Raw genomic sequence first — 57381 nt, 5'->3', positions numbered from 1 at the left:
ATGGGAGATGGAACGTTAGAGAAAGATAGATTTCAATATTATATTGTTCAAGATTATTTGTATTTGTTAGATTACGCAAAATTATATGCAATTGGTGTTGTAAAAGCAACAAATCCAAAAGTAATGGCGAAGTTTGCTGAACAAATCGATGGGATTTTAAATGGAGAAATGACGATTCATAAACAATATGCAAAGCGTTTAGGAATTTCTGTTGAAGAAATGGAATTAGCAAAGCCGTCTGCAATGAATCTAGCATATACAAACTATATGATGTCTGTATCACAAAACGGTACACTTGCTGAGTTAATTGCAGCGTTGCTTCCGTGTATGTGGAGTTATTGGGAGATTGGAAAGCGTTTGAATGATATTCCAGGAGCACGCAACCATGAATTTTTTGGTGAGTGGATTCAAGGGTATAGCTCTGAAGAATACGGAAATCTTTGTGTATGGTTAATTGATTTATTTAATGAAATTGCAATTGGAAAAGCAGAAGAAGAACTAAATCGTTTAGAAGAAATCTTCTTATATTCCAGTCGTTTTGAATATTTATTCTGGGATATGGCATATCGTAAGGAGATGTGGGGTTTTGAGGAGCAAGAACATACTACAGTTTCATAACGTTTCCTTTCATTATGATGAGAAGCAGATTATAACGAATCTTGATACTACAGTACAAGAAGGGGAATTCGTTAGTATTATTGGACCAAGTGGCTGCGGGAAAAGCACATTGTTTCGGCTCATTACGGGACTCGAAAAAGCAAGTGAGGGCACTATTGATGTGATAGGAGCAACCGATCACCCTGTCGGTTATATGCCACAAAAAGATATGTTACTCCCGTGGCGAACAATTATTGAAAACGCAGCTTTGCCTCTTGAATGCCAAGGTGTGAAGAAAAAAGAAGCACAAATGAAAGCACAAGAATTGTTGGAGCAGTTTGGACTGCAAGGGTATGAAAATAAACAACCAAAAGATTTATCAGGCGGAATGCGGCAACGCGTCTCTTTTATTCGTACGTTGTTAACTGGCGGAGATCTTTTACTATTAGATGAACCATTTAGTGCACTTGATGCATTGACGAAAGCATCTCTGCAAGAATGGCTGTTTGAACAATGGAAACATTGGCGAAAAACAATTTTATTTATTACACATGATGTTGATGAAGCGCTTTATCTTTCCAATCGTATTTTTATCGTAACAGAGCAGCCCATTACATCATTGACGGAACGGATCGTACCTCTTGGACAAGAACGATCTCGAAAGGATTTACATCGTCCAGAAATGCTGGCATTAAAAGATGAACTCATTGGGCTGTTACAAAGGCAGGTACTTGTATGAAAAGAATTGTAGATTATGTTCCAGCTTTTATTGTTACTGCTATTTTTCTTATTGTTTGGGAAGTAGGAGCACGGATTCTCGATGAAATGTACATTTTACCATCCCCAAGTGCCATTGTTCAAAAAATGTGGGAGTTACGGGATATATTGCTTACGGTACATTTACCAGCAACGCTTTCTGTTACAGTTATCGGTATTGTCATTTCCATTGTATTAGGTGTTGGTTTAGCAATGGTGATGAGTATGAGCTCATTTGCTGAGAAAGCATTTTATCCACTACTAGTTGCTTCACAAACGATTCCAATTACAGCTTTGGCACCATTATTTGTTTTATGGTTTGGCTATTCTATTTGGAGTAAAGTTGTTGTCACAGTACTCATTACGTTCTTTCCAATTGCAGTGAATACGTATGATGGCCTTCGCAGTACGAAAAAGGAATGGGAAGAGCTTTTGATTACATATGGTGCAACAAAAAAGGATGTTTTCTTAAAATTGAAATTACCATCCGCACTTCCATACTTTTTCTCTGCTTTGAAGGTGGCCCTGCCGTTCAGTGTTATCGGGGCAGCAATTGGAGAATGGCTTGGAGCGCAAGCGGGACTAGGGTATTTTAGTAAACGAATGATGACACAAATGGATGGTGCGGGTGTGTTTGCACCAATTGTTTTATTGTCATTACTTGCTATTTTCTTTGTATTACTTGTTTCTATATTAGAGAAGAAGTTTATTAGTTGGAGGAAGCATGCATGAAATTATTAAAACGCATTTTTGTGTTTACATTATTAATTGCGATGATTGCTGGGTGTTCTAGCAATTCGGCATCAGAAAAGGAAAAAAGTGAAAAAAAGAAAAAAGGTGAAAAAGAAGTAACTGTAATGCTCGATTGGTATCCAAATGCAGTGCATAGCTTTATTTATGCAGCAATTGAAAAAGGATATTTTAAAGAAGAAGGTATCAAGGTAAATATTAAATTCCCTTCAAATCCAACTGATCCATTAACGTTAGCAGCGGCAGGAAAGGTAACGGTCGGATTATATTATCAGCCTGATGTTGTTATTGCTAGAGCGAATGAAAATATTCCAGTGAAGTCTATCGGAGCAGTTGTTCGCTCACCTTTAAACCATGTCGTATCGTTAAAATCAGCTGGCATTTCTTCTCCAAAAGATTTGGAAGGAAAAACAGTTGGATATTCAGGAACACCGTTAAGTGAAGAGTATTTAAAAACGATGGTTAAAGAAGATGGTGGAAATCCAAATAACGTAAAAGTAGTTGATGTTGGCTTTGATTTAGTACCGGCTCTTACTACGAAAAAAGTAGATGCTGTAACAGGCGCATATATTAACCATGAAGTACCAGTACTGCGCCACGAAGGTTTTGACCCAGCATATTTTAACCCAGCAGATTACGGTGTACCGAATTATCATGAACTTGTATTTGTAACAGGCGATAAAACATTGAAGAAAGATAAAGAAACATTGCAAGCTTTTTTACGCGGGGCGAAAAAAGGTTACGAATTTATGAAGCAAAATCCAGATGAAGCATTAAACATTTTATTAGACCATCAAGAAAAAGAAAATTTCCCTCTTATTCCAGAAGTTGAAAAAGAAAGTATGAACATTTTATTAGATAAAATGGAAACGAAAGATGAACCATTTTTATCAGATACAGCAGATTCATGGGAAAAACAAAATAAGTGGTTGAAAGAAAAAGGGATGGCAAAAGAAATTGTTCCTGCAAATGAGTTGTTTGAGAACATTTTAAAGTAGGCGAATTTATATGAAAGATGAGCTTCACGTCATATCAAATGGTCGTATGCCGTTTGAAGAGTTAGCAAATATAGCAACTGAGATTGAAAGTGAAATAGATTATTTGCACATTCGTGAGCGGGAGAAAAGTACGAAAGAGTTATATGAAGGTGTGGAAAAGCTCTTAAATAAGGGCTTTCCCTCTTCTAAGCTTGTAATCAATGATCGGATTGATATTGCAATTTTATTAAATATTAGACGTGTACAGCTTGGCTATCGCAGCGCTGATATGAGATCTGTCAAAGAAAAATTTTCTTATTTACATGTTGGTTATTCTGTTCATTCACTTGAAGAAGCGATTGTTGCTTTTAAAAGCGGTGCGGATTCTCTTATGTACGGGCATTTGTTTCAAACAAACTCCAAAAAAGGAGTTCCGCCAAGAGGATTAGAAGAAATTACAGAAATGGCAAAACATTTAACAATCCCAATTACTGCTATTGGAGGGATTACTCCTAATAATACAGCAGAAGTACTTGATACCGGGGCTACTGGTATTGCAATTATGTCCGGAATTTTAAGTGCAGTAAAACCGAATAAGCAAGCGAAATTATATAAGGAAACGATACGAAAGTGGGCGAGGAATCATGAAAAAAATATATGATGTTGCCATCGTTGGCGGCGGTGTAATCGGAAGTTCAGTTGCACATTTTCTTGCTGAAAGAGGCTATAAAGTTGCCATCATTGAAAAACAAAAGATTGCTTCTGAAGCTTCTAAAGCAGCGGCCGGATTACTAGGTGTACAGGCGGAATGGGATGAATATGATCCGCTGTTTGAATTAGGTAGGCAAAGCCGCGCGATGTTTCCAAAGCTTGCAAGTGTATTGCGTGATAAAACCGGAATTGATATAGGATATGAAGAAAAAGGAATTTACCGTATTGCTCAAAGTGAAGAAGAGAGCGTACGGCTTCTCCATATCATGAAATGGCAGCAACAAACAGGAGAAGAATCACATTTTATCTCAGGTGAAGAACTGCGTGAAAAGGAACCATGTTTATCCTCTTCTATTATTGGAGCCGTATATCATCCAAAAGATGGCCATGTGATTGCACCTGAGTTGACAAAAGCATTTGCTCACTCTGCTGCGATATCTGGAACGGATATATATGAAGAAACTGAAGTGTTTGATATTCAAATTAAGGATAATCAAGTAACAGGATTATTTACAACAGAAGGAACAATCTCATGTGAAAAAGTAGTAATTGCCGGAGGTTCATGGAGTACAAAACTACTAGAATATTTTCATAGTGAGTGGGGCACATACCCTGTTAAAGGTGAAGTTGTTGCGGTGCGCAGTCGTAAGCCACTGCTACAAACCCCTATTTTTCAGGAGCGATTTTATATTGCACCAAAACGCGGTGGACGCTATGTCATTGGGGCGACAATGAAACCTCATACATATAACAAAGCTGTGCGTCCAGAAAGTATTACTTCTATATTAGAGCGTGCTTATAGTATCCTTCCAGCATTAAAAGAAGCAGAATGGGAAAGTGCATGGGCAGGATTACGTCCGCAATCGAATCATAGTATGCCGTATATTGGTATGCATGAAGAAATTAACGGGTTATATGCTTGTACTGGCCATTATCGAAATGGAATTTTATTAAGTCCAATTTCAGGCCAATATATGGCTGATCTTATAGAAGGAAAGCAAGATAATCGTTTATTAGATTCATTGCTTTCACAATCTATTTAGTAAGGAGATGAAAGCTTGAACTTAAAAATTAATGGTAGACAAGTAGAGGTACCAAGTGAGGTTAAGACGGTAGCTGATTTGCTTGCTCATTTAGGATTAGAGACAAAAATTGTTGTTGTAGAACGCAATCAAGACATTTTACAAAAAGATGATCATCAAGATACATCTGTTTTTGATGGAGATCAAATTGAAATTGTAACATTCGTAGGAGGCGGTTGATTATGTTAAATATTGGGCCATTTACTTTTAATTCTAGATTGTTATTAGGAACAGGGAAATTTTCCGATTTTGATGTACAAAAGAAAGCAATTGAAGTATCAGAAGCAGAAATTTTAACGTTTGCGGTGCGTCGTATGGATATTTTTGATGCAGAGCAACCAAACTTACTAGAAAAAATTGACGTAACAAAGTATACACTTCTTCCAAATACAGCAGGAGCAAAAACAGCAGAAGAAGCAGTGCGCATTGCGAAACTAGCAAAAGCATCAGGATTATGTGACATGATTAAAGTAGAAGTGATCGGTGATGATAAAACGTTATTGCCAGATCCAGTTGAAACGTTAAAAGCATCCGAAATGCTATTAAAAGAAGGGTTTATTGTTCTGCCGTATACGTCTGATGATGTTGTGTTAGCACGTAAATTACAAGAATTAGGTGTCCATGCAGTTATGCCAGGAGCATCACCAATTGGTTCTGGTCTTGGTATTGTAAATCCATTGAATTTAAGCTTTATTATTGAGCAAGCAACTGTTCCAGTTATTGTTGATGCTGGTATCGGTAGTCCAGCTGACGCAGCGTTTGCGATGGAATTAGGTGCAGATGGTGTTTTACTGAATACGGCTGTTTCTGGAGCGAAAGATCCTGTGAAAATGGCAGAGGCAATGAAGCTGAGTATTCATGCAGGTCGGTTAGGTTTTGAAGCGGGACGTATTGCACGTAAGCGCTGTGCAACTGCAAGTAGCCCGTTAGAAGGAATGAGCATTCTTGAATAGTCGATATTCCCGTCAAGTATTGTTTTCTCCAATTGGAGAAGAGGGACAGCAAAAAATAAGAGAAAAGCATGTATTAATTATCGGTGCAGGAGCACTTGGAAGTGCGAATGCAGAGATGCTTGTTCGTGCTGGAATTGGCAAAGTAACGATTGTTGATCGCGATTACATTGATTGGAGTAATTTGCAGCGTCAACAGTTATATTGTGAAGAAGATGTACGAAATAATTTACCCAAAGCGGTGGCAGCAAAGCGCCGCTTACAAGCTATTAATAGCGGTGTAGTTGTAGAAGCCTACGTACAAGACGTAACAGCAGAAGAACTAGAAGAGTTTGTTACAGGGGTAGATCTTATTATCGATGCAACAGATAATTTTGAGACCCGTTTTATTGTAAATGATATATCACAAAAACATTCGGTGCCATGGATTTATGGAGCCTGCGTCGGTAGTTACGGTCTTTCTTATACAATTTTACCAGGAAAGACACCGTGTTTATCTTGTTTATTACAATCTATCCCGCTTGGCGGAGCGACATGTGATACTGCAGGGATTGTTTCACCTGCTGTATCCATCGTTGTATCACATCAAATTGCAGAGGCATTAAAGATTTTAGTAGAGGATTATGAAGCCCTTCGCGATGGACTCGTTTCATTTGATGTATGGAAAAATGAATATTCATGTATGAATGTACAGAAATTGAGAAAAAAACAATGTCTATCATGCGGAGAGGAAGCAGTTTATCCGTATTTAAGTAAGGAAAATACTTCTAAGACAGCTGTTTTATGCGGCAGAAATACAGTGCAAATTCGTCCGCCATATAAAGAACAGTTCGATCTTTCTATGTATAAAAATCTGTTACAAGATCGTGTAATGGATTTAACCGTTAATCCGTATTTATTATCGTTTTCTGTTGATGATAAACGGCTAGTAGCATTTCAGGATGGCCGTGTGCTCGTACATGGTACAAAAGATATTGCGGAAGCAAAAACAATTTATCATCGTTACTTTGGTTAAAAAGGGTGAGTAAAATGAAAGTGAATAAAGCATTAACGATTGCTGGTTCTGATAGCGGCGGCGGTGCAGGTATTCAAGCTGATTTAAAAACGTTTCAAGAGCTCGGTGTGTACGGAATGACAGCAATTACAGCGATTACTGCACAAAATACACTTGGTGTACAAGGAGTATATCCTGTTCCAGTGGAAGGTATTCAAGAACAGTTAAATTCTATCGGCGCTGATTTAACACCAGATGCAGTGAAACTTGGCATGTTATTTAGTAGTGAAATTATTAAAATCGTAGCTGAAAAAATCAAATCATTTTCATGGAATAATATTGTATTAGATCCTGTTATGATTGCAAAAGGCGGAGCATCTTTATTACAACAAGAAGCTGTTGCGGCATTAAAAGAACATTTGTTGCCGCTTGCAACAGTAATTACTCCAAATGTTCCTGAAGCAGAAGTATTAACAGGAATGAAGATTCATACGATTGAAGATAGTAAAGAAGCTGCGAAAGTACTGCATAATTTAGGCGCGAAGTTTGTTGTCATGAAAGGCGGACATGCGGCGTATCAAGGAAATGAAGTAATAGATTTATTGTTTGATGGCAAGGCATTTGTTGAGTACAGAAGCGAACGTATTGATTCCAAGCAAACACACGGAAGCGGATGTACATTTGCCGCAGCTGTAACGGCAGGATTAGCAAAAGGTTATGAGATTGAAGAAGCAGTTCGTGAAGCAAAGTGTTTTATTAGTATAGCAATTGAAGACGAACTGAACATTGGAAGCGGTCACGGACCAACGAATCATTTTGCTTATGGACGTAGAAGTATAAATGTATAAATATGTATTTTTTTGAAAAAGCCAGTTGAAAAAACTGGCTTTTTTCTTGTTTACTTTTTCCGAAATTAGGAGTACTATATCAGCCAGAATCTATTTTTCTAGAACGCTAAATCCAGAGTCTGGAGCGGAGGAACCAATTGTGTATTGTGCATTGTCACTAGGGGTGAATCTTTCTTAGAGAAAGTAGGGCTACTCTCAAAGCCCGAATCCGACAGCTAACTCCGTAAGCGTATTGAGAGAGGATGATGCAAATGAATACATTAATTCATCGGTCCGACTAGTATAAAAGAATTTTAATAATATAATTTAAAATTCTTTTATGCGGGGGAGGATGAAATACATGGATGAGGACAAAGAGTACACACTCATTTGTGTAGGAGAAGCGGAAAAAATTAAGAGTTTACAAAATTTAGCGCTTTTACAAAGTAAAATAATCATTTTCACAGAGAATGAGCATATGGTTAATGAAGTGAAAGCATGTGGATTTCAGCAAGCATATTGTTGTCCAAATGAATCAAAGATGATTGTAAAAATATGCAGAGGAATAAAAAAAGTAATTTTACTAGGAGATGAATTATCCACAATTAGTTTTTTTGCGGAGCGTATTCGCTTTTCTTTTCATGCACCTATTACGGTTGTCACGCGAAATAAACAATATCCAAAGCGCCTCTATGAAACGATAGGAGTTAAATTAGTGGTGTTTACAACTTGTGATAACATTTCGTTTTTGATTTTAGAGTAGGAGCGGAGGAAACGAATATGAAAATATTCCTTTGTCGTGATTTAGCAACGCGCTGGGCTCTATCGTTAGAACGAGTACATGAGTTAGTTGAGTATGATCCACTCTTTCCGAAGCCATCTGTAATTATTCCACCAGAAGATATTTGTTTATATTTAGAGCAAGACATTATCGAATATGAGAAACAACATACGGAATTAGTGCAAGTATATGTTAGAGGTCGTAATTTACGTTCTTTTTTTCATGATTTAGATTAAGTGTTTAGAAGGTTATCTCATGTATTGAGATAACCTTTTTGTTTTAAATTTGCAAAAGAACGTCTATTTTACGAAAAAAGAAGAAAACAAAAGAAAAAAGATGATAAAAGAGTATTTCCCATTAATGTAAGCGTTTAACAGGTGTTATATTTTCATATTTTAGCTATTTCACCTCTTTACAAGTGAAATTTAGAGGAGTATATTTACTTTCATAAATTGTTCATAAAATTTCCAAAAAACAACCTGATATCGCTGAGTCCAGAAATGGAGCGGGGGAACCAATTTTGTGCATTGTCACTTGGGGTGAATCTTTCATGACGAAAGTAGGGCTACTCTTTAGGCCCGAATCCGACAGCTAACCTCGTAAGCGTTTGGAGAGGAGGTTTACTTTTGTGTTGTTCATTTTTGAACACTGAGTAGATCCTCAGTGTTCTTTTTTATGCTCTTGATGGTAAAATTTTACATTTAGTGAGGGATAAAGAATGTTAGATATCGCTATGATAGGGATTTTAATCGTGTTAGTTGGATCAATGGTTGGTCTTGCAAGATGGTCGGATAATGTTGTGAAGGAAGGGAAAAAGGAATGATTATTGCAGTATCTATTATTGTTGCCGCACTTACTGTGTACTTAGTTTATGCGTTATTAAATCCAGAAAAGTTTTAATTAGGGGGAAGTATTTATTATGGTTTGGATTGCAGTTTTGATCACAATGATATTATTTGTTCTTGTTGCAAAACCAATGGGGATTTATTTAGAGAAGGCGTTCCAAGGCAATCGTAAATTGGATAAAGTATTTGGCCCTGTTGAAAAAATCATTTTCAAAATTTCAGGTATTAAGCCTTATAACCAGAGTTGGAAGCAATATGCACTATCATTAGTTGCTCTCAATGCTTTCATGATTGTTGTTGTATATTTCATATTTCGATTACAGGGAGTGCTGCCATTAAATCCAACTCATGTTAAAGGGATGGAGCCTACCCTTGCTTTTAATACAGCTATTAGTTTTATGACAGATACAAATTTACAGCATTATAGCGGTGAAAATGGTTTATCGTACTTATCACAATTAATTGCAATTACGTTTTTAATGTTTACAGCACCAGCAACAACATTAGCGCTTGTAATGGCTTTTATAAGAGGATTAGCAGGTAAGGAACTTGGGAACTTCTTCGTAGATTTTATACGTGCTTTAACAAGGGTTTTTCTTCCGATTGCGTTTGTGACAGCGTTGGTCTTCGTTGCTCTCGGTGTACCACAAACGTTGGACGGAGCAGTTACAGCTCATACAATTGAAGGGGCAAAACAAACCATATCACGCGGTCCAGTTGCTTCTTTCGTTTCTATTAAGGAATTAGGGAACAATGGCGGAGGATTTTTCGGGGCAAATTCGACGCATCCATTTGAAAATCCGAGTCAAATAAGTAACATTTTACAAATGATGCTGATGATGCTGTTGCCAACAGCTTTACCATTTACGTATGGAAGAATGGTTGGGAATAAAAAACAAGGACGTGTTCTTTTCGCTTCTTTATTCATCGTATTTTTAATGGGATTTGCAACAATCGTGACGGCAGAATTACATGGAAATCCAGCGTTAAACCAAATAGGTATGCAGCATGATCAAGGCAGTATGGAAGGGAAAGAAGTTCGATTTGGAACAGTCTTTTCTTCACTGTATGCTACTGTAACAACTGCGGCGGAAACAGGTGCCGTTGATACAATGCACGATACGTTAACACCAATTGGTGGAGTAGTACCACTTGTAAATATGATGTTAAATACAGTGTTTGGCGGAGTTGGCGCAGGTTTTGTCAATATCATTATGTACGCAATGATCGCTGTCTTTATATCGGGATTAATGGTGGGACGCACACCAGAATTTTTAGGGAAAAAGATTGAAGGTAAGGAAATGAAATTGATTGCGGTAACAATACTATTTCAGCCTTTACTTATTTTAGGATTTTCAGCGTTGGCTTTTTCCACTCATTTAGGAACGGATGCGATTTCAAATTCTGGGTTCCATGGTTTGACACAAGTTGTATATGAATTTACTTCCTCGGCTGCGAATAATGGTTCAGGTTTTGAAGGTTTAGCAGACAACACAGCGTTTTGGAATATTACAACTGGTGTAGTGATGTTCTTGGGACGCTATTTCAGCTTAATTACAATGCTGGCTGTAGCAGCTTCGTTAAAAGAGAAAACGGTAGTACCAGAAACAATCGGAACATTCCGTACAGATAATAGTTTATTTGGTGGCATTTTCGTTGGAACAATTGTGATTGTCGGTGCATTGACGTTTTTCCCAATGTTAGTGTTAGGACCAATCGCAGAATTTCTTACATTGAAGTAATGGAGGGTAAATGATGGAACCTGTAGTGGTAAAAGATAAACAAACTAATCAATCAATTGCATCTTCAAAAACGGGGGCAGAAAATGAAGTAAGCCAAGAAAAAATAATGGATCGTGACATTATTACACATGCTATAAAAGAAGCGTTTGCAAAATTGAGCCCGCGAGTTATGGTGAAAAATCCTATTATGTTTGTGGTGGAAATTGGATTTTTTCTAACATTGATCTTATCATTTCTACCTAATGTATCTAGTAATATCCCAGGATGGTTCAATATAACGGTTTCTCTTATTCTATTATTCACTGTCTTGTTTGCTAACTTTGCAGAAGCATTGGCAGAAGGGCGTGGAAAAGCGCAAGCTGATTCATTAAAACAATCTAAAAAAGATGTATTTGCAAATGTAATAAAAGAAAATGGAGATGTTGTTCAAGTCTCAGCAACTGAACTGAGAAAAGGCGATATTGTTATTGTAAAGCAAGGGGAAATGATTCCAAGTGATGGGGAAGTTATTCGCGGCTTAGCGTCTGTTGACGAATCAGCTATTACAGGGGAATCCGCACCAGTTATGAAAGAGGCTGGAGGTGATTTTTGCTCCGTTACAGGCGGTACGATCGTTGTTAGCGATGAAATTACAATTCAAATTACGAGTAATCCTGGTGAATCTTTCTTAGATAAAATGATTTCTTTAGTAGAAGGAGCATCTCGTCAAAAAACACCAAATGAAATTGCTCTAAACACTGTATTAACGAGTTTAACACTTATTTTCTTAATCGTTGTTGTTACGTTACCAATCTTTACGAATTATCTTGGGTTTCAAATTGATATGTCCATACTTGTTGCACTTCTTGTTTGTTTAATTCCAACAACAATTGGTGGTTTGTTATCTGCAATTGGGATTGCAGGTATGGACCGTGTAACGAAGTTTAACGTTTTAGCAATGAGTGGTAAAGCAGTTGAAGCAGCTGGTGATATTAACACAATTATTTTAGATAAAACAGGTACAATTACATTCGGTAATCGTATGGCACATACGCTTTTACCAGTAGGAAATGAAACAATTGAACAAGTTGCAAAATGGGCAGCGCTTAGCTCTGTGTTAGATGAGACGCCAGAAGGACGTTCTGTTATTGAATACGTACAATCAAAAGCATTCTCTTATAACGGTACACTTGCAGAGCAAGGTGAGTTTGTTCCATTTAGAGCTGAGACACGAATGAGCGGTGTTGACCTAGTAGATGGTACAAAGGTAAGAAAAGGTGCAGTTGGTGCTGTACTTGAATGGGTACAATCGCAAGGCGGTACAGTTCCGAAAGACTTAAATCAAAAAGCCGATTTAATTGCAAAAGAAGGTGGTACACCACTTGCAGTTGCAGCTGATAATCGTATTTACGGATTAATTTATTTAAAAGATACTGTAAAACCAGGTATGCGTGAACGATTTGAACAGCTTCGTCAAATGGGAATTAAAACAGTGATGTGTACAGGTGATAATCCGCTCACTGCCGCAACAATTGCGAAAGAAGCAGGTGTGGATGAATTTGTAGCAGAATGTAAACCAGAAGATAAAATTGCGGTTATTAAAGCAGAGCAAGAAAAAGGAAAGCTTGTTGCGATGACAGGTGATGGTACAAATGATGCACCGGCTTTAGCGCAAGCGGATGTTGGACTTGCGATGAATAGCGGTACCGCAGCAGCAAAAGAAGCAGCAAATATGATTGACTTAGATTCAAACCCAACGAAAATTATTGAAGTTGTAGGAATCGGTAAGCAGCTATTAATGACACGCGGTGCATTAACAACATTTAGTATCGCCAATGATATTGCCAAATACTTTGCCATTATTCCAGCGATGTTTACTTTGGCAATTCCACAAATGGAAGCTTTGAATGTTATGAAATTACATTCACCGTTATCAGCGATTTTATCAGCGCTTATTTTTAACGCGATTATTATCCCGCTGCTTATTCCGCTAGCAATGAAGGGGATTGCTTATAAACCGATGAGCTCTAATGCATTGTTAGGACGTAATTTACTTATTTATGGACTTGGGGGAATGATTGTTCCATTCATTGGTATTAAGCTGATTGACATGATTGTAGGACTGCTCATTTAAGGAAAAGGGGAAATGAAAATGCTTGAAAAACAAAAGATACTTTCACCTGTCATTCGTATAACTTTTACATTTCTTATTGTGTGCGGGCTTGTATATCCATTGCTAGTTACCGGAATTGCACAAGCGGTTATGAAAGATAATGCAGACGGAAGTCTTATATATAATGAAAAAAATGAGGTAATTGGTTCAGAATTAATTGGTCAAAATTTTACAGATCCACGTTATTTCCACGGACGTGTGTCTAGTATAGAATATAAAGCAGAAGCATCTGGATCTAATAACTATGCACCATCTAATCCAGATTTATTAAAACGTGTAGAAGAGAGTGTAGAAACTTGGAAGAAGGAAAATCCAACAGTTCCTGTTTCGGAGGTTCCGATGGATTTAGTAACGAATTCAGGTTCAGGATTAGATCCTGATATTAGTCCACAAGCGGCTTACGCACAAGTAGATCGTATCTCTAAGATAACGAATATTCCGAAAGAAAAAATTAATAAACTTATTGAATCTCAAACAGAAGGGCCGGCACTCGGATTATTTGGTGAAGATCGTGTCAATGTATTAAAACTAAATCTAGAATTACAAAAAATGATGAAATAAAGTGAAACTTCCATCATTGGGGGTTTTTCATCCCCAAATGATGGTTAGTTGAATCAATCGGGCTCTTACTGCCCGCGAATAGCGGGATAATAACAATGCTACCTCAATCACTTAGATTGAGGTAGCGTTGTTTGGTCGGATAGGGGGATTTGTAATGTATGCAGATGATTATAAGCCAACGTTCCAAAGGCGTACACCAGAAGAGTATTTAGAATATATTCGTCAACTGAACCGCGGGAAATTAAAACTTTATGTCGGAGCGGCTCCTGGAGTCGGAAAAAGTTATAAAATGCTTTTTGATGCTAGAGAGATGCGAAAGGAAGGCATTGATATTGTCATTGGTTTGATTGAAACACATGGGCGAAAAGAAACAGACGATGCGATCGCTGATTTAGAAGCTGTTCCTTTAAAAGAAATTGATTATAAAGGAAAAGTGTTTCACGAGCTTAATGTAGAAGCAATTATAAAAAGGGCACCGGAAGTTGTTATTGTTGATGAATTGGCTCATACAAATATTCCAGGTTCTAAACATAAAAAACGCTATAAGGATGTGGAAGAATTATTGGATGCTGGTATTGATGTTTTATCTGCATTTAATATTCAACATTTGGAGAGTGTTCACGATATTGTAGAACAAATTACAGGGGTTAAAGTAAGAGAGCGTATTCCCGATTTCATTTTGCAAAAGGCAAATGAAATTCAGCTTGTTGATGTAACACCAGAAGTACTGAGAAAACGATTGATGGATGGAAAGATATATAAAGAAGAAAAAATTCAACGCAGCTTAAATCATTTTTTTACGCTTAATAATTTAGGTGCACTTCGTGAATTATCACTTCGAGAAGTTGCAGATGATATGGATGAGAAAATCAGCCAATTTACTGAAGAACCAATTGGAGTGAAAGAAAAAATTCTCGTTTGTGTTCAGTACAGTTCCACGGCAGAAAAATTGATTCGCCGAGGATGGCGCATGGCAAACCGCTTAAATGCTGAGTTGTATGTTTTAAATGTAGAAAGAGAAAATATTGAATCTCTATCAGAAGCAAAGAAGCAAATTATCGAAGAATGGAAAGCTTTAACTAGTCAATTTGATGCAACTTTTTTATTAGAGGAATCAAAAGGGAGTAAGCCAGCTGATACGATTATTCAAGTTGCAAAACAATTACAGGTAACGCAAATTTTGCTTGGACAATCGGCAAGAACAAGATGGGAAGAGATTCGAAAAGGTTCAATTGTAAATGAAATTATGAGACAGACGAAGAATATTGATATTCATATTGTAGCAGATCAACGGATATAGGGCATACTCGAATCGTATTCATGTATATGAATACGATTTTTTTCATTTTATAAGTCGTCTGAATATGGTTTCTTAAAAATTTTATATATAATAGAAAGAGATATTTAACAATGTGAATAATTAAGAAGCATATATAGAACGAGGAGAGAGAACGATGCTTGAAAATACAGGTTTAGTATTAGAAGGCGGCGGTATGCGCGGCGTATATACAGCGGGTGTATTGGAGTACTTTATGGAAAGCGATTTATATTTTCCATATGTGATAGGCGTATCGGCAGGTGCATGTAATGCAGCGTCGTATCTTTCAAGACAAAAAGAAAGAAATAAAACAGTAAACATTGAATATGTGACACATCCAAGATATTTATCGTATAAAAACCTTTGGAAAAAGCGACAGCTCTTTGATATGGATTTTATTTTTCGTGAAATCCCAACGCAGCATGTTCCATTTGATTTTGAAACATATTTCAATAATGAGCAATCTTTCCTTGTAGGAGCGACAGATTGTGAAACTGGACAGCCTGTTTATTTTGAAAAAGGCCGTACACAAGAAGAAGCATTAACATTGTTACAGGCATCAAGTTCATTGCCATTTGTGGCACCTGTTGTAGAATTCGGTGGGAAAAAGTTATTGGATGGTGGAATTTCAGATCCAATTCCTGTTCGAAAGGCACAGGTAGATGGTTATCAAAAATCAGTTGTTATTTTGACAAGAAATAAAGGCTATACGAAGAAAAAATCAAAATTTGGATGGGTTGCAGCGAAAGCTTATAAAAAATATCCTAATTTAGTAAACACAATGCTAGCTCGTTATGAAGTATATAATGAGACACTTCATTATATTGAAAAAGAAGAAGCAGCTGGGAACATATTCGTTATTCGTCCGACAGATCAATTAGAAGTGGATCGTATGGAGAAGAATCCAGAAAAATTACAACGCTTGTACGAGCAAGGATTTAAAGATGCTGAGAAAACGTATGAAGATTTATTGCAATTTCTTAGTAAATAAAAAAGGTGACTCAAGGTACTTTAAACAGACTATAATTTAAAGAGGATACTATGTCTAATATAGGACATATATCCTCTTTTTTCATATATAATATACTCCATAACAAGACGTTATTATATGATTAAGGAAAGCATATTTATTTTGGTTAGGGGACGTAGCCCACATCGGGAGGGGGAGTGACAGGATTGCTGTCATAGACCGCAAAATAACTTTTTGAAATATCAAATTTAAAGCCTAAAAGAAGGCTTTTTTATTACTGATTTTTTCCTTACACTAAATAAAATAAGGAGAAAAATGATGAAACAAAACTCTAGCCCTCATTAAATAAAGTAAAACCAACTGCACACAAGGGTCCTTTAGTAATAAGCTTCACTAATTGTTGTGCAGTATATTTCGGTGAATATTTCATGTCATTTTGAAGCCACCAAATTGCTATCCCAACAACACAGGAAGTGATGAAATGCAATACCATATCCTTTGGAATATCTAAGTCATGGTCTTCAATTTTAAGCTCAATGAAATTTTGTTCAAGGTTATCCATAATAGTCTGCTGCATTTGTAGGTTAAAATCATGAATGCCATTAGGCCCAAGCATGGTTTTATAAAAGTCTGCATGTTTTACTATACACTCAAATATGGATTGTAAAATTTCCTCGAATTTCGAAAGATCTATTTGATGTCCCTGCACATGGGCATATAGGACCATCTTACTTGTCAACTCTCCTAGTGCTTCCTCACTAAGCTTTGTTAACAAATCTTGTTTATCCCTGTAATGCGAGTAAAATGTTGCCCGATTAATGAGTGCCTCATCTGTGATGTCTTGAATGGTAATAGCATCGTATCCCTTTTCCGCTATCAGTTTGATAAAAGCATCATATATAAATTTCTTTGTCCGAATAATCCGCAGATCCGTTTTTTTCAACATCTTATATCTCCTTGTTCGTTATTGTCATTATAAACAACAGATTTCATCCTTTTGTTCCTTATCGTACATTTATGTCTTAAATGTAAATTGAATTATGTAGCAAAAACGATATAATTTTAATATAAACAACATGATTTCATTATAAACTACACATTGTTCGTTATCTATCATTTTGTTAGACGAATGCTAGGAGGAATAATTTAGGATGAAAATAATCGATGTTATATATAACAATTGTCACTTTACATAATTACCGTCCAGACGGTATAGTAAATTTAAAATGAGTGAATCACTCATTTCTGACTGAGAATGGAGGTCATTTTGATGAGCAATTCAAGACGTAAAGAAATATTAGCTGCTGCTTCTTTTATTATTGAGAATTATGGTATGGAAAAATTGACATTAGAGGCTGTCGCGAAACAGGCTGGTATCAGTAAAGGAGGATTACTCTATCATTTTCCTAATAAGGACGCAATTATAAAAGGTATGATTGATGAATATTCGTCAGCATTTTTAATGGATGTTCGGGATAAAGTAAGCAATTCTTCGGAATCCATAGGAAAATGGCATCGTGCTTACTTGGAATCAGCAATAAACGATACTGGTTTATCAAACGGGCTTGTTTCTGCATATGTCGCAACTTTGTTTACTAACCCACTTCTTCTTTCCAAGTTCCAAAGTGATTCTCAAGAATTATATGAAGAAATGGAAAAGGATGAGATCGAGCCAATAAAGGCTGCAATTATTAGATTAGCCATCGATGGATTATGCTATTCGGAAATTTTTAAGATAGGGAAGATTGATGAAGGCTTAAAACAAAAAGTAATTCAACAATTAATAAGTTGGACTAAAGAATATGAGTGAAAAAATTAAAGTTGAATATTAAATAATTTCCTTTATATCTCAAACTTCGAAGGAGGATAAAAATGAGAGAAGAACAGACAGGCGGGATTCCACAACCCAAAACATATGGACCACTCGGCAACTACCCTTTATTCGACATGAGTCAACCTACTATTTCTTTTTGTGAGATAGCGAAAGAATATGGGCCAATATTTCGGTTGACTGCTCCAGGTTTTAAAACAATATGTATCTCTGAACACAAACTGGTAACTGAAGTCTGTGATATCAATCGTTTTGATAAACATGTTGCAAATGATATGGTGCATGTACGCGAATTTACGGGGGACGGTCTGTTTACGAGTAAAACATCGGAGCCAAACTGGCGAAAAGCCCATAATATATTGCTGCCAACATTCAGCCAACAAGCCATGAAGGGATATCATACCATGATGTTAGACATCGCTTCGCAGCTGATTCAGAAATGGGCTCGGTTGAATCACGATAGTGATCATATCGATGTACCGGGAGACATGACCCGCCTTACTTTGGATACGATCGGTCTTTGTGGTTTTAACTACCGATTTAATAGTTTTTATAAAGAAAAACATGATCCATTTATCGACAGCATGGTACGTGCACTTGACGAAGCTATGCATAAAGTTGCCCGCTCGAAGGGCATGGATACTCTGATGATTAGAAAAAACAGACAATTCCAAGATGATATACAAAGCATGTTTTCGTTGGTAGATAAAATTATTAAAGAGCGGAAGGCTAATGGAAATAATGGAGAGATAGATCTGCTGGCCCGTATGTTAAACAGTAAAGACCCTGAGACCGGGGAAGTGTTGGATGATGAGAATATCCGATACCAAATTATTACCTTCTTAATTGCTGGGCATGAAACAACAAGTGGTTTATTATCCTTTACGACTTATTTTTTACTGAAACATCCGGAAGTTCTGAAGAAAGCATACGAAGAAGTGGATCAGGTCCTTGGTGATTCCACTCCATCTTATAAACAAGTGCTAAACCTCAAATACATTCGCATGATTCTTAACGAGGCCATACGGTTATGGCCGACCGCTCCATCTTTTGATGTGTATCCAAAGGAGGATACTATAATCGGCGGACAGTATCATGTGAAAAAAGGTGAAGGTTTGACCGTGCTTCTTCCCGCGCTTCATCGGGATAAAGAAGTGTGGGGAGAAGATGCAGAAGAATTCCGTCCGGAACGTTTCGCAGACCCTTCCAAAGTACCAAATCATGCATATAAACCATTTGGGAATGGTCAACGTGCTTGTATTGGTATGCAGTTCGCACTTTATGAAGCCACTCTGGTACTTGGGATGATTCTTCAAAAGTTTGAATTAATTGATTATGAAAACTATCAGTTGAAGATTAAGCAAACATTGACCATAAAACCGGAAAATTTCAGAATTAGAATTAAATTAAGAGAAGGGAAGCAAGTCTCATCTTTACTGGATTCTTCGTTGGCAGATGAGAAGAAAAATGAAGAAAAGAAGAAACTGACTTCGCAATATTCAAAACAACAAGTACTTGAAGGGGCCGAAAACGTACCTCTGCTTGTATTATATGGTTCAAACTTAGGCAGAGCGGAAGAGTTTGCTAGGAAGCTCGCAGACCATGCACGGTTACTGGGTTTTCAGAGCAATGTGGGAATATTGAACGATTATATCGGAAAGTTACCTAAAGAAGGTGCAGTGCTTATTGTAACTTCTTCATACAATGGTCAACCTCCTGAGAATGCCGCTCAGTTCGTAAAATGGCTGGAACAAGCAGATACGGAGGAATGTACAGGGATCAGGTATGCAGTTTTTGGCTGTGGAGATCGAAATTGGGCGAATACTTACCAGAGTGTTCCGAAATTCATTGATAAAGAGCTGGAACAGAAAGGTGCTATGAGGCTTACCACAAGAGGAGAGGCAGACGCCGGAGGAGATTTTGAGAATGATTTCGCTCAATGGCAAAAGAACATGTGGAAGGATGTCTCGAATGCTTTTGGCCTAAATATGAAAGAGGGAACAGAAATAGTGTCTCATCAATCATCGCTTTCCGTTCAGTTGATTTCAGGTCCTCCTGCTAATCCGATCGCTCAAAATAACAAAGCTGTCTATGCAACGGTGATTGCTGGCCAGGAGCTTCAGTCAGCTGAAAGTGAACGGAGCACTCGACATATTGAGATAGCCTTGCCGGAAGGAGTTACTTATCAGGAAGGAGACCATCTTGGAGTGCTGCCAAGTAACAGCCGGAAAAATGTCAACCGAATTTTAAAACGATTTGGATTAAACGGGAAGGATCAAGTCGTACTGAGTGCAAGTGGACGTAGTACAGTTCATCTTCCTTTGGACCGTCCTGTTAGTTTATTTGACCTTCTTAGCTATAGTGTTGAGATTCAGGAATCGGCAACTCGAGCACAAATACGGGAATTGGCAAGATTTACAGTTTGTCCTCCTCATAAATACGAATTGGAAGCATTATTGGAAGATGGAGTTTATCAGGACCAAATCTTAAAGAAACACATTTCAATGTTGGATCTTCTTGAAAAGTATGAAGCGTGCGAAATCCCATTTGATCGCTTTTTAGAACTTCTCCCTGCGCTCAAACCGCGTTACTATTCTATTTCAAGCTCTCCACTTGTTGCGCAGGATCGTCTAAGTATCACGGTTGGTGTAGTGAGTGGATCTGCATGGAGTGGACAAGGAGAATATAAAGGTGTCGCTTCTAACTATTTAGCTCAGTGTCACAATGAAGAGGAGATTACTTGTTTTGTTCGAACTCCAGAATCAAGATTTCAGTTACCTGAAGATCTAGAAATACCAATTATCATGGTTGGACCAGGCACTGGAGTTGCACCATTCCGTGGATTTTTACAAACGCGTCGTGTTCAAAAGCAAAAAGGTGTTAACTTAGGAGAAGCGCATCTGTATTTCGGTTGTCGTCATCCTGAAAAAGATTACCTCTATCGTACAGAACTAGAAAAAGATGAAATAGATGGCTTACTATCTTTACACACAGCTTTTTCTCGCTGGGAAGGACATCCAAAAACATATGTACAGCATTTAATGAAACAAGATGGAGCGAATTTAATTTCGTTATTAGATAACGGTGCCTACCTTTATATCTGTGGTGATGGAAGTCGAATGGCTCCGGATGTAGAAAATACTCTTTGTCACGCATATCAAGAAATTCATGGAGTCAGTGAACAAGAGGCAAGAAATTGGTTGGATCATTTACAACGTGAAGGACGATACGGAAAAGATGTTTGGGCTGGAAACTGAATTTTTCTTAATTAGCTAAGTAATATTTAACTAATAAACTTCTTTCGACTAGGTGTTACTTGAAACAAGATAAACTGATTTATAAAAATCCCGTATTCTTTATTGAATACGGGATTTTAATTTTCTGTGTGATTTTTAATGTGGTAAGAATACCAACTGATAAGCGAACAAAATACCAAATACGTATACAAGCGGATGAACTGCACGGAATTGCCCTTTTGCCACTTTCATAAGCGGGTATGAAATGAAGCCGAGCGCAATACCTGTTGCAATGCTTGATGTAAGCGGCATGGTTAAAATGACTAAAAATGCTGGGAAAGCTTCATCAAATGTATCCCAATCAATATGACGAACTGCGCCCATCATTAAACTACCAACAATAATTAGTGATGGAGATGTAATAGCGGCAACACCGGATACTGCGCTGACAAGCGGGCCGAAGAATGCAGCTACTGCAAATAATATCGCAACAGTTAGTGTCGTTAAACCTGTACGACCACCAGCCGCAACACCAGCAGAAGATTCAATATAAGCAGTTGTTGGTGTTGTACCGAACATTGAGCCAATCGTTGCTGAGATAGAATCTGAAAGAAGGGCACGACCGGAGTTTGGAAGTTTACCATCTTTCATAAACCCGCCTTGCTGTGCAACCCCAAGTAATGTACCTGTTGTATCGAATAATGTTACAAGGAGGAGCGAGAAGACAACGCCGTATAATCCGTAGTTAATAACATCAGAAAATGCTGTAATTGGATTGGAAACAATCACGCCTTCAGGTAAACCAGGCAGAGATGTAATTCCGTTTGAGAACGTTAATTGTCCAGTAAAGTAAGCGATAACTCCTGTTAATAACATACCGATAAATAATGCACCATTCACGTTTAAAGACATAAGTACTAACGTAATACCAAGTCCAGCTAATGCAAGTAAAACGGGAGGAGAGTGAAGATCCCCAAGCCCAACTAAATTTGTGGGATGTTTCGTAACAATGCCTGTCAGGCGTAAGCCGATAAATGCGATAAATAAACCGATACCAGCTGTAATGGCATGTCTTAAGTTTTCAGGAATAGCTTCCAGTAATTTTGTACGGAAAGAAGTTAATGATAGCAAAATTAAAATCATACCTGCCACGAAGACAGCAGAGAAAGCAATTGCAAATGTCATACCTTCATGAGTTTTTACAACAGAGTAAGCAAAGTAAGCATTTAATCCCATCCCTGGTGCAATTGCAATTGGTAAATTTGCAAAGAGCGCCATACATAATGTTCCAACGACAGCGGCAATGATTGTTGCTGTAAATGCTTGTTCAAATGGAACGCCTGCATCACCAAGGATGACTGGGTTTACGACAATAATATATGCCATTGTTAAGAAGGTAATAATACCAGCCATAATTTCAGTTTTAATAGAAGTTTGATGTTTTGAAAGGTTAAACATAAAAACATCCTTTCTTTTTACGAATAATTGTCACAACAGTTATATATAATATTCGTTAATTTGTTTTTTGGCAAGAGTTTTACATAAAAACTTTATATTTCTCTGTATTTTATGACGGAATTTCGAATATTAAATGCCTTTTCTGCTTATATATTTCGTTTATATAAGAATAAGTATATTTTTTGATTTCGCATATCATAAGAAAGATATATGATAAGGAGGTTTTTTCTGTATGACGCAACAAGAACAACCAAAGAAAACATTGCCACCACAACATCAAGAGAAACAACCGGGAATTGAGAAAATCATGAATCCACGCCCAAAATGTATAGATGAGAAGTATAAAGGAAGCGGGAAGCTGCAAGGGAAACATGCACTTATTACAGGAGGGGATAGCGGAATTGGGAGAGCAGTAGCTATTGCTTTTGCAAAAGAGGGCGCGAATATAGCAATTGCTTATTTAGATGAACATGAAGATGCAGAAGAAACGAAGCGTTGGGTAGAAGGGCAAGGTGCACAATGTTTTTTATTTCCGGGAGATGTAAGTGATGAACAGCATTGTCAGCAAGTTGTAGCGGAGGCTGCAAAGCAATTGGGAGGTTTAAATATTGTTGTAAATAATGTTGCTCAGCAATATCCGCAGCAAGGTTTAGAGCAAATTACAGCAGAGCAACTTGAAAAGACGTTTCGGGTTAATATCTTCTCGTATTTTTATATTACAAAAGCTGCGCTAGCTCATTTAAAACAAGGCGATACAATTGTGAATACTGCTTCCATTACGGCGTATGAAGGAAATGAGCAGTTAATCGATTATTCAGCAACAAAAGGAGCGATTGTTGCCTTTACACGTTCATTAGCAAAATCGCTAGCTCCAAAAGGCATTCGTGTTAACGGAGTTGCACCAGGTCCAATTTGGACACCGCTAATTCCATCAAGTTTTGATAAGAAAAAAGTATCGGAATTTGGCAGTAATGTACCAATGAAACGACCGGGACAACCATCTGAGCTAGCACCGGCATATGTGTATTTAGCTTCTGATGACTCTACTTATGTTTCTGGACAAATGCTTCATGTAAATGGCGGCGTTATTGTGAATGGTTAGGTGGTATTGGACTAGCTAGTGAACCGACTATTTGCATGTCGGATGTGTCGAAGGGTCTTTATCCCGCATTAACGGGCAGTAAAGAATGGAGAAGAGCTGGGAAGAAAATTGCCCGTAAAAGCCCGATTGGTTCAACTAACCATCAGTGAGAAAAGCGTCACTGATGGAAGTTTCACTTTATATTCTGTCGAAGCGCCGATATATCGCGAATAACGCTGATATTTTTGCGGATACGTAAAAAAGAGACTGACTTTTAAAGGCACATACGTGCCTTAAGGTCAGCTCTCATTAATAAGAATTGGATTTATAGTAAAAGCTAAATGAACCATAGTATTTCATGGTGAGATTTTGAGGAGAATGTGGAGGTGACATTGATGAAAAAAGCATGTTCACTTGCATTGTTATTTCTTTTCTTTTTTTTATATGTACCAATTATTTCTGCTGAGGAGACAGATCATTTATTACTTATAAATCTAACGACAAATCAATTATCTTTTTTCGAAGATGGAAATTATGTTCGAACTTTTCCTGTAACAACAGGAAGGACAAATACTCCTACGCCAGAAGGAACATTTTGCATTATTAATAAATATAAAAATAAAGCATATCACAGAAAAAATATTCCGGGCGGTTCACCTAATAATCCACTCGGCACCAGGTGGATGGGCTTAAATAAAAATGAATATGGGATTCATGGAACAAATCGTGAATGGTCGATTGGCAGTCGTCAGTCAAATGGATGTATTCGCATGCATGATCGAGATATTCAATGGTTGTATGATCGAGTTCCATTACAAACGAAGGTAATTATTGCTCATTTTCATACATCTCCTGAATATGCGGCGCATCAATTTGGATACCGGGTTGTTAGCTGGAACGGACGTGTGTTAGAGGAAGAACAGATTGGGAAGATTACAACGGTAGATCAGACGAAAATATATTGGCAAGAACCGAACGGACAATTTACAGAAATGAAAACAGTACTACCGAATGAAGTATATCCTGTGTATTCACAAGGAAAAAAAGGGTTTTATTATATAGGAAATAATTTATATATTATGGATGAAAAAGAAACAATGGTAAGGTATGAACAAATTCCTAACTCCGTACTGAGTAATATATACAAACGAAAATATGAAGTGAAGTAAAGGATACCGATGGGATAGGGTATCCTTTTTTTATCCCGCTATTCGCGGGTAGTAAGACCCCGATTGGCTCAACTAACCATCAGTGGGGGATGAAAAAAAACCACTGATGGAAGTTTCACTTTATCGCATCAAAATCCCTCTCTGAATATAATATTGTAAAGCTGAGGAGGGCATATGCTATGCAAAATGGAGACAGTACATTTGCATTTAAACTTTTTTTAATTACACTTTGTTTATTTGTTATATATTTGTTTGTTTCATTTATTTTTTCTATGTATATCCCGTATGTAGACTTATTATTATTAGTGGGATTTGTATGGGCATTTGTAGAAGCGAGAGAGAGTGAAGATAGTATATATCGCTGGATTACATTATGTGGTACGGTTTTTATTGTTATTGTATATATTACAATGATGCATGCTGTCTGGAAAAAGGGGTTATTTTAAGATAAAAGCGTACGATTAATCGTACGCTTTTATCTGACTACTACCAGGGAGACATTTGCTCATAAGAGCCCGATTGGTTCAACTAACCATCAGTGGGAAAAAACCACTGATGGAAGTTTCACTTTATATCTTCAAGTGTTGGGAGTGAAGATATTGCTCCGTAATTTGTGCAAGTAAGTGCACCAACTTTGTTTGCAAATGATATATATTGTTGTAATGTTGTAAAATCCATATGAACGCGTTCTTCTTTTGCAAACTGATACAGCATTGCACCGACGAAAGCATCACCGGCACCAGTTGTATCGATTTGCTGTACGGTAATGGATGGAATAATAGTTTGATTCTCATTTGTTGTAAGAAGTGTACCTCGTTCTCCAAGTGTAATGGCAATAGTTTTTGCTCCGTATGATAATAATGCTTCAGCAGCTTTATACATATTTGTTTCACCAGTAAGGAGGCTTGCTTCTTCAGCACTTACTTTTATGAAATGAGCGTTAACGATGAAAGTGATACAGTCTTTACGAAATTTCTGCAAGTCTGTAATTAATGAAGCTCGGTAATTTGGATCAAAGGAAATAAATAATTGTTTTGCTTTTGCATATTGCAAAAGCTTTATGTACGTGTCTTTCAATTGGCCTGGCAGCAATGCTGTAGCTGAACCGAAGTGAATGATATCGTTTCGTTTTATTTTTGATAAATCAATTTGTTCAAACTTATATTCACTATCTGCTCCGCGCATAAATGTAAAATCACGCTCGCCATGTGAGTCAAGAGAAACGAAGGCAAGAGTAGTTTGTTTTTCTTTTATAAGCATAGATGTATCAACGTCTGCATCTTGTAAAGTTTTTTCTAGAAATTCTCCAAATGGATCATTTCCGACTTGTCCCATAAAAGCAGCTTTTCCGCCTAATTTTGTAATTGCTGCAGCAACATTTGCAGGAGCTCCGCCCGCTTTCTTTTCGAATCTTATTCCATTCATTAACGATACGTTTGGATCACGACAAACAAAATCAATTAATAATTCCCCAATACAGAAAACTTGTTTCATCTCATTCGCTCCTAACTGATTTTATTCATATATAGTATGAAAGGAAAAAGAGAAAAAAGAAAGCCCATCTCATACAGTGCGAGATGGGCAGTTGTTTAATATCTTGGTTGAAAGGTATGGCAACATGTTTCTACACTTGTTGTTGCCGAGCTTTCTATCGTTTGTCCAGATAATATTGTATCTGTAAATGACTCGTCCTCTGATTGAATAGATTCTTGAGAGTCAGGTTGAACGAGGATGGCATTTGCTTGACAAAAGTTACCTTGTCCCCAAAATGAGCAGTTGGAGACAGAACATCGTACCTCTGGCATAGGATCCCCTCCTTATACAAGTAGTGTGAGATTTTTGTACTCACTTCATGTATAAAGGAAGTTTCCTTTTCTTGTTACTTATTGTTTGCTGTAAACCACTCTTCGAATTTGTCTTTCGGTTGTTCTCCCTCAATGCGGCTTACTTCTTTTCCTTCTTTAAAGCGAATGATCGTTGGCGTACCTGTAATTTTAAATTCGTCCCATCCAGTTGGATACTTTTCTAAGTCAATGACTTTCATATCAATGTTCATATCTTTTGCCATTGGAACGATAATTGGTGATACTTTTTGGCAGTGTACACAGTTTGTCTGATAGAAGTAAATCGTTTGATCTTTCTTTTCTTTTACATTTTTTTGGAGATCTTCTAAAGAAATTTTATTTGTGTAGTAATCTGTTTTGTTTTCTTGTTTTTGTTCAACTTTTGTTACTGCAAAAATAGCGATTAATAAAACGACGACAATGCCGCCAAAAAGAAACATTTTCTTCATTATTTCATCTCCTTATTTGTTTTTAGTAAAAGAAAACTGCAGATGGCAATAATTATAAAAGCAGTTAGTGCTAGAAATGGGATTGTGATAAAGCCAAACCAATTAATATACTCTCCTGTACAAGGAACTCGCCCACACACTGCTCCAGCTTCTGAAAAAGCAGGTATCTTTTGAAGGGCATAATGATATAGCGATATACAGGCACCAATGCTTGCGATTGGTAAGGAATATGTGGCAATGCGATAATCTTTGCGTGCAATTGCAATGCCAAGTAGTAACACAAATGGATACATAAAAATACGTTGGTACCAACATAATGTACATGGTTCAAATTTCATAATTTCGGAAAAATATAAACTTCCGAGTGTAGCGATAAACGAAGTTCCCCAAGCCGTAAATAACAAAGTTTCTTGTTTTTTCTCGCGATCCATTCTCCATACCTCTCTTATAATAGTTACATACAAAATTATAGTACGAGGAGGAGTGGAAAAGAAAGAGAAAATATTAAACATAATAAAAGTTTTTTGCGCTGAAAACTTGGGAATAAAAAAAACAAGGTGATGTACACCTTGTTTTTACTTGATTGTAACGAGCAAAATTAATGATTAACAGCCTTCGTTGAATCGATAAAAAATTTTTGAATTGCTTCTTTATTTTTTTGTGGATGAAGTTGTAATACTGCCCCGGCATGCTCGTATGTTTTTGGCTCATATCCATTTGCCACTGGAATTCGCATCGTTTCCATCTTTTCAATAGGATGGAATAAAACGTTGCTACCGAGTGAAAATAATGTTTGAGTATCCATACTAGTATGAATATAAGGGAGAAGGTCTTGTATTACTGTGGGTAATTGGAATATACCGTCTACGGATTGAATTTTTTCGGTAAAGGTTTTTTGCAGAGCTTGTAGTACTTCTTGTTGGCGTTGTACACGTCCAAAGTCACTTTCAGCATCATGACGGAAACGTGCATATTTTAGTAATTCTTTTCCATGTAATTGTTGGGATCCGGGTTGTAAATGTAATCCCATATCATCGATAATTGTTTGCGTTACATTTACAGTAATTCCTTCTGGAGCGACGGTATCTACAATTTTTTCGAATGCCGCAAAGTCGATTGTAACGTAATGAGATACATCAATTCCGAAGTTATGTTGAATGGTTTTTCGTAATAATTCAGGACCGCCATAATAGTAGGCGGCATTAATTTTATTATATTTTTTATCATAGGTAGGAATTTCTACGTAGCTATCACGCATAATAGAAGCGAGTTTTGCAGTTTTTTCTTTTTTATTGTATTGTGCAATCATGATTGTATCAGCCCTAGCTTGTTTTTCTCCGCGAGAATCATTTCCGATAAGTAGTACGTTAAATATTCCTTGAGCGTCTTTAGCTCCTTGAAATGGTTGGAAGTGTTCAGCATTATTTTGTTTGGATGATTTTTGGCAACTAATCATAAATAATGTAATAAGTAAAAATAAGTAAATGTGTTTTTTCACATAATCACGTCCGTCTACTTAATATTCATAATAAGTATTATGAACAGAGCTTTGGAAAAATATACAAAAACGCTATCCCAGTGTATAGGGATAGCGTTTTATGGTAGTAAAAGCCTAATTGGTTTAATGGTTGTCATTAGAAAGTTACTTACTAATGGAAGTTTCACTTTATTTACATATGAACTTGCTCCGCTTGTTCTGTATATGTTTTTTGCGTTGCATGATCAATATATTGAAACAAAAGTTGGAGTTTTTGATCAACTTCTGATAAATCTTTACCGTATTGATAAGCATGTAGAAAGTGTTCAATTCGTTTCGAAAACAACTCATCTTCTGTTTGTACCATAAGTACAAGCAGCTTTTCCCAATTACAGCAATATGTGTAATAGAGAGCTTTATCGTAGTCGGTGTATGTTTGCATTGTGTGCCTCCTTAATGAGGAGTTATATATAGTGTGCGACGGAAAAGAAGAAATACACTTGAAAGAATTTGTTAACAGAATGTTATGGGAAAGAAAAGGAAATATGTTTATAATTAATAGAAAGAAAATTAAGAAAACGAAGAGGTGGGGAGGGTGAGTCAATGAGTCCAAGGTTACTAAAATCGGTTGATGAACGAGCAATTCAAGTATGGAGATTAACGGCATTTTCAATCAATATTATTGTTTGGATTGCTTATGGCGGAGTGATATATTGGCTTGATGCATTTCGAGGTATGACAAACTTGCAACTCTTATTTCTTTGTTTTTTTTGTGGACATGCTATCTTTACAATTGGTATATATCCAAAGCTTAGATGGAAGAGATGGCGTTATATGATACGTGGACAAGAGATTGACTTACAGCGAGGTGTATTTATTACAGAGAAAACATTAATTCCAATGATTCGTGTGCAACATGTAGATGTAAGGCAAGGCCCATTTTTACGTTATTATCAATTAGCATCAGTGGATATTACGACAGCAGCGACAATTCATACAATTCCGGCGATTGCATATGAAGATGCAGAATATTTACGGGAGCAACTTTCTACTTTAACACAGGTGGCGGTTGCCGATGTATAGAAGAAATAGAATCCATTCGTTGTCAATCCTATTGTCAGTTGTGAAACATGCATCGACATTATTTCCTCTTTACCTTATTTTCTTATTTAAGTTTCGCGATAGCTTACCGTTTTCAATTCTGATGAATACGATTATTTTTAGCCTTGTACCTTTGTTTATTCTCACCTTTATTGCTTGGATGCGTTGGTATCGATTTACATATACAATTACTGAAGAACAAGTGATCCTTGAGCAAGGATGGTTAAACAAAAAACGAAAGTACATTCCGAAAGAACGAATTCAGGCAATTCATGAATCACAAAATATAATTCATCGTTTGTTTGGATTAACGGAACTGCAAATTGATACGGCGGGAAGTAGGGAAGGGGCAGAAATAGTATTACAAATAATTACAAAAGAAGAAGCGAGTCATATTCAAGGGCAGCTTTCTGAAAGGAGGAGAATGATACAAGAGGATATTGCCGTGCTACCGATATTCACATTATCGAATAAAAAGACGTTTCTATATGCGGCTACATCAGGCAGTATTGGATTTGTATTTTCGGTGTTACTTGGTATTTATACAGAGATAGATGAGTACGTTTCGATTCATTTTAAGCTAGAAAATTTTCAATCACAAACACCTTCTTTTTACGGAGAAGTTGCAATTGCTGTTCTTACAGCGGGATGGTTACTCGGTACGTTGCTTGTATATCAGAAGTATCATGGATTTACAGTTGTGAAACAAAAGGATGAACTTGTTATTACGAGGGGATTATTTGAGAAGAAAAAACTTATTGTTCCGCTTGATCGTATTCAAGCAATTAAAGTAGAGGAAAATATAATTCGGCAATGGCTTGGTTATGCTACAATTCGTTTTGTGAGTGCGAGTTCGAGTTCAAAAGAAGAAGAATACGCAGGTTTTCGCCTTGTCTGTTTTCCGCTCGTAAAGCGAAGCCATATTCCATATTTATTGCAGCGTTATTTTCCTGATTATCGAGCTCCGTCTTCGTTTCAACATTTACCAAAACGATCATTTGAGCGCTATATGATAAGAGTTATTGTGCCTGTTCTTTTATTCATAGCGATTACATTATCTCAAACTTCAATGGTAAAATATGTAGCACCTATTTTTCTCATCGTTGGCGCAGTTCTAGGTTATCGGAGATACTATGATGCGCGTTGGTGTATTACGGGAGAGCAGCTTACTGTCATATATCGCCGAATTGGACGAATAACGGTGTATACAAAAAAAAGTCATATACAGGCGTTAACGGTTTCTAAAACAGTACTTCAAGAATCAGCATCGTTATGTAATGTGAAAATATGTGTGAAATCGGGTGCGAGAAACATAACATTTCGTATAAAGGATGCAGACGATACAGTTGGAACTTCGCTTCGGAGGTGGTACTCTTACGAAAAAGAGAGTGATTTCGCATAAAGTGAAACTTCCATCTTCATCCCCCACTGATGGTTAGTTGAACTAATCGGGCTTCTACGGGCAGTTATCCCCCGCCTATCTTCCTCGTTTCTCTCTGCATCTTGAGGTGGGGGTCTTACTGCCCGTTAATGCGGGATAAAAAAACGAGGGATTATCTCCCTCGCTTTTTTATTTCGTTCAAATTTAATACATTATAAAGTAAATCATAAAAGCCTGATTGGCGGATAGCGCCTTTATGATTTTGGCATTGGAGTAGGTGTTGGTTTCGCATATCCTTCTTTATACTTATTATCGATGTAGTTTCGAATTTCAAGTGGTGATTTCCCTTTGTCTTGTAACCTTGCCGCGTCTAATGCAATCTGTAGACAATTTACACAAGTTGTTGCATGAGAATCCCAAACAACTTGACCATTTTTTTTGATTTCACGAATGAAACAGTCTTTATTGCTTTTATGCCCGACGCTTTCACCGCATCCGCAGTAGCATGGAATCCATTGAAGTAATTCAGCGTGTTTTGCTGCCACAGCGTAAACTTGTTTTATTTGCGCATCATGTTCAGATAAGAAAGAAGGGAGCGTATCGATTCCTTTTGTTGTTTCGGCGATATCCCTTTGTTCTTGGTGATGTTCATGTGGTGAAGTGGAGGAACTTGTTTCTTTTGCTGGTTGTTTATGTTCATGTGATGAAGTGGAAGAACTTGTTTCTTTTGCTGACTGTTTATCTTCAGTATTCGTGCAGCCTATCATTGTGAAGGCAAGTATTCCTGTCATGCTGCATAATAAAAGCGGCTTTTTCATCAACATATCTCCTTTATTTTAATTTTACTAAAATTGTAACAGACTCCCCAGTTGTTTCCTATGAAGAAGTTTTATTTTTCAAACGATAACAAAAATAGTGCCAAATAAAAAGGACAGGTATATAAACATATATTAAATACAATCCAATTTTAGACGTATAAGTATTTAATGTGTTGATGGATTCACGGTTCATAAAAAATAAGGAGCTAATATAAATGATTCCAATAAATATTGGAAAAGCAACCTTAAATGGTAACTGAAAAGAACGGTGTGCAGCTTGGCAAGAAGCCCATGTTGTTAAGCAAAGATTCGGTAAAATGATGAGAAACCAAAGGAAGATAATCACGTATTCAAATCGCTGAATAAAAGGGATTTTAATGATTTTGAACATCGTTAATGTCCCCCATACTGTATGCTGCAGCAGACCTTCACTGAAATAAACAAATGATTGCAAGGCTACAAGCACATATAGAAAAGTTGTAAAAAAAATGCTAAAATGTGCCCACCGCTTTACGCCTTTTCCCTTTTCAATAAATGGATAAAACATGAGTAATGTTTCAAATCCTAGAAATTCTAACGAAACCTGCTTTGCTGAAAGCATAATATCGGAAAAAGAGTGAGTGAAAACAGGTAAAATATTGCGGAAATGAGCGTATTTAAGTGGGAAAACGAAAAAAGCAAGTATTACAAGAGGCAGGATAACGCCCAAAAAGCATATCCCTGTTATAGAGCGAAATCCTCCACTTAAAATGTAGTACACGACGAATAAAATAATAAGCCCGACTTGCCATAATTTTATAGTAGGAAATACCCATACTTGAACGACTTCAATATATGTTCGGAAGATAGTAAGACAAGATAGTCCGTAATATAGCATAAAAAATATTGTAAAGACTTTACCTAGCCATTTTCCGAAGCATGTAGTATGAATGTTAATTAAATCATTATCTTTTTCAAGCATTTTAAGCATACAAAATAAAACGAAATGTGTAATGACTCCCATGATGATAATAGAAATCCAAGCATCATAGCCAGCATGTTTAATAATAAAGCGCTGAAAGCCTAAAATTCCTACTCCTATTTGAAGAGAGTGAATTAAAAAGAACGTAAAATAAGGAGAAACTGTAAATTCTTTGCTATGTAGATTCATTTTTTTCTCCTCCTCATTCTCCGATTCCAGATTGTACAATGTTGACTTTTGCTTTTACAGAAACATCTATAGATGGATACATGTTTGAAAGTTGTTTCATATTCCACTTTCTAGAGTGACTTCTAATTTGATCACGAACTCCAAGTGGATCTATATTTTTATTTTGAAATTGACTGATGAGTGCCGTTAAATGCTTCTCAATATTTTCTTGTAATTGTGCTTCAATATAAGAAATATTTTTAGGATTTTCTAAATTAATCCAGCTAGGGGAATCTTTAATTAAACCATTTAGTTTCACTTTAATTTCTACTTTAGGTGAAGAATTGTTATCTGTAATATGATAGGTGCTATTTCCCGATAAGCTGTGAATGACAGCAACACCTTTGTTTTTTCCTCTGTGTATATTCACCTCGTATCGTCCATTTTTAATTGGATTCATAATTAATTTGATTAAAAATGAGTCTTCATTATTCGCATACATCATAATTTTATCTTTTTTTAAAAATGCAAGGCCTTGAAGAGAAGCAGAATCTTCACCATCTATTCGGATATAGGGAAGAAAAGGGTCACATCCAAATGAGAAATAATTATATAGAAAAACGTGTAAATTTGTTGTCGGTATACTTTCGTTTGCAACATTTTGATCAATTAGTTCTGCTAAATATAGAGATCCGCTTTTTACTGTATGTTTTAGTAATTGTTCTGCTGTGCCATCTACCATTGCAATTTGTACATCTCGTCCAATATTCGGATCGCGTTGCAAATTTCCAATTATATTTGAAATTCCCTGTTTACTTAAACTTGATCCAAATACAATCATTCGTGTTTGACCTACTACTATCTTGTGAGGAGATTTGGCAGCTAAATTAGCTGCTACTACTTCTCCTGAGCGTCCGACTGATGATAATGTTTTTGGGGTTTTATTTTTCCCAAGATTGTAAACAGGGTATATAATAGTTCCTTTAATTTTTTTATCTGCAGTGAGATCAAATCCAACAGTATGAACAAGTCGCATTTCATCTACAATTTGTGATTGTGCACAACTAGAAAGAAAAAATAGTAAGCATATAAGGAATGGAAAGAAAAAGTATCTCATGTTTTGTCACCATTCTGTTTTGTTTTCGCTTTCTTCGGACTAAAGCGCCAGTTTGAAATTGGTCGGAGGTAAGAAGGGCGCTTTGCTGACATACTGAACGGATAGCGGACAAATGCTTCCGATGAACCGATACCTCTAAATGGATAAATTGGTAATAAGTAAGGTGAACCAAGTGATTTTAAACGAATTAAGTGCGCCAAAATAAGAGTAAAGCCAATTATTAAACCGAGACCACCCATCATACCAGCTAATATAATAAGTGGAAATCGTAGGATACGAATCGTGTTAGACATTTTAATTGTTGGTGTTGTAAAAGCAGCGAGTGCTGATAGAGAAACGGCAATGAGTAAAATTGTACTTGTCAAAGCAGCCTGCACTGTTGCTTGCCCGATGACAATACCACCGACAATACCAAGCGTTTGTCCAACCTTTGTCGGTAAGCGTGCTCCCGCTTCTCGTAATAATTCAATCGTAATTTCTAAAAAAAGAACTTCTAATATAGGCGGAAAAGGGACATTTGCTCTAGAGAAAATAATAGGGCCTACTAGATCTGTTGGAATCATTTGGTAATGATATGTTAAAACAGCTGTATAAATCGCTGAAGAAAAAATAGAGAATAGAGCTCCGAAAAATCGAATAAAACGAAAAAATGATCCAATAATCCACGGTAAATAATAATCTTCTGGTGAAACAAAGAAGTCAAATAAATTTGTTGGGCCAGCCAAAATATAAGGAGAACCATTTGTTACAATGATTACTTGCCCAGCTATTAATGCGTACATAGCGCGATCTAAGCGCTCTGTGGATAACAGAAGCGGAAAGAGTGAATTACTATTATCACTAATGAGTTGTTCAACCAATGTTGCGTCAAATGGAACATCAAAATCAATATCTTGTAACCGTTGCATTACAGTGTTGACATGTTGTTTATTTGTAATCCCGTCGAGGTAACCAACAGCAAGCTGTGTTTTTGATATAGACCCAACTGTAACTTCTTTAAAGATAAGATTTTCTGTTACAACTCCTTTTCTCAATAAATGAAGATTGACATCGAGACTTTCAACAAATCCAACTTTCGGTCCAATAACACTATATTCATTTTCAGTATCATTATATATACGGCTGCCTGGAACTGTACTTTCGGCACGAATTAGAGCATAATTATCCTTTTGTGAGGAATTTTGAAGCTGTATTAATATAAATCCACCTAATAATTTTTCACGAATCTCCTCTATAGAAGGAGATAAGATAATTTCTTCAATTGGGATAATGTTAGGTAAATCTTCTATTTTTTCAATGTTTGCTAGCCGTCTTTTTATAGGAGAAAGAATATAATGTTTTAGTACAACTTCTTCTGATACGGATTTGATATAAAATATACATAAATTACCATCATCTGTTATGTTGAAATGCAGAAAATCCATAGATTGTTTCATCTTTTCGAGAAATTCTGGTATGGAACAATTATTTTTTTCGTTCACTTGTTGTTTCGCTTCTTTTTGTCCGAACTGTAAACGAAACATATGGTTCACCTCTTTTCGGTGTTTGAAGTGCTTTTGTTATTTTGGGGGAAAAATGAAAAATTATACGAGAAGATATATGAAAAGTAGGTTGGAATATTCGAGGTGTTTCTATATTAATAGTAGAGGGAATTGTATTGCTGGAAGTCTTGCTTTGGGGGGGGGGCGAAGATATGCACCTGGCATGTGAGAACAATGACTATTAAATCGTTGTTTTATGTAAATAAGGAAGAAGCAAATTTGCTTCTTCCTTATTTATGTTTATTTTGCTTATTCCGCTTTCAAGGATGCTTTTAATTTTTTCATTTCTGTTTTAATATCTTCTTTTTTTACATTTAATTTTTCAGCAATTTGTTTTACATTCATACCGTCTTTTTTCATTTTTAATACATCATTTAATGGTGTGCCGCTTTTTTGTGAAATAATGTTCAGTACAGCAAGGTGGAATAAAGATACTTCATAGTCGCGCATTGTTTGTTTCACTTGATCTGGAGTAGATTTTTGCATCTCTGCTACTTTTTGTAACAGTTTTTCTTCCATTTCTTTACTCATATGATGTTTATGAAATTTATGAAGTTTCTTTGGATCAACGCCAAAGTGCTGCGCAGTTTCTTTCCATGTATGCTTTTGCTTATAGTACTCTAAGACAGCATTAATATCTTTGCCACTTAACTTTGCAATGCGTGCCGCTTTCCAAATCTCATGTTTTTTATATCCTTTTTCAGTTAATGATTTGTATTGTTCTTCAGAAATGAGCTTGTGGTGTTTCGCTACTTGTTTCGTTTCTTGTTTTGTTTCTGGTTGCGAGCTATCGGTAGAAGCGTATGCCGTTAGTGATGTTGCTCCGCATAATAATGATAACGCTAACATTCCTGTTACTAGCTTTTTCTTCATGTTTCATCACTCCTATAAGTAGTAAACTGCTTACGTTATATAGCTTATCCAAAAAGTATGACAAAACTATGAACAAATTATGTTTTTATATGTAAGAAAGAAAAGAGAAATAGAAAGTTGTTTCCATATGATAAGAGTTTTAAAATGGAGAAAAAGAGTTCAATGAATGGAGAAGATGCTGCGATGCATGTATTAATTGTAGAGGATAATGAGAGCGTGTGTTCAATGCTTGAAATGTTTTTTATGAAAGAAGAATTTCAAGCAACATTTGTCGCAGATGGTTTAGAAGCATATTCATTGTTTCAAAAGAAAGATTGGGATTTGCTTATTGTAGATTGGATGATTCCGGGCATGGATGGTATAAAACTGTGTCAAAAAATAAGAGAAAGCAGTGATGTTCCTATCATCATGTTAACGGCAAAAGATAGCGAAGCCGATCAAGTACTAGGATTAGAAATTGGGGCAGACGATTATGTTACGAAGCCGTTTAGCCCGCTTACGTTAATCGCAAGGATGAAGGCGGTTGTACGCCGTTTATCAAAAAAACAGATGAAAAATGAAATAAATCATTTTCATATTAATGAAGAAACAAGAGAAGTATTTTTAGACGGTGAGAAAGTGGGAAATTTAACGCCAAAAGAATTTGAATTGCTCGTTTTTTTCACGAAGCACCCGCGCCAAGTATTTCGTCGTGAACAGCTCTTAGAACGCATTTGGGGATATCAATTTTACGGAGACGAACGAACGGTGGATGTACATATTAAGCGGCTTCGTAAAAAAATTAGCACTGACTCGCATATGTGGATTCATACGGTTTGGGGCGTTGGTTATAAATTTGATGAAGTGGTAGCTGGCTGTGAAAAGGGTTAAGTATTTTTATAAGCTATTATTTAGTTACATTTTTATTTTACTTGTTGCATTTATTCTATTAAGTGCCATGTTTTTAAGTTTAGCTGAAAATCTTGCTTACGAGACAAAGGTAGACGAGCTTACTTCTTACGGAACTAAAATTATTGATGAGCTTGAGAAAAAGGAAATGAATGTTCATGTTGTGAAATTGAAACATTTTTCTAGTCTATTACATGCACGTGACACGAAGTTTTTCATCTTTAATGAAAAGGGAGAAATTACGCAATCACCAGTTCATGTAAAGAAAAATCCATTGTTAAGCGAGGCAGAATGGAAGAAAATTCAACATGGCGAAACATTGCAAATAAAACGAGACGTGAAAAGGTTTGAACAACCTGTATCAATTGTTGCGATTCCGTATATGAGAAATGGTGAACTGCAAGGCGGGGTAATGTTAACAGCTCCCATTCACAGCACACTTCAAATTGTGACAGAATTAAATCGATATTTGTTAATCGCAGCAGGTGTTACATTTCTAATTGTACTAGTGGTCAGTATCTTTTTCTCGCGCTCTTTAGTAAAACGGGTGCAGCGTCTTCGCCAGGCGACCGCAATGATTTCAAAAGGTCAGTATGATGTGCATATTCCTATTGGACAATACGATGAAATCGGTTTGCTTGGAAATGATTTTAATAATATGGCGCAGCAGCTTCATAAAGCACAGAAGGAAATCAATCGTTTAGAAAAGCGAAAGCGTCAATTTATTGCTGATGTTTCACATGAATTAAAAACACCACTTACGACAATCAATGGTTTAGTAGAAGGAATGAAAAATGACCTCATTCCGGAGGAGAAAAAGCAGCGCTGCTTTGAGATGATGGAACAAGAAACGAAGCGACTCATTCGCCTTGTCAATGAAACATTAGACTACGAAAAGATCCTTTCTAATGAAATCATACTTCAAAAAGAAGAGATTGAAGTAAAAGAAGTTTTTGAAGTAATCAGTGAACAATTAGAACTGCAAGCAGAGGAAAAAGAAAATACAATTGGAATTGATGTCCCCGCTAGCTTATTTGTTTATGCTGACTATGACCGGCTGCTGCAAATTTTGCTGAACATCACAAAAAATAGCCTGCAATTTACCGAAAATGGAACAATTATGTTGCGAGGAAAAGAAGAAGGGCAAATGACAATTATTGAAATTGAAGATACTGGTATTGGAATGGGACGAGAAGAGGTATCGGCAATGTGGTCGCGTTTTTATAAAGCTGATACATCTAGAACAAATAGTTATGGTGAATTTGGATTAGGCTTATCGATTGTAAAAGAACTTGTGAAAATGCATAATGGAACGATTGAAGTAAAGAGTGAACAAGGTAAAGGAACAACGTTTATCATACGTTTTCCTAGGTCATGAAAATCGTCTTACATAAAGTAAGGCGATTTTTTGTTTTACTGCAATGGTCACATTGTGTTTTTTGATATTAAATATTGATTTATATGAGGAAACTAGATTATAATTGAAATTGATAATCTTTATCATTTATTAACGTATACATATAGATATAAGATGATGAAGGAGAGGAACAGATGACAACTTATACGTCTATTGCAAATGTAATAAAAGAAAGAAGATCTATTCGTACCTTTACAAATAAAGTAGTAGAAAAAGCATTATTAATTGAACTATTAAATAATGCAACATGGGCACCGAATCATCAGCACCGCGAGCCGTGGAAATGTAAATTATTTTTTGGGGATGGTCGTAAAAAGTTTGTAGACGCTGTTTTAAACTCTTTTTCGCTAGAAGAAAGAGAAAAACGCGGAAAAATGTTAACGGAACGTTTTATGAGTACACCAGCTCAAATTGTTGTCTATATGGATGAAGACCCACGCCAAGCGCAGCGTGATGAAGATTACGCTGCTGTATGTGCATTTATGCAAAACTTCCAGCTCCTAGCTTGGGAACAGCAATTGGGTGTTGTTTGGAAAACAGGCGGACTTATTTACAATCCTGCTTTCATGAAAGCAATTGGTTTAACGAAAGGACAACGAATTGTTGGCATTTTACATGTTGGGTATTTTGATAAGGCGCCAGAAGGCAAAGAGCGTACACCAATTACGGAGAAGTTAGAGATTATTGAAGGATAAAGAAAGAAGGATGCTTATTAACATATAAGCATCCTTTTTTTATTATGCAAGTTCTGCTGGAAGGGTGAACGTTCCATCTTTATGTTGATTTAATATATGAATGTTTGTGATTGCACTCGTATGTATAACACCGTAAACATGTGGATAACGTTCACCATTTGCAGCTAATTCGTATTTCATTTCTGCTTGTACACGCTCTAGATCAATTGTTAAAAATACAATAGAAGGTTCTGTTGCAAAATGTTTGTGAGCAACTTGTAATGATTGATTGAGAAATGAGCAGTGAATGAACCCCTCTTTCTGTAAAGAAGTTTCGATAATTACTCCTTTTTCTTTCGCAATTTCCCATGCTTGCAGTGTCATCACTTTTATGATTGTATTCATAAGATTATCCCCTTTGTAATGAATGTTCTCTAAAGGAAATTTTACATGTTTTGCAAGATAATCGCATTTAAAAGACAAAATAAATTGAGGTAATTTCTTTAATTTTCATGAAAGCTTGTTTTCCTTCATACACTTTTATAAGGGAATGTGTAAGGAGGGGACAGAGATGAGAAGTAGTGAGGACAAAGCATTACAATATGCAATTGCAGAAATTACGGAAATTGCGACAGGATTTGGGTTAGATTTTTATCCGATGCGCTATGAAATTTGTCCAGCTGATATTATTTATACATTTGGTGCATATGGCATGCCAACGCGCTTTTCACATTGGAGCTTTGGAAAGCAATTTTATAAGATGAAACTTCACTATGATTTAGGACTTAGTAAAATATATGAGCTCGTTATTAACTCCGATCCATGTTATGCTTTTTTGCTCGATACAAATTCATTGATTCAAAATAAGCTTATTGTCGCTCATGTATTGGCGCATTGTGATTTCTTTAAAAACAATATTCGATTTTCTAACACTAAACGCGATATGGTTGAAAGTATGGCAGCAACTGCAGATCGAGTTAAAAATTATGAGCATAAATACGGAAAAAAAGAAGTAGAAACTTTTTTAGATGCAGTGCTAGCCATTCAAGAGCACATTGATCCTTCTCTTATGAGACCGAAGCTTGCGTGGAGTGCGGATGATCAAGAAGAGGAAGAAGTAAAGAAGGCTGTCACGCCGTACGATGATTTATGGAATTTAGAGAATCGAAATAAGAAACGAGAATTATCTAATGTGCGGAAGAAAAGAAAAATTCCGCCGCAACCAGAAAAAGATTTACTTCTGTTTATTGAGCAATATAGCCGCGAATTAGAAGAGTGGCAGCGTGATATTTTAACGATGATGCGTGAGGAAATGCTGTATTTTTGGCCGCAGCTTGAAACGAAAATCATGAACGAAGGCTGGGCTTCGTATTGGCATCAACGTATCCTTCGCGAAATGGACTTAAGCTCGGATGAAGCAATTGAATTCGCAAAGTTAAACGCAGGTGTTGTCCAGCCATCGAAGACGAGTATTAACCCGTACTATCTTGGCATTAAAATGTTTGAAGATATTGAAGAACGCTACAATAATCCGACAGAAGAAATGAAGCGCCGAGGCGTAAAACCAGACTCAGGAAGAGAAAAAATCTTTGAAGTACGCGAAATTGAATGGGACGTTTCGTTCCTTAGAAATTACTTAAACAAAGAACTTGTTATGCGGGAAGATATGTACTTATTCCAGCGCCAAGGGAAAGATTATAAAGTCATTGATAAAGATTGGGAAAATGTTCGGGATCAGTTAGTGAATATGAGAACAAACGGCGGTTTCCCATATTTAATGGTCGAAGACGGAGATCACTTAAAGAATGGAGAATTGTACATTAAGCATTACTATGAAGGAATTGAACTAGATTTAAAATATTTAGAGAAAGTATTGCCGTATGTTTACCAATTATGGGGAAGAACGGTGCATATGGAGTCGATAGTAGAGAATAAGAATGTTGTGTTTTCTTATGATGGGAAGATGGTGCATCGGAAGTATGTGTGAGAGCCGCTGGGGAACCAGCGGCTTTTTATTTTTGGCAGTGTAGGAGAAAAATATTTATATTTAGATACCATATTTACTTTTAAATTCAAAAATCTCATCAACAGCTTGGTGATACCCGCCCGATTTTTGAAAGGATTCACTAATGTTGCCAACAGCCTTTAGGAAAGACGGATTGTGTAATACTTGGTCCGCAGTTTCACGGAGTTGGTCAGCGCTCAGACTGTGCATACTTAAATTGATACCTGCTCCGATATTAGCAACTCTTTGAGCAACAAAAGGCTGATCCGCGCTTTGTGGAATTACAATTAGCGGAACCTCGTAATAGAGACCTTCATGAGTACTGTTCATTCCACCATGTGTGATAAATAATTTAGAGTGTTTTAGTACTTCGGTTTGTGGAACATAATTTTTTACAATGAAGTTTTTAGGAATATCCCCTAAATCAGATATTTGAACTTGTTTCCCAATAGACATGACAACGGTATGATCAGTGTTCCCAAATGCCTTAAAACAAAGCTTATAGAAATCAATTGCTTGATTAAAGACAGTACCCAGTGAAATATAAATTGAGCTTTTTCCCTTGATTGTAGTAAGGTCGAAGTTTTCTTGCGTTAATCGTGAAGAGATGGATGGACCTACAAATTTGTATGTTTCGTCAAATGTTTCTCCAAAAGGTTGAAATTCTCTAGTTGTATAAACGATTGCAAGTGGTGCAGGGTTACAAAAAACTTCATAAGGAGAAGTGATTTCAACACCATATTTTTCTTTGATTTTTGTTGTTAGGTTTTGAAAATCATTATTTATCCTTTTAGCAATTTCTGTTGGGATATTTTGCGAAAGATGTTCTAACATTTTTTCAAATGATATTTCAGTCTGAGCAAAAGATGTACACGAATTAATTGCGGGGAGCTTTAGAATTTGCGAAAGTAAACGTCCACAACCAAACATAGAATCGTGAATGATGTAATCAAAATGTTCTCCCTGGATCTGTTCAAGAACGCTAGGTATAATGATATCCGCCGTATGTAAAAGACCGTTGATTCTTTCGGATAAATAGTTTCTTCCACCTGAGATAAAGGCTTCTAAAAATTTTTGGCCATCAAATGTTCGTACAGTAGCTCCCGTCTTCTCGATACGCTCCCGAAAAGCTTCTATTGTGAAGTACACTACCTCTTCCCCGCGTGCAATAAGCTCTTGTACAACACCAATTGTTGGATTGATATGTCCTTCTGATCCACCATTAATAAATAAAACACGTGCCATTATAATCACTCCTTAGGTAAAATGTTCTCTAAATTGTGTAATAGTACGGATCACTGTCCCACATTATTGCTCAACTCAATTACAAGTATCAGAATATAATAGTTTTGTGTCCTCTATGTGACCTAACGTATGTTAAAAAATAAATCTTTCATAAGTAATCACTTCATTTTTTTACTTTAAACGTTGTTTCTTTCTCTTCTACATGATCCACGAAGTGCAAATCGATTATTCTTTTAACAACTGCCAATCTAAGCCCATAGCTTTCGGTTGTTCTTGTTATTTGAAAACTAATAAAGTAATGGTTTTTTCAGTCGCCAATAGTCTTAAATTTGGATGTGATTCTTAAATAAGAAGGCATCTTTTTCATGAAAACTGTTATTAATATAAACAACAAAAAAGTTTTAAAAAGAGACTTGAACCTAACACGATGTCAGGTTGTATAGTAATTTTGCCGGTGAAATTACTTCGTACGAAATGAGGGGTTGATTCTGAATAAAAAACTTGGAAAGTTGGAGAATTAGCTAAACAAACTGGACTTACGGTACGGATGCTCCATCATTACGACAAAATGGGATTGTTTTCTCCTTCGGTTTCTTCTGATAAGGGACATAGGATTTACACTGAAACAGATATTGCCAAGTTACAACAAATCATGTCACTTAAGCAGCTAGGTTTTGCTTTGGGTCAGATTAAAGAAATGATAGAAAATCCAAATTTAAATCCAGTCGAAGTTATAAAAGCACAGCTAGATAGTGTAAAAGAGTACATTCGAATACAAAAACAATTATGCAGTCGGTTGGAAAAAATATACGAATTGCTTAACAGTCAACAAGAAGTGAGCGCAGAACAATTTATAAATTTAATTGAGGTGACAAATATGAGTAAAGAAAAATATTTTACCCAAGAGCAACAAGATAAAATGTTCAAACAAATGGGACTAGAGGAAAGAAGACAATGTGTAAGTGAATGGGCTGAAATAACTGCAAAAATACGAATGGAATATGAGAAAGGAACACCATCCGAAAACCTAGACGTAACACAATTAGCAAAACAATGGAACGAACTCCTCAATAAGTTGACTTTTAGGGATCCTGAAATCTCCAAAGCAGCTGAACGTTATTATAAAGAAAATCCTGAAGTAGGAAAGAAATTAGGAATAGATAAGATTGATAAACAGCTTTCTGACTACATCAAGGATGCTATATCACACAGTTAAATTCATCTTTATTATCACAGAAAAAGTCGTAAGCATTTGTATAGCTACGGCTTTTTCTTTTTGCCTAGTCAAACGGGATTATTGAATAATCTCTTAGACTTGAAAAACTTTATTTGGGGGCATTTACTATTGTATTTATCAATATTTAAGCAACTTTAAAGAGCAATACTACAACTCGTAAGTAGTATTACTCTTGGTTTTTCACATCGGAAGTGTGTGTAAAGGTCGCTAGGGAAGCCAAACACTATAGAAAATAAATAACGTGAGCCCGGTATAATACCGGACTCACGTTATTTAGAGATGCGCTTTTTTAATTAAACACTCTTACTTACAAAATCCATTTCCTTTTGCAATTTCATAAATGAACGATACATTCCAACTCTCCAAGATGCGATCATCGCAAAAGCAAGTAAGAAGAACATACCGCTTAATTGTCCTAAATCAATTGATTGACTTAAATATTCTTTCATACCGATGCGGACAGCAAGTAAACCGACTAAAATAAATATAAATGCTTTAGAAGGTATTAAAAAGATGTCTTTTCCGCGTATTTCAAATTTTGATGTTTTAATAAGAAAAATAGAGAAAAATAAACCAACGATAACTGCTTCCCAAATTTCTGATGTTGTTAATCGGAATTCTGGTAAGATGTACATGCATGCTCCCGTACTCATAAAAATCGGTGGGAGTATAATTTTCTTTAATGATACAGGTTTCTTTGCTGATTTTAAGCGAATAATCATCATTCCAATAGCCATGCAAAGAGCAACAATACTCATTACAACAGGGAAGTTTATATTTAAGTTCATAGTTTACCTCCTTTTATCCTTTGTATGATTTTTTTAATAAAATCATAAACCAAACTAGAGCGATGCCAATGATAGTATGAGACGTTCCTGCTATATGGCTTAATCCTTTAAAATCAGTTCCATTTATTTGAAGAAGTCCGCGGGCCGCCAGTGAACCAACTGTTGCAATCAATCCTATATTATAAACGATGAACCACGCGTTAAAACCTTTTACTTCATGAAATGCAAATGATTTTGATAATGCAAAGGCAATTAAAAAGAACAAAAATCCAAGAACTAACATATGTGTGTGCAAAAGGTTCAGCAGAGTAGTGCCTTGAATTCCCTGCGCTTTTGCATATTCTCTTGCAAATACACCGGAAAATAAACCGATAATTAAATAGACAAAAGATGCATTATATAACTTTTTCATAATAACCTCCTAAGGTAGTATTAGCAATGTTTATTTCTGGGAATAGAGCCATATTTAAAAGTTATCCCGCATTAACGGGCAGTAAGTCTCTCACCTCAAGATCCAGAGAGGCTTACTGCTCGTTAATGCCCGATTGGTGAGAGCTTTCCGTCAGTGGGGGACCACTGACGGAAGTTTCACTTTATCTTGTCATTCCGTATATGAGGCCAGAAATATATGGGATTAACCAAATGAACCATACGATAACGCTTAGTGTGTGGAATGTTGTCATCATTTTTCTATCTTTTTTTATTAACACAACTGTTGCCCAAACAGCATGAAATAGCATAAGTAAAATTGCTGATAGGCCTGTTATTCCGTGAAAGCTGAGGAGAGATCCTGCTGAAGCCATTTTCTCCATTAATGAAGTTCCGAGCGTATCACACACTAATCCAAGCCAAAAAATAACGACATGCCAAGGTTTTAATGTTTTTTGAAATTTTTCACTCCATACTCCGATTGTATAAAAAATAAGTGCAGCTGTAATAAATGTAATAGCAGATGCTAACACGTTCATCATTCCTTTCTAACAGTCATTTGCTTTATATAAAGCATGTTACATGAGAATTATGAATAGAATATGAACGCAATATTACATATGAAATTTGTCTAATTATTATATTAAAATTACGTTATGTTGTAAATGAAAATGAAAGTATGCTTTAAATGAAAGAAAACTTTCTTATTCCCAAGTCAGATAGGGAATAAGAAAGTTTTTTTAAGATTACTTTTATTGGACTTTTGCTCTTAAATTTCGTTTTCGCGTAGTAATTTTCCATCTCGAAGTGTTAAAATTCGATCACATACATCAAGCATTTTTTCATCGTGTGTAATCATAATTGCTGCTTTTTTGTTTTTCTTAACTTCATGCTTCATTAATTCAACTACTTCTCTAGCACGTTTTGAATCAAGACTAGCAGTAGGTTCATCGGCTAAAATTAAGTCTGGATTATTCATAAAAGCACGAGCGATGGCTACACGTTGTTTTTCACCGCCTGAAAGTTGATTTGGATAATGATTCATTCGATGTGATAATCCAAATGTTTTCAGTAATTCAGTTGCAAGCTTGTCCGCTTCTTTTTTATTTTCTCCCTTTAACTTAGCGATATATAAAAGTTGTTCTTTAACCGATAAGAAAGGTACGAGATTCGCGAATTGGAATATAAAACCAATTTTTTCTAGACGAATACTTGTCATCTCTTTTTCTGATAAATTTGTTACGTTTTGCTCAGAAATATAAATGTTTCCTTTTGAAGGAGAGAGAAGTGCACCAGCAATGGAAAGCAATGTACTTTTCCCTGAACCTGATGGACCAACAATACCGATGAATTCGCCCTCTTTTACATCTAATGTAATTGGATGTAAGGCAGTTACTTCTGTATCTCCTTCGCCATATACTTTACTTACTTGTTCAAGCTTTAATAATGACGCTGGGTTATCCCATTTCACTTCTGTTACCATTACATTCCACCTCCGATTGCTTCTAGTGCATCTACTTTCAATACTTGATATAGAGAAATTAGTGTACCGAATATACTAATTACGATAAAGATACCTGAATATTGTAAGATTGTTGTTGTTGTTAATAAGAATGGCATGCCAGCTGGTAAAACAGTCTCTATTGCCAAGATTAAGCCAATGCCGATTACAAGAGCGACACCAGATAAGAAGATAGATTGTACAACTAAATTACCTGCTAAATATGAGTTTTTTGTTCCGATTGCTTTTAATACGCCTAATTGGTGTGTTTTTTGTAAAGTAATAACATAGAAGAAAACACCGATTAATAATGCTGAAATTACAAGTAAAAACGCAATAATCATTGTTAATGTTCCTTGTTCTTCTTTATAACCTGGAATACCTTGTAGTACTTCTTTTTTATCAACGATTTTTACATTATCTGTATTATCGATTTTTTTATCAGTATTTAGAGCGATTATACTGTAATCTTTTTCATTTGGCATTGCAATGCTGCTCCATACATTTTCATTCATATGAACAACAGGTGTATGGCTAAACATTTGATTTTCTGTAAATCCAACAACTTTGAAAGTTTTCTTAGAAATAGGATCTACTAGCTCATCTCCAAGCTTTATACCTTTTTCTTTGATGGATTCATCAGCAACGATTTCATTGTCTGCTAAAGCACTGTTTTTCCCTTCAATCACTTTTGGGGCAATGAATGCATCTTGTTTACTTGCAAAAATAGCAGCATCAACTTTTTTTGAACTTCCTTCTTTTTCAAATGTCGTCATTTTAAGATGCATTGGAACCGCATCTTTTTCATCAACTTGTGCTAATACTTTATCTACGTCGTCTTGCTTAATTTGAGAGCGTAATAATTTACCCTCGGCATCACTTGATACTACAAACTTGTCTGCTTTCATTTCGATAATGGAAGAGGCATTATCATGAGATAAACCATTTGCTAAACCTGATATGATAAGTACAAGAAATGATAAAAGTATCATAATTGTACCGATTAATCCGTATCGTAATTTTGATTGTTTTAATTCTTTAAGTGCTAAAAACATTACGTTCATTCCTCCTTGTTTCGTTCTATGCTCTTATCATAAAGAGGAAATATGAACGGAATATGAACAAAATATTACAAAAGCAGAGTCTACCGTTTATCCCGCTATTCGCGGGCAGTAAAACCTCCACCTCAAGATTAAGAGAAAACGAAGAAGATAGGTGGGGAATAACTGCCTGTAAAAGCCCGATTGGTTCAACTAACTATCAGTGGGGGATGAAAAAAACTCCCACTGATGGGAGTTTTCATATAGATTCTTCTTTTGGTTTCGGAAGGTAAATGGAAAAGGTCGTTCCTTTTCCAAGTTCACTATCAACAGTTATTGCTCCGCCATGAAGGTCAACGACTTTTTTTACAATAGAAAGACCTAATCCGCTTCCATTTACATTTCTGTTTCGCGCAGTATCGACTTTATGAAAACGATCAAATATTTTTTTTATTTCATTCTCCGGTATACCAATACCCATATCAGTAATCGAAATACGCCACTCTGTTTCCAGTTCTTCTGCTTCAAATGAAATTGTTCCGCCGCTTTCTGTAAATTTGATGCTGTTGGTAAACAAGTTGGTCCATACTTGATGAAGCAAGTTTTCATCTCCGTAAATTTGTATGCTAGGAACATCCATTTCAACTGCAAGTTCTTTTGTTCGCCATTCCCACTCAAGCATAAAAATAATATCTTTTATTTGTTTCCCTAAATCAAAAGGTTGCTTACATAAAGTAAGATCTTCTTTATCAAGCGATGCTAACATTAATAATTGTTTACATAAACTGGACATGCGTCGACTTTCGGATTCAATGATTTCTAAGTAATGTGTCTGCTCAGATTTCGTTAAATCATTTGTTTGTAATGTTTTGGAAAATCCTTGAATAGATGATAATGGTGACTGAAATTCATGCGAAACATTCGAAACAAATTCTTGTCGCATCTGCTCTGAATTTCGTAATCTTTTGGCCATTCTCCGAAAGCTAGTTGCAAGTGTGCCAATTTCATCGCGCCGATTTTCTGGCAGTGCTAAATCATAGTTCCCACTTGCAATTTCTTTTGTCGCGCCTGTAAATCTTTGAATAGGGCGAACGACAAAGCGGGTAGCTATCGCGATACAAATCAGGCTGATTATAATAGTTAATCCTAATAAAACAGCATAGAAAATACGTAATTCTCCAAATTGCTGTTGAATATCTGGGCGAATAAATAGCGCATACACTTTACCGTTATTTTCAACAGGAATTCCTATACTATTCGAAAGTGTATTGTCAAAAAAGCCGGTAGCAAATAAATGATTTGGATATGTTAAAATCCCATTGTATATATTTCCGTTTAATACATGTTCAATCGTCTCTTCGCTAACATTCATTTTCTTGAAATCATCACCGTATCGCTTACCTTGTTTTTTATCGTCTACTAAGTAAATTTCAAAGCCAAGGCTAGAAATAGATTGTAAATAATCATCTTTATTAAGTTCTGTATTTTTTTCATATAAATGCTTTACTTCTTCTGCATACTTTAAAATTTTCTCACTGTTATATGGTTTTAAATACACATGATAATATACATTTGTAAGTAAAAATGCTACAACACTACTAATTAACATAATAAAAATCGATATAATGACAAATCTTGAATATAATGATCGCATAGTATTTCACCTCTAATTCATTTTTCTATCCCGCATTAACGGGCAGTAAGACTTCCACCTTGAAATTTTGAAAAAATAAAGAAGAGAAGTGGGGAGGAAGAAAAAACTGACGGAGTTCTACGTTTGTAGAATAAGAAATGTTTATGAACAGAAGATGAACACGTTATTACAATTGCGAATAAAACGAAAAGTGTGCTGTCAGCAAATTTGATAGCACACTTTTCACTTTATTTAAACGATGAACCATTAGTTTATTTCAAATCTGTTGGAATTGAAGAAATTTGCTTGGAACGGTTTGGCTTGAAAAAAATTAGAATCGAAGGGAGCAGCATACCACGAACAAGGAATGTATCAATTAAAATCCCCATTGTCATCGTCAAACCGAACAGAAAGAGTTCCTGAAGTGGTTGCGTAATGAGTACGCCGAATGTAGCTGCGAGTATAATACCTGCTGATGAAATGACGCCCCCTGTTAAAGCAACCCCGCGTGCCACAGCTTCTTTCCATTCATGTTTTTGTGCCTCTTCTTTGATTCGGGATACGAGCATAATATTATAGTCCACCCCTAATGCAATGAGAAATACAAAGGTGTAGACCGGTAGACGATAGCTAATCGAGTCGTAACCTAAAATATAATGAAAGATCATCCAACCTAGTCCTAGCGTTGCTGAATAAGAAAGTAACATTGTTATCATCATTGTGAACGCGATAATGATAGATCGTGATTGATATGTCAGCATAATGAGAATGAAAAGGGAAATGAGCGAGAACGTCACGATCGTATCTTTTTGATTTAAAGCTTGCACATCTAATTGCTGTGCTGTTTGCCCGCTATAATGCAAGGAATACTGCTCTGAATCGAAGCCACTTTTCGTTAACAAGTCCTTACTATTGTCTCGGAGCGTACTTATTGTATTTAAAGCTGCTTTATCGTATGGGTTGTCTTGCAAGGTCAATTGCAGTCTGATGGCATGCTTTTCTTCTGATAAGAAATTTTTTGGCAAATTCGAATTTGGTGCGGATAATCCTGAAGTGATTTCAGGTGTAACGGTATTTACCCCATCTAGTTCTTTGATTGAGTTTGATAATGAAGCTAATTTTTCAACAAATGGTTGGTCTAATGCAATTTCTTTATCTGATTTCAAAATGACAGTCACAGGTGCTAATTGTCCTGGTGGAAAGTTTTCCTCTAAGATTTCAAAACCTTGCCGCGATGAAATGTCATTTGGAAATGACTTCATTAAATTAAATGAATATTTCATAGATCCAACGTTCAGTGAAGCAAGAATGAGCATAATTAACAGTATACTTGCTGTGATGGAAGGCTTTTTCTTTACAAAAGTGCCTACATTTGTCCAGAAGCCGCTTAACTTTTCTTCTTTTTCGGCTACTTTTGGAATGAAAGGCCAAAATGCTTTTCGACCTACTAGTGCAAATAGAGCGGGAATGAGTGTGATGCCTCCAAGAAGAATGAACACCATAGCAACTGAAAATACTGGGGCAAAGTTATGATATGCATTAAAAACAGCAAAGAACAATGTAAGCATCGCAACCAGCACCGTTCCGCCGCTGAATAAAATAGGTTCCATTACTTGCGTTAATGCAGCTTGCATCGCATCGTACTTCGAACTCGTCTTTTTTAGCTCTTCTTTATAACGAGCTAAGATGAATAAACAATAATCTGTCAAAACAGCAAAGAGCAGAATCATCATAATGGAAAGAGCTTGTTTTTCAACGACGAACCATCCATTTTGGCCTGCTAATCCTAAAATGCGATCGACTACTTGATATACAATACTCGCAATGATTAATGGAATGACGGCGAGTAGGGGAGAGCGATAAATGATGATTAATATAATGAGAATCAATCCTATTGTTGCAAACATCAATACGAAGTCAGCGTTTTTGAACAGCGTAATCGTATCCGCTGCAATTCCAGCTGGACCTGTAATCTCGAACTGTAAATCTCCTATATCTGTTTGTTTCACATGGTTTCGAATTTGCTCTAGTGTGTCATAAATTTGATCCGATTCTAAATCTTTCATTAGCGCAATATTTAAAAGAATAGTCGTGTTATCTTTGGAAAACATTTTATCTTGTGTGGCTTTGGGGAGTTGGTGGAATGGTAAAGCACTTGCTACATTTTTCGGTTTATCATCTGAAGAAAGCCACTTACTAATTTCTGAGATTTTTGCACGCTCGGCCTCAGTGATTGCATCTTTTCCATGAAAAACAAGTAGGGCGACTGCTCCATCTTTGGATGGGAATTGTTCATCAAATATTTTTTGAGCTACAGCGGATGGAGTATCTTCATGTATGCTTCCTTCACCACTGCTTGTTGCGTATTTTTTGGCTGCTGGTGCGATGAAACTTAAAACGCCAATAACAAGAATCCAGCCGATTAAAACTATTTTGGCACCCTTTGGACTACTTATGAAACGAGCAAGTTTGTGTAAAGGACGATTAATCACATGTATAACCTCCCTTTTTTATTTTCAAGAAAATTTTAGGGTATAAATATGAACGGAATATGAACAGAATATTACAAAAATTATGTCGATAATTAGTTTTTAACTTTGTTTCTATTTTGTGAACAAATGGAAATATCGAGCTGGAAATATTGCATTAATGTTTTTTTATGTTTATTATATACCTATACGGGTATATGTAATTAAAAAGTAGAAATGATTGAACCATATATGAAGGAGGAAAAGAAGGATGAGTAAAAAAATTCTTGTAGTTGGCGGAGTTGCTGGCGGAGCATCAGTTGCAGCACGTCTGCGTCGTTTAAGTGAAGATGATGAGATTATTATGTTTGAGCGCGGAGAGTATATTTCATTTGCAAACTGCGGACTGCCCTATTATATTGGCGGAGTCATTCAAGAAAGACAAAAGTTGTTAGTGCAAACAGTTGAAAAAATGTCAAAGCGTTTTAATTTAGATATTCGCATTTTAAGCGAAGTAATAAAAATTAATAAAGAAGAAAAAACAATTGTTGTGAAAAATGTAGTTACAAATGAAACTTACGAAGAATCTTATGATGTTTTAATTCTTTCACCGGGTTCTAAGCCGATGGTTCCGCCAATTCCAGGCATTGAAACAGCGAAAGCATTATTTACATTACGAAATGTACCTGATACAGATCGTATGAAAGGATATATTGATGAAAATAAACCGCGTCATGCGACTGTAATTGGCGGAGGCTTTATCGGCGTTGAAATGGCTGAAAACTTGAGAGAAAGAGGCATTGATGTAACACTTGTTGAAATGAACAATCAAGTAATGCCGCCGATTGATTATGAAATGGCAGCATACGTTCACGAACATATGACAAAGCATGGCGTTCAGCTCATTTTAGAAGATGGGGTAGAGGCATTCGAAGAAGATGGAACAGTTATTCGTCTGAAAAGTGGTACAAAAATTCATACGGATATGATTATTCTTTCTATCGGCGTTCAACCTGAAAGCAGCTTGGCAAAAGATGCAGGACTGGAACTAGGAGTTCGAGGGACAATTAAAGTAAATGAAACATTGCAAACTTCTGATCCGTCTATCTATGCGATTGGAGATGCGATTGAGGTAAAAGATTTTGTGACGGAAACGGAAACAATGATTCCACTTGCTTGGCCGGCAAATCGTCAAGGGCGTCTATTAGCGGATATTGTTCATGGCTGTGCAGAGTCTATATATAAAGGAACGATGGGTACATCCATTGCAAAAGTGTTTGAAATGACAGTAGCTTCAACAGGAGTGAATGAAAAAGTATTACAACGTTTAGAGATACCCTATGAGGTAGTTCACGTACAAGCAAACTCTCATGCGGGGTATTATCCAAATGCGTATCCGATCTTACTAAAGCTCATCTTTAACAAGGAAACTGGAGAAATTTACGGAGCGCAAGCTGTAGGCCAGGGTGGCGTAGATAAACGTATCGATGTCATCGCAACAGCAATGAAAGCAAAATTGAAGGTTATGGATTTACCTGATTTAGAATTAGCATACGCTCCGCCGTATTCTTCTGCTAAAGATCCTGTAAACATGGTAGGGTATGCAGCAAGCAATATGATTGAAGGGCTTGTTCATATAGTGCAATGGCATGAAATTGATGACATCGTTGAAAAAGGCGGATATTTAATTGATGTTCGTGAACCGCATGAATTAAAACAAGGAATCATAAAAGGATCTGTGAATATCCCATTGGATGAATTGCGTGATCGACTGCATGAAATTCCAACAAATCAAGAAATTTATATTACATGTCAACTTGGCATGAGAGGTTACGTAGCAGCACGTATTTTAATGGAAAATGGGTATGCAGCAAAGAATGTAGACGGTGGTTTTAAATTGTATGCGACAGTTTTGCCAAACCGCGTTGCGCATGAATAACTTAAGCTTGTTTATTATAAGTGATAACTGCCCGTAAAGGCCCGATTGGTTCAACTAACTATCAGTGGGGATGAAGAACGCCCCACTGATAGAAGTTTCACCTTATCACAAAAAAATAAAAAAGAGGGGTTTACAAAATACCCTCTAGGGTATAATATACGTGTATAAGGTTAAATAAACACTTTACTTTAACATAAAACAAATAAAAGCATGGAGGTGCTCATACATTGGAATATGGTCAAGACATGAAGAATCGTTTGAAGCGAATTGAAGGACAAATTCGTGGTGTACTTCGCATGATGGAAGAAGGAAAAGATTGTAAAGAAGTGATTACACAATTGACTGCATCACGTTCTGCGATGGATCGTACCATTGGATTAATTGTCGGAACGAACTTAGAAAAATGTCTTCGCGAGCAGTTTGAAAAAGGTGATACGTCTAATGAAGATGTAATCAAAGAGGCTGTACAACTACTTGTAAAAAGTAGATAATCTGTCAATTTATTGACAGATTTTAAAAATAATTTTAATATACCCGTACAGGTATGTGTATAATGATAGTTTCAGGAGGAATGAAACATGAGTATAAAAGTTAATACTACTTTGGATTGTAGAGGTTTAGCATGCCCGATGCCAATTGTTCGGACGAAGAAAGCAATGGATACATTAGAAGCAGGGCAAGTCATTGAAGTGGAAGCGACAGATAAAGGATCAGTAGCTGATATTCAAGCTTGGGCGAAAAATGTAGGACATCAATATCTCGGTACGAAAAATGAGAACGGTGTTTTGAAGCATTATTTACGAAAAGCACGTCAAGAGGAAATGAAGGAAGCCATTCAATATCCTCAAACAATGACCAATGAAGAACTACAAAATAAATTAGCATCTCAAGAAGAATGCATTGTGTTAGATGTACGGGAACCAGCTGAATTCGCTTTTGGTCATGTGCCATCTGCTGTCTCAATTACGTTAGGTGATTTAGAAGAAAGATGGAGTGAGCTTGATCAAACAAAACCGATTTATGTCATTTGCCGCACAGGCAGCCGCAGTGATCTAGCATGTCAGTTATTAGAAAAACAAGGTTTCTTGAATGTGAAAAATGTAGTCCCTGGTATGTCGCAGTGGCAAGGTACTTTGGAGCAGGAATAAAGAGTTTTTATTTTTTTAAATGAAAATATACCATAGGGGGTAAGGTAATGGGTATTGTAGGATTACAAGCGAAAGATGTTGCTGAGAAGGTGTTGTTTGAAGGACTGTTTATTTTAGATGTTCGTAATGAAGCAGATTATGTGGATTGGAAAATCGAAGGAAAACAAGTAGCGTCTATTAATAAGCCATACTTTGATTTATTAGAAGGTGTAGACGGTATTATGGCTGAATTGCCAAAAAATCAAGATATTCTTGTTGTATGTGCGAAAGAAGGATCTTCTATGTTTGTTGCTGAACAACTCGTAGAAGCTGGGATAGAGAATGTCTATTATTTAGTTGGTGGTATGAAAGCTTGGAGTGAGTATGTTAAACCAATTAAAGTAGGTAATTTAAAAGATGGCGGTAGCATTTATCAATTTAACCGCGTCGGAAAAGGTTGTTTATCGTATATGGTTGTTTCGAATGGTGAAGCGGCAGTGATTGATTCTGTACGTACAATCGAAGCTTATGAAAGTTTTGCGAAAGAACAAGGTGTTGTGATTACGAATGTTTTAGATACACATTTACATGCCGATCATATTTCTGGCGGTCGTAAGTTAGCTGAGAAGGTAAACGCTACGTATTGGTTACCACCAAAAGATGCAGAAGAGGTCGTATTTTCTTATGAGCCGCTTGTAGAAGGAACTGTCATTACAGTTGGAACAACAAAAATTGACATTCAAGCAATTTATTCACCAGGTCATACAATTGGAAGTACGTCATTTATCGTAGATAATTCTTATCTTCTATCAGGTGATATTTTATTTGTAGATTCCATCGGTCGCCCAGATCTTGCGGGTAAGGCAGAAGACTGGGTAAGTGATTTACGTACTACTTTATATAAACGTTACAAAGAACTATCTCAAGAGTTAATTGTTTTACCAGCTCATTATTCTAAAGTGAGTGAACTGGATGAACAAGGCGTAGTTAGCGCAAAATTGAAAGATTTATTTGTACAGAATGCAGGATTAAATATTGAGGATGAGGCAGAGTTTCGTAAAACAGTTACAGAAAACTTACCACCACAGCCGAATGCATATCAAGAAATTCGTCAAACGAATATGGGGAAAATCAATCCAAATGAAGAAGAACAGCGTGAAATGGAAATAGGGCCAAATCGCTGTGCAGTACATGAATAACATGAGATTCTAGTTATCTTCTATTAGGAAACAAATTTAAAATAAAACATACTACTGGAGGTATATAAAATGAATGTAAAACAAGTATTAGATGCAAAAGGATTAGCGTGCCCAATGCCAATCGTAAGAACAAAAAAAGCGATGGATGCCCTGCAATCTGGAGAGGTGCTAGAGGTTCATTTAACAGATAAAGGTTCTATAAAAGATATTCCAGCATGGGCACAAACAGGTGGACATGAAGTATTACAACATGTTGAAGAAGACGGTGTTCTAAAATTCTGGATTAAGAAAGCGTAAAAATAAGAGCCTTATTGCGGAATTCAATGTGTATATTGAGAAATGTATGGAGCTAAATGAATTTAAAAATAGGGGGATAATGATAAACATGTTTTATATAGGTATTGCGTTAATGATTGTTTTTGCCCGTATACTTTTTAGACGTTACTTTCCTATCTTAGGTGTTCCATGCATTTCACATCCTAGAACTGTAAAATATGGTAATGAAGTTATTTTAGATTCACGTGATTATAATGAAAGCAGTCAGGAAAGCATTCCCGAGTCTATTCAAATACCATACGCATATTTAGCGAGATATTATCATGAGATTCCAGATAGCCCGATTCATCTTATTGTCAATAATACGTTAGATCGAAATTTGAGTATACGTTTTTTGAGAAAGAAAGGCTTTCATATACAAAGCTATAGCTTAACAAAATGTCCGTGTAAATAATAAGAGATTGCATGACGAGTATGGATTTGCGATTTAAAGTGAACGGAGGGGATGTTGTATGAGTACGAATGTAGCATTGAACATCGTTTTTATTGCGCTTATTTCTTGGTTTGTTATCTCTCGTTTTTTACCTGTTAAGGGAGTAAAAAATATAAGCGGAAAAGCACTAAAAGATGAGATCAAGAAAAAGAATAAGCAATTGATTGATGTTCGTACACTAGGGGAATTTAGAGGCAATCATATTCAAGGTTTTCGGAATATGCCATTAAATGAATTAGTACAAAAAGCAAATAGCTTAGATAAAAACAAAGAAGTAATTGTAATTTGTCAAAGTGGAATGAGAAGTAAACAAGCAACAAAAATTTTAAAGAAGCTAGGGTTTAAACATATTATAAATGTCTCAGGTGGTATGAACGCTTGGAGTTAAGGAGGATGTATGAAGAATGAAAGAAATTACTGCGAAAGAATTAGAACATAAACTTATGAGTAATGAAACGGTAAACATGATTGATGTGCGTGAGGTAGAAGAAGTTGCTGAAGGGA

At 36.2% G+C, this 57381-nt stretch carries 60 protein-coding genes and 2 riboswitches (2 of these 62 running past the window's edge); of the genes, 38 read left to right on the top strand and 22 right to left on the bottom strand.

Annotated features, from left to right (window positions below; all coding sequences use genetic code 11):
* From tenA to ACTDJC_RS20620, 19 genes are all read left to right on the top strand, one after another.
* Window positions 1-618 carry the 3' portion of a thiaminase II gene (tenA, locus tag ACTDJC_RS20710; protein WP_440604572.1) on the top strand. Its footprint begins 78 nt before the window's first position, so the window shows 618 of its 696 coding nt (coding positions 79-696); the start codon falls outside the window, past its left edge; the stop codon is at window positions 616-618.
* A complete protein-coding gene (locus ACTDJC_RS20705; RefSeq protein ID WP_440604571.1) occupies window positions 587-1336 on the top strand; it encodes an ABC transporter ATP-binding protein in 750 nt (249 codons plus the stop codon). The genes tenA and ACTDJC_RS20705 overlap by 32 nt, the downstream gene beginning before the upstream one ends.
* Complete coding sequence (locus ACTDJC_RS20700; protein ID WP_429711008.1) at window positions 1333-2085, top strand: ABC transporter permease; 753 nt, start codon at window positions 1333-1335, stop codon at window positions 2083-2085. The genes ACTDJC_RS20705 and ACTDJC_RS20700 overlap by 4 nt, the downstream gene beginning before the upstream one ends.
* Window positions 2082-3101: an ABC transporter substrate-binding protein gene (locus ACTDJC_RS20695; RefSeq protein WP_098308075.1), complete on the top strand. Its 1020-nt coding sequence runs from the start codon at window positions 2082-2084 to the stop codon at window positions 3099-3101. The genes ACTDJC_RS20700 and ACTDJC_RS20695 overlap by 4 nt, the downstream gene beginning before the upstream one ends.
* 10 nt (window positions 3102-3111) lie before the next feature.
* Entirely contained in the window at window positions 3112-3741 is a 630-nt protein-coding gene (gene tenI, locus ACTDJC_RS20690) for a thiazole tautomerase TenI (RefSeq protein ID WP_440604570.1), read from the top strand.
* Window positions 3725-4834, top strand: coding sequence for a glycine oxidase ThiO (gene thiO, locus ACTDJC_RS20685; RefSeq protein ID WP_253628637.1), 1110 nt, complete (start codon window positions 3725-3727; stop codon window positions 4832-4834). The genes tenI and thiO overlap by 17 nt, the downstream gene beginning before the upstream one ends.
* A 15-nt stretch (window positions 4835-4849) precedes the next feature.
* A complete protein-coding gene (gene thiS, locus ACTDJC_RS20680; protein ID WP_440604569.1) occupies window positions 4850-5053 on the top strand; it encodes a sulfur carrier protein ThiS in 204 nt (67 codons plus the stop codon).
* 2 nt (window positions 5054-5055) lie between these two features.
* Window positions 5056-5826: a thiazole synthase gene (locus ACTDJC_RS20675; RefSeq protein ID WP_253628639.1), complete on the top strand. Its 771-nt coding sequence runs from the start codon at window positions 5056-5058 to the stop codon at window positions 5824-5826.
* Window positions 5819-6838, top strand: coding sequence for a thiazole biosynthesis adenylyltransferase ThiF (locus tag ACTDJC_RS20670; protein WP_440604568.1), 1020 nt, complete (start codon window positions 5819-5821; stop codon window positions 6836-6838). The genes ACTDJC_RS20675 and ACTDJC_RS20670 overlap by 8 nt, the downstream gene beginning before the upstream one ends.
* Before the next feature lie 14 nt (window positions 6839-6852).
* Window positions 6853-7665, top strand: a complete 813-nt coding sequence (gene thiD, locus ACTDJC_RS20665; protein ID WP_440604567.1) for a bifunctional hydroxymethylpyrimidine kinase/phosphomethylpyrimidine kinase — start codon at window positions 6853-6855, stop codon at window positions 7663-7665.
* 94 nt (window positions 7666-7759) lie between these two features.
* Window positions 7760-7911, top strand: a riboswitch (cyclic di-AMP (ydaO/yuaA leader).
* 94 nt (window positions 7912-8005) lie between these two features.
* Entirely contained in the window at window positions 8006-8407 is a 402-nt protein-coding gene (locus ACTDJC_RS20660) for a hypothetical protein (RefSeq protein WP_253628642.1), read from the top strand.
* A gap of 17 nt (window positions 8408-8424) precedes the next feature.
* Window positions 8425-8661 carry a hypothetical protein gene (locus tag ACTDJC_RS20655; protein WP_098308091.1) on the top strand — a complete coding sequence of 79 codons (237 nt, stop codon included), beginning with the start codon at window positions 8425-8427 and terminating at the stop codon, window positions 8659-8661.
* 240 nt (window positions 8662-8901) lie between these two features.
* Window positions 8902-9045, top strand: a riboswitch (cyclic di-AMP (ydaO/yuaA leader).
* A gap of 98 nt (window positions 9046-9143) precedes the next feature.
* Window positions 9144-9248, top strand: a complete 105-nt coding sequence (locus ACTDJC_RS20650) for a hypothetical protein (protein ID WP_098308093.1) — start codon at window positions 9144-9146, stop codon at window positions 9246-9248.
* Window positions 9245-9325 carry a K(+)-transporting ATPase subunit F gene (gene kdpF, locus ACTDJC_RS20645; RefSeq protein WP_098308095.1) on the top strand — a complete coding sequence of 27 codons (81 nt, stop codon included), beginning with the start codon at window positions 9245-9247 and terminating at the stop codon, window positions 9323-9325. The genes ACTDJC_RS20650 and kdpF overlap by 4 nt, the downstream gene beginning before the upstream one ends.
* A gap of 19 nt (window positions 9326-9344) precedes the next feature.
* Entirely contained in the window at window positions 9345-11012 is a 1668-nt protein-coding gene (gene kdpA / locus ACTDJC_RS20640) for a potassium-transporting ATPase subunit KdpA (protein ID WP_440604566.1), read from the top strand.
* A 13-nt stretch (window positions 11013-11025) separates the two neighbouring features.
* On the top strand, window positions 11026-13125 hold the full coding sequence (gene kdpB / locus ACTDJC_RS20635; RefSeq protein WP_440604565.1) for a potassium-transporting ATPase subunit KdpB: 2100 nt from the start codon (window positions 11026-11028) through the stop codon (window positions 13123-13125).
* Window positions 13126-13143: 18 nt separating this feature from the next.
* A complete protein-coding gene (gene kdpC / locus ACTDJC_RS20630; protein ID WP_440604564.1) occupies window positions 13144-13725 on the top strand; it encodes a K(+)-transporting ATPase subunit C in 582 nt (193 codons plus the stop codon).
* A gap of 154 nt (window positions 13726-13879) precedes the next feature.
* Entirely contained in the window at window positions 13880-15025 is a 1146-nt protein-coding gene (kdpDN, locus tag ACTDJC_RS20625; protein WP_440604563.1) for a KdpD-like non-kinase potassium sensor, read from the top strand.
* A gap of 154 nt (window positions 15026-15179) precedes the next feature.
* Window positions 15180-16034 carry a patatin-like phospholipase family protein gene (locus ACTDJC_RS20620; protein ID WP_098308105.1) on the top strand — a complete coding sequence of 285 codons (855 nt, stop codon included), beginning with the start codon at window positions 15180-15182 and terminating at the stop codon, window positions 16032-16034.
* Between the two features lie 310 nt (window positions 16035-16344).
* On the opposite strand, the gene ACTDJC_RS20615 is transcribed toward ACTDJC_RS20620, so the two are convergent.
* Window positions 16345-16959, bottom strand: a complete 615-nt coding sequence (locus tag ACTDJC_RS20615) for a TetR/AcrR family transcriptional regulator (protein WP_098308107.1) — start codon at window positions 16957-16959, stop codon at window positions 16345-16347.
* 324 nt (window positions 16960-17283) lie between these two features.
* Here ACTDJC_RS20615 and ACTDJC_RS20610 point away from each other — a divergent pair, with 324 nt between their 5' ends.
* Both ACTDJC_RS20610 and ACTDJC_RS20605 read left to right on the top strand, forming a co-directional pair.
* Entirely contained in the window at window positions 17284-17823 is a 540-nt protein-coding gene (locus ACTDJC_RS20610) for a TetR/AcrR family transcriptional regulator (protein ID WP_253628649.1), read from the top strand.
* Window positions 17824-17885: 62 nt separating this feature from the next.
* Entirely contained in the window at window positions 17886-21101 is a 3216-nt protein-coding gene (locus ACTDJC_RS20605) for a bifunctional cytochrome P450/NADPH--P450 reductase (RefSeq protein WP_440604562.1), read from the top strand.
* A 135-nt stretch (window positions 21102-21236) separates the two neighbouring features.
* Here ACTDJC_RS20605 and ACTDJC_RS20600 read toward each other — a convergent pair whose 3' ends face one another.
* On the bottom strand, window positions 21237-22538 hold the full coding sequence (locus tag ACTDJC_RS20600; RefSeq protein ID WP_440604561.1) for an NCS2 family permease: 1302 nt from the start codon (window positions 22536-22538) through the stop codon (window positions 21237-21239).
* 232 nt (window positions 22539-22770) lie between these two features.
* Here ACTDJC_RS20600 and ACTDJC_RS20595 point away from each other — a divergent pair, with 232 nt between their 5' ends.
* The 3 genes from ACTDJC_RS20595 to ACTDJC_RS20585 all read left to right on the top strand — a co-directional run bounded on the left by ACTDJC_RS20595 (window position 22771) and on the right by ACTDJC_RS20585 (window position 25234).
* Window positions 22771-23640 (top strand): SDR family oxidoreductase, encoded by an 870-nt coding sequence (locus ACTDJC_RS20595; protein ID WP_440604560.1) that lies wholly within the window; start codon window positions 22771-22773, stop codon window positions 23638-23640.
* 374 nt (window positions 23641-24014) lie between these two features.
* The gene (locus ACTDJC_RS20590) at window positions 24015-24788 is read left to right on the top strand and encodes a L,D-transpeptidase (protein ID WP_098308117.1); all 774 of its coding nucleotides are present in this window, start codon (window positions 24015-24017) and stop codon (window positions 24786-24788) included.
* A gap of 179 nt (window positions 24789-24967) precedes the next feature.
* Window positions 24968-25234, top strand: coding sequence for a hypothetical protein (locus ACTDJC_RS20585; protein ID WP_098308119.1), 267 nt, complete (start codon window positions 24968-24970; stop codon window positions 25232-25234).
* A 118-nt stretch (window positions 25235-25352) separates the two neighbouring features.
* Here the strand turns inward: ACTDJC_RS20585 and ACTDJC_RS20580 are convergent, their stop codons facing one another.
* The 6 genes from ACTDJC_RS20580 to ACTDJC_RS20555 form a co-directional block, all read right to left on the bottom strand.
* Window positions 25353-26282: a carbohydrate kinase family protein gene (locus ACTDJC_RS20580; RefSeq protein WP_440604559.1), complete on the bottom strand. Its 930-nt coding sequence runs from the start codon at window positions 26280-26282 to the stop codon at window positions 25353-25355.
* Between the two features lie 95 nt (window positions 26283-26377).
* Window positions 26378-26593 (bottom strand): DUF1540 domain-containing protein, encoded by a 216-nt coding sequence (locus ACTDJC_RS20575; protein ID WP_098308123.1) that lies wholly within the window; start codon window positions 26591-26593, stop codon window positions 26378-26380.
* A 74-nt stretch (window positions 26594-26667) separates the two neighbouring features.
* Window positions 26668-27081, bottom strand: a complete 414-nt coding sequence (locus tag ACTDJC_RS20570; protein ID WP_253628655.1) for a thioredoxin family protein — start codon at window positions 27079-27081, stop codon at window positions 26668-26670.
* The gene (locus ACTDJC_RS20565) at window positions 27081-27512 is read right to left on the bottom strand and encodes a disulfide formation protein C (RefSeq protein ID WP_253628656.1); all 432 of its coding nucleotides are present in this window, start codon (window positions 27510-27512) and stop codon (window positions 27081-27083) included. The genes ACTDJC_RS20570 and ACTDJC_RS20565 overlap by 1 nt, the downstream gene beginning before the upstream one ends.
* A gap of 167 nt (window positions 27513-27679) precedes the next feature.
* Entirely contained in the window at window positions 27680-28579 is a 900-nt protein-coding gene (locus ACTDJC_RS20560; RefSeq protein ID WP_440604558.1) for an LCP family protein, read from the bottom strand.
* A gap of 172 nt (window positions 28580-28751) precedes the next feature.
* Entirely contained in the window at window positions 28752-29000 is a 249-nt protein-coding gene (locus ACTDJC_RS20555; RefSeq protein ID WP_098308131.1) for a YhdB family protein, read from the bottom strand.
* Window positions 29001-29161: 161 nt separating this feature from the next.
* On the opposite strand from ACTDJC_RS20555, the gene ACTDJC_RS20550 reads away from it, so the two are divergent.
* Together ACTDJC_RS20550 and ACTDJC_RS20545 are read left to right on the top strand one after the other, a co-directional pair.
* A complete protein-coding gene (locus ACTDJC_RS20550) occupies window positions 29162-29641 on the top strand; it encodes a PH domain-containing protein (protein WP_098308133.1) in 480 nt (159 codons plus the stop codon).
* The gene (locus ACTDJC_RS20545) at window positions 29634-31061 is read left to right on the top strand and encodes a PH domain-containing protein (RefSeq protein WP_440604557.1); all 1428 of its coding nucleotides are present in this window, start codon (window positions 29634-29636) and stop codon (window positions 31059-31061) included. Before ACTDJC_RS20550 ends, ACTDJC_RS20545 begins: the two co-directional genes overlap by 8 nt.
* Window positions 31062-31294: 233 nt before the next feature.
* Here the strand turns inward: ACTDJC_RS20545 and ACTDJC_RS20540 are convergent, their stop codons facing one another.
* The 5 genes from ACTDJC_RS20540 to ACTDJC_RS20520 form a co-directional block, all read right to left on the bottom strand.
* Window positions 31295-31858: a PCYCGC motif-containing (lipo)protein gene (locus tag ACTDJC_RS20540; protein WP_440604556.1), complete on the bottom strand. Its 564-nt coding sequence runs from the start codon at window positions 31856-31858 to the stop codon at window positions 31295-31297.
* A gap of 58 nt (window positions 31859-31916) precedes the next feature.
* Complete coding sequence (locus tag ACTDJC_RS20535) at window positions 31917-33008, bottom strand: GerAB/ArcD/ProY family transporter (protein ID WP_440604555.1); 1092 nt, start codon at window positions 33006-33008, stop codon at window positions 31917-31919.
* Between the two features lie 13 nt (window positions 33009-33021).
* The gene (locus tag ACTDJC_RS20530) at window positions 33022-34104 is read right to left on the bottom strand and encodes a Ger(x)C family spore germination protein (RefSeq protein ID WP_440604554.1); all 1083 of its coding nucleotides are present in this window, start codon (window positions 34102-34104) and stop codon (window positions 33022-33024) included.
* Window positions 34101-35627 carry a spore germination protein gene (locus ACTDJC_RS20525; protein ID WP_440604553.1) on the bottom strand — a complete coding sequence of 509 codons (1527 nt, stop codon included), beginning with the start codon at window positions 35625-35627 and terminating at the stop codon, window positions 34101-34103. Before ACTDJC_RS20525 ends, ACTDJC_RS20530 begins: the two co-directional genes overlap by 4 nt.
* 267 nt (window positions 35628-35894) lie before the next feature.
* Entirely contained in the window at window positions 35895-36518 is a 624-nt protein-coding gene (locus ACTDJC_RS20520; RefSeq protein WP_098308143.1) for a hypothetical protein, read from the bottom strand.
* A 183-nt stretch (window positions 36519-36701) separates the two neighbouring features.
* Here ACTDJC_RS20520 and ACTDJC_RS20515 point away from each other — a divergent pair, with 183 nt between their 5' ends.
* The 3 genes from ACTDJC_RS20515 (at window position 36702) to ACTDJC_RS20505 (ending at window position 39518) form a co-directional block, all read left to right on the top strand.
* Window positions 36702-37388 carry a winged helix-turn-helix domain-containing protein gene (locus ACTDJC_RS20515; protein ID WP_440604576.1) on the top strand — a complete coding sequence of 229 codons (687 nt, stop codon included), beginning with the start codon at window positions 36702-36704 and terminating at the stop codon, window positions 37386-37388.
* Complete coding sequence (locus ACTDJC_RS20510; RefSeq protein WP_440604552.1) at window positions 37375-38784, top strand: sensor histidine kinase; 1410 nt, start codon at window positions 37375-37377, stop codon at window positions 38782-38784. The genes ACTDJC_RS20515 and ACTDJC_RS20510 overlap by 14 nt, the downstream gene beginning before the upstream one ends.
* A 173-nt stretch (window positions 38785-38957) precedes the next feature.
* Entirely contained in the window at window positions 38958-39518 is a 561-nt protein-coding gene (locus ACTDJC_RS20505; protein ID WP_253628661.1) for a nitroreductase family protein, read from the top strand.
* 42 nt (window positions 39519-39560) lie between these two features.
* Here the strand turns inward: ACTDJC_RS20505 and ACTDJC_RS20500 are convergent, their stop codons facing one another.
* Window positions 39561-39902, bottom strand: coding sequence for a DUF952 domain-containing protein (locus ACTDJC_RS20500; protein WP_098308149.1), 342 nt, complete (start codon window positions 39900-39902; stop codon window positions 39561-39563).
* 166 nt (window positions 39903-40068) lie between these two features.
* Here ACTDJC_RS20500 and ACTDJC_RS20495 point away from each other — a divergent pair, with 166 nt between their 5' ends.
* Window positions 40069-41484 carry a SpoVR family protein gene (locus ACTDJC_RS20495; RefSeq protein WP_440604551.1) on the top strand — a complete coding sequence of 472 codons (1416 nt, stop codon included), beginning with the start codon at window positions 40069-40071 and terminating at the stop codon, window positions 41482-41484.
* A 60-nt stretch (window positions 41485-41544) separates the two neighbouring features.
* Here the strand turns inward: ACTDJC_RS20495 and ACTDJC_RS20490 are convergent, their stop codons facing one another.
* The gene (locus ACTDJC_RS20490; RefSeq protein ID WP_440604550.1) at window positions 41545-42747 is read right to left on the bottom strand and encodes a macrolide family glycosyltransferase; all 1203 of its coding nucleotides are present in this window, start codon (window positions 42745-42747) and stop codon (window positions 41545-41547) included.
* Window positions 42748-43294: 547 nt separating this feature from the next.
* Between ACTDJC_RS20490 and ACTDJC_RS20485 the strand changes: the two genes are divergently transcribed.
* Complete coding sequence (locus tag ACTDJC_RS20485; protein WP_440604549.1) at window positions 43295-43963, top strand: MerR family transcriptional regulator; 669 nt, start codon at window positions 43295-43297, stop codon at window positions 43961-43963.
* 314 nt (window positions 43964-44277) lie between these two features.
* Here the strand turns inward: ACTDJC_RS20485 and ACTDJC_RS20480 are convergent, their stop codons facing one another.
* The 7 genes from ACTDJC_RS20480 to ACTDJC_RS20450 form a co-directional block, all read right to left on the bottom strand.
* Window positions 44278-44772, bottom strand: coding sequence for a CcdC family protein (locus tag ACTDJC_RS20480; protein ID WP_440604548.1), 495 nt, complete (start codon window positions 44770-44772; stop codon window positions 44278-44280).
* Between the two features lie 13 nt (window positions 44773-44785).
* The gene (locus ACTDJC_RS20475) at window positions 44786-45184 is read right to left on the bottom strand and encodes a DUF2871 domain-containing protein (RefSeq protein WP_336483298.1); all 399 of its coding nucleotides are present in this window, start codon (window positions 45182-45184) and stop codon (window positions 44786-44788) included.
* 181 nt (window positions 45185-45365) lie between these two features.
* Window positions 45366-45734 carry an HsmA family protein gene (locus tag ACTDJC_RS20470; RefSeq protein ID WP_429717971.1) on the bottom strand — a complete coding sequence of 123 codons (369 nt, stop codon included), beginning with the start codon at window positions 45732-45734 and terminating at the stop codon, window positions 45366-45368.
* A 236-nt stretch (window positions 45735-45970) separates the two neighbouring features.
* Entirely contained in the window at window positions 45971-46684 is a 714-nt protein-coding gene (locus ACTDJC_RS20465; protein ID WP_098308161.1) for an ABC transporter ATP-binding protein, read from the bottom strand.
* A complete protein-coding gene (locus ACTDJC_RS20460) occupies window positions 46684-47757 on the bottom strand; it encodes an ABC transporter permease (RefSeq protein ID WP_440604575.1) in 1074 nt (357 codons plus the stop codon). The genes ACTDJC_RS20465 and ACTDJC_RS20460 overlap by 1 nt, the downstream gene beginning before the upstream one ends.
* A 244-nt stretch (window positions 47758-48001) precedes the next feature.
* On the bottom strand, window positions 48002-49396 hold the full coding sequence (locus ACTDJC_RS20455) for a sensor histidine kinase (protein ID WP_098308165.1): 1395 nt from the start codon (window positions 49394-49396) through the stop codon (window positions 48002-48004).
* A 251-nt stretch (window positions 49397-49647) separates the two neighbouring features.
* Window positions 49648-51867, bottom strand: coding sequence for an MMPL family transporter (locus ACTDJC_RS20450; protein ID WP_440604547.1), 2220 nt, complete (start codon window positions 51865-51867; stop codon window positions 49648-49650).
* 247 nt (window positions 51868-52114) lie between these two features.
* On the opposite strand from ACTDJC_RS20450, the gene cdr reads away from it, so the two are divergent.
* From cdr to ACTDJC_RS20415, 7 genes are all read left to right on the top strand, one after another.
* Window positions 52115-53782, top strand: a complete 1668-nt coding sequence (gene cdr, locus ACTDJC_RS20445) for a CoA-disulfide reductase (protein ID WP_440604546.1) — start codon at window positions 52115-52117, stop codon at window positions 53780-53782.
* 227 nt (window positions 53783-54009) lie between these two features.
* The gene (locus ACTDJC_RS20440; RefSeq protein ID WP_035432943.1) at window positions 54010-54273 is read left to right on the top strand and encodes a metal-sensitive transcriptional regulator; all 264 of its coding nucleotides are present in this window, start codon (window positions 54010-54012) and stop codon (window positions 54271-54273) included.
* Window positions 54274-54360: 87 nt separating this feature from the next.
* Window positions 54361-54930 (top strand): sulfurtransferase TusA family protein, encoded by a 570-nt coding sequence (locus ACTDJC_RS20435; RefSeq protein WP_440604545.1) that lies wholly within the window; start codon window positions 54361-54363, stop codon window positions 54928-54930.
* 47 nt (window positions 54931-54977) lie between these two features.
* A complete protein-coding gene (locus tag ACTDJC_RS20430; protein ID WP_440604544.1) occupies window positions 54978-56108 on the top strand; it encodes an MBL fold metallo-hydrolase in 1131 nt (376 codons plus the stop codon).
* 69 nt (window positions 56109-56177) lie between these two features.
* Window positions 56178-56405 carry a sulfurtransferase TusA family protein gene (locus ACTDJC_RS20425; protein ID WP_098308173.1) on the top strand — a complete coding sequence of 76 codons (228 nt, stop codon included), beginning with the start codon at window positions 56178-56180 and terminating at the stop codon, window positions 56403-56405.
* 491 nt (window positions 56406-56896) lie between these two features.
* On the top strand, window positions 56897-57265 hold the full coding sequence (locus ACTDJC_RS20420; RefSeq protein WP_440604543.1) for a rhodanese-like domain-containing protein: 369 nt from the start codon (window positions 56897-56899) through the stop codon (window positions 57263-57265).
* A 16-nt stretch (window positions 57266-57281) separates the two neighbouring features.
* Window positions 57282-57381, top strand: partial view of a rhodanese-like domain-containing protein gene (locus ACTDJC_RS20415; protein ID WP_098308179.1) — the beginning only. The gene runs 197 nt beyond the window's last position; only the first 100 of its 297 coding nucleotides appear in the window; its start codon is at window positions 57282-57284; its stop codon lies off the right edge, out of view.

Source organism: Bacillus sp. GB_SG_008 (assembly GCF_052038115.1).
Classification (GTDB): domain Bacteria; phylum Bacillota; class Bacilli; order Bacillales; family Bacillaceae_G; genus Bacillus_A; species Bacillus_A rhizoplanae.
The sequence above is the reverse complement of the archived record's forward strand: the minus strand, read 5'-3'. Positions and strand labels throughout refer to the sequence as shown.

What these genes read in the sequence shown, in the direction of transcription:
- ACTDJC_RS20700 (WP_429711008.1), top strand. Translation starts at nt 1,333, where the DNA reads ATGAAAAGAATTGTAGATTATGTTCCAGCTTTTATTGTTACTGCTATT.
- ACTDJC_RS20695 (WP_098308075.1), top strand. Translation starts at nt 2,082, where the DNA reads ATGAAATTATTAAAACGCATTTTTGTGTTTACATTATTAATTGCGATG.
- tenI (WP_440604570.1), top strand. Translation starts at nt 3,112, where the DNA reads ATGAAAGATGAGCTTCACGTCATATCAAATGGTCGTATGCCGTTTGAA.
- thiO (WP_253628637.1), top strand. Translation starts at nt 3,725, where the DNA reads ATGAAAAAAATATATGATGTTGCCATCGTTGGCGGCGGTGTAATCGGA.
- ACTDJC_RS20675 (WP_253628639.1), top strand. Translation starts at nt 5,056, where the DNA reads ATGTTAAATATTGGGCCATTTACTTTTAATTCTAGATTGTTATTAGGA.
- thiD (WP_440604567.1), top strand. Translation starts at nt 6,853, where the DNA reads ATGAAAGTGAATAAAGCATTAACGATTGCTGGTTCTGATAGCGGCGGC.
- ACTDJC_RS20660 (WP_253628642.1), top strand. Translation starts at nt 8,006, where the DNA reads ATGGATGAGGACAAAGAGTACACACTCATTTGTGTAGGAGAAGCGGAA.
- ACTDJC_RS20655 (WP_098308091.1), top strand. Translation starts at nt 8,425, where the DNA reads ATGAAAATATTCCTTTGTCGTGATTTAGCAACGCGCTGGGCTCTATCG.
- ACTDJC_RS20650 (WP_098308093.1), top strand. Translation starts at nt 9,144, where the DNA reads ATGTTAGATATCGCTATGATAGGGATTTTAATCGTGTTAGTTGGATCA.
- kdpF (WP_098308095.1), top strand. Translation starts at nt 9,245, where the DNA reads ATGATTATTGCAGTATCTATTATTGTTGCCGCACTTACTGTGTACTTA.
- kdpA (WP_440604566.1), top strand. Translation starts at nt 9,345, where the DNA reads ATGGTTTGGATTGCAGTTTTGATCACAATGATATTATTTGTTCTTGTT.
- kdpB (WP_440604565.1), top strand. Translation starts at nt 11,026, where the DNA reads ATGGAACCTGTAGTGGTAAAAGATAAACAAACTAATCAATCAATTGCA.
- kdpC (WP_440604564.1), top strand. Translation starts at nt 13,144, where the DNA reads ATGCTTGAAAAACAAAAGATACTTTCACCTGTCATTCGTATAACTTTT.
- kdpDN (WP_440604563.1), top strand. Translation starts at nt 13,880, where the DNA reads ATGTATGCAGATGATTATAAGCCAACGTTCCAAAGGCGTACACCAGAA.
- ACTDJC_RS20620 (WP_098308105.1), top strand. Translation starts at nt 15,180, where the DNA reads ATGCTTGAAAATACAGGTTTAGTATTAGAAGGCGGCGGTATGCGCGGC.
- ACTDJC_RS20615 (WP_098308107.1), bottom strand. Translation starts at nt 16,959, where the DNA reads ATGTTGAAAAAAACGGATCTGCGGATTATTCGGACAAAGAAATTTATA.
- ACTDJC_RS20610 (WP_253628649.1), top strand. Translation starts at nt 17,284, where the DNA reads ATGAGCAATTCAAGACGTAAAGAAATATTAGCTGCTGCTTCTTTTATT.
- ACTDJC_RS20605 (WP_440604562.1), top strand. Translation starts at nt 17,886, where the DNA reads ATGAGAGAAGAACAGACAGGCGGGATTCCACAACCCAAAACATATGGA.
- ACTDJC_RS20600 (WP_440604561.1), bottom strand. Translation starts at nt 22,538, where the DNA reads ATGTTTAACCTTTCAAAACATCAAACTTCTATTAAAACTGAAATTATG.
- ACTDJC_RS20595 (WP_440604560.1), top strand. Translation starts at nt 22,771, where the DNA reads ATGACGCAACAAGAACAACCAAAGAAAACATTGCCACCACAACATCAA.
- ACTDJC_RS20590 (WP_098308117.1), top strand. Translation starts at nt 24,015, where the DNA reads ATGAAAAAAGCATGTTCACTTGCATTGTTATTTCTTTTCTTTTTTTTA.
- ACTDJC_RS20585 (WP_098308119.1), top strand. Translation starts at nt 24,968, where the DNA reads ATGCAAAATGGAGACAGTACATTTGCATTTAAACTTTTTTTAATTACA.
- ACTDJC_RS20580 (WP_440604559.1), bottom strand. Translation starts at nt 26,282, where the DNA reads ATGAAACAAGTTTTCTGTATTGGGGAATTATTAATTGATTTTGTTTGT.
- ACTDJC_RS20575 (WP_098308123.1), bottom strand. Translation starts at nt 26,593, where the DNA reads ATGCCAGAGGTACGATGTTCTGTCTCCAACTGCTCATTTTGGGGACAA.
- ACTDJC_RS20570 (WP_253628655.1), bottom strand. Translation starts at nt 27,081, where the DNA reads ATGAAGAAAATGTTTCTTTTTGGCGGCATTGTCGTCGTTTTATTAATC.
- ACTDJC_RS20565 (WP_253628656.1), bottom strand. Translation starts at nt 27,512, where the DNA reads ATGGATCGCGAGAAAAAACAAGAAACTTTGTTATTTACGGCTTGGGGA.
- ACTDJC_RS20555 (WP_098308131.1), bottom strand. Translation starts at nt 29,000, where the DNA reads ATGCAAACATACACCGACTACGATAAAGCTCTCTATTACACATATTGC.
- ACTDJC_RS20550 (WP_098308133.1), top strand. Translation starts at nt 29,162, where the DNA reads ATGAGTCCAAGGTTACTAAAATCGGTTGATGAACGAGCAATTCAAGTA.
- ACTDJC_RS20545 (WP_440604557.1), top strand. Translation starts at nt 29,634, where the DNA reads ATGTATAGAAGAAATAGAATCCATTCGTTGTCAATCCTATTGTCAGTT.
- ACTDJC_RS20540 (WP_440604556.1), bottom strand. Translation starts at nt 31,858, where the DNA reads ATGAAAAAGCCGCTTTTATTATGCAGCATGACAGGAATACTTGCCTTC.
- ACTDJC_RS20535 (WP_440604555.1), bottom strand. Translation starts at nt 33,008, where the DNA reads ATGAATCTACATAGCAAAGAATTTACAGTTTCTCCTTATTTTACGTTC.
- ACTDJC_RS20530 (WP_440604554.1), bottom strand. Translation starts at nt 34,104, where the DNA reads ATGAGATACTTTTTCTTTCCATTCCTTATATGCTTACTATTTTTTCTT.
- ACTDJC_RS20525 (WP_440604553.1), bottom strand. Translation starts at nt 35,627, where the DNA reads ATGTTTCGTTTACAGTTCGGACAAAAAGAAGCGAAACAACAAGTGAAC.
- ACTDJC_RS20520 (WP_098308143.1), bottom strand. Translation starts at nt 36,518, where the DNA reads ATGAAGAAAAAGCTAGTAACAGGAATGTTAGCGTTATCATTATTATGC.
- ACTDJC_RS20515 (WP_440604576.1), top strand. Translation starts at nt 36,702, where the DNA reads ATGCATGTATTAATTGTAGAGGATAATGAGAGCGTGTGTTCAATGCTT.
- ACTDJC_RS20505 (WP_253628661.1), top strand. Translation starts at nt 38,958, where the DNA reads ATGACAACTTATACGTCTATTGCAAATGTAATAAAAGAAAGAAGATCT.
- ACTDJC_RS20500 (WP_098308149.1), bottom strand. Translation starts at nt 39,902, where the DNA reads ATGAATACAATCATAAAAGTGATGACACTGCAAGCATGGGAAATTGCG.
- ACTDJC_RS20495 (WP_440604551.1), top strand. Translation starts at nt 40,069, where the DNA reads ATGAGAAGTAGTGAGGACAAAGCATTACAATATGCAATTGCAGAAATT.
- ACTDJC_RS20490 (WP_440604550.1), bottom strand. Translation starts at nt 42,747, where the DNA reads ATGGCACGTGTTTTATTTATTAATGGTGGATCAGAAGGACATATCAAT.
- ACTDJC_RS20485 (WP_440604549.1), top strand. Translation starts at nt 43,295, where the DNA reads ATGCTCCATCATTACGACAAAATGGGATTGTTTTCTCCTTCGGTTTCT.
- ACTDJC_RS20480 (WP_440604548.1), bottom strand. Translation starts at nt 44,772, where the DNA reads ATGAACTTAAATATAAACTTCCCTGTTGTAATGAGTATTGTTGCTCTT.
- ACTDJC_RS20475 (WP_336483298.1), bottom strand. Translation starts at nt 45,184, where the DNA reads ATGAAAAAGTTATATAATGCATCTTTTGTCTATTTAATTATCGGTTTA.
- ACTDJC_RS20465 (WP_098308161.1), bottom strand. Translation starts at nt 46,684, where the DNA reads ATGGTAACAGAAGTGAAATGGGATAACCCAGCGTCATTATTAAAGCTT.
- ACTDJC_RS20460 (WP_440604575.1), bottom strand. Translation starts at nt 47,757, where the DNA reads ATGTTTTTAGCACTTAAAGAATTAAAACAATCAAAATTACGATACGGA.
- ACTDJC_RS20455 (WP_098308165.1), bottom strand. Translation starts at nt 49,396, where the DNA reads ATGCGATCATTATATTCAAGATTTGTCATTATATCGATTTTTATTATG.
- cdr (WP_440604546.1), top strand. Translation starts at nt 52,115, where the DNA reads ATGAGTAAAAAAATTCTTGTAGTTGGCGGAGTTGCTGGCGGAGCATCA.
- ACTDJC_RS20435 (WP_440604545.1), top strand. Translation starts at nt 54,361, where the DNA reads ATGAGTATAAAAGTTAATACTACTTTGGATTGTAGAGGTTTAGCATGC.
- ACTDJC_RS20430 (WP_440604544.1), top strand. Translation starts at nt 54,978, where the DNA reads ATGGGTATTGTAGGATTACAAGCGAAAGATGTTGCTGAGAAGGTGTTG.
- ACTDJC_RS20425 (WP_098308173.1), top strand. Translation starts at nt 56,178, where the DNA reads ATGAATGTAAAACAAGTATTAGATGCAAAAGGATTAGCGTGCCCAATG.
- ACTDJC_RS20420 (WP_440604543.1), top strand. Translation starts at nt 56,897, where the DNA reads ATGAGTACGAATGTAGCATTGAACATCGTTTTTATTGCGCTTATTTCT.